This window comes from Nocardioides sp. (assembly GCF_044226305.1).
Taxonomy (GTDB): domain Bacteria; phylum Actinomycetota; class Actinomycetes; order Propionibacteriales; family Nocardioidaceae; genus Nocardioides.
In genome coordinates this window covers 1-54851 of sequence record NZ_JBGAHF010000021.1, presented here as the reverse complement: position 1 = coordinate 54851, position 54851 = coordinate 1, and the positions used below count along the sequence as shown (strand labels likewise).

Below are 54851 nucleotides of genomic sequence, written 5' to 3'. Positions count from 1 at the left end.
CCAGGTACCCGCAGGCAGGCCGGTGGCGACCCAGTGCCCGGCGCGCGTGGTGACCTCCTCGCCGGCGATGACGAGGAAGTCGTCCTCGACGTACCGGCCCCAGGTGAGCTGGGCGGAGTCGGTGTTGTGGTCGGAGCTGCCGATGAAGTCCAGACCGGCTGCGCGAGCATCCACCAGCACCTGGGGCTGGGTCTGCGAGCCGTCGGAGTGCACGGTGTGGACGTGCAGGTCGCCGCGCCACCAGGTCTTCTGCTCGGTCGGGGTCGCCGTCGTCGGCGCGGGGTCCGGCACGAACGGGGCGCCCGGCTTGCCGAAGACGAGGGTGACCTTCACCTCGTACTTGATGCGGGACACGATCTGGTACGGCCCGAGCGCGACCTTCCAGCGCCCCGGCGAGATGGGTCCGGCCAGGTAGCCGGGCGTCGCCGCTGTGCGGCTGATCCGGAACGCCTTCCGGGCGCCGCCCGACCAGCCGCGGAAGCCCGCAGCGTTGCCCAGCCCGTTGCCGGAGGAGTCGAAGATGCCGATGTCGATGACGTTCGAGCTGTAGCCGGGGCCGGGGATGGGATCGGGGTAGGTGTAGCTGACCCGGACCTCCTTCACGCCCTTCGGCACGACGAAGGGGAGGTAGACCCAGTCCTCCTTGTTCGCCGGCGTGAAGGTGCCCGTGAACTTCTTGGTCACCGTGGTGCCGGCCTCGGCGGGTGCGAACGTGAGCACGGCGGCGGTCGAGGCGACGCCGGCGCCGGCCAGCAGCAGCGCCCGGCGGTCGAGGTGCCGGCCGCTCATCGGCGGGCGCCGTTCGTGCGGCGGGCCACTGTGGCCCGGTTGCTCTGGCTGGAGAGCACCGAGCGGTTGCTCTGGTGGCTCATGATCGACCGGTTGCTCTGGGAGGAGAGCAGTGACCCAGTCGACATCCAGGAGCCGATCGAGAAGGCCGACATCGCCGACCCGATGCTGCCGATCGAGGCGAACGAGCCGATGCTGCCGACGGACAGCACGGAGCCGGTCGAGCAGATGGACAGGATCGAGTTCTGCGAGCGCCAGGAGAGCACGTCGGCAGCCTAGGCGGGAATGGCGCCGCAGTCCGGTGTTCACCCGGACCCACGTGCCTGTTCATCGCGGCGATGAGCGCTCGTCGTACGGGACCCCGAGGCTCGCCCGCGTGAACACCTCATTCCTCGCAAAGACCAGCATCCTGGCACTCGTGGTGGGCGGCATCGCGGGCGCCGCAGCCATGAGCGCCGACGCGAAGGCGACCGTCTCCGTGGCGGACGTCCCCTCGGCCAACACCCGCGCCGGTGTCGCCGACAACGTGCTCACCGCGTCGGCGACCGAGACCGCCGTTGCGTGGGGCAACCTGCCCCTGGCCAACCCCGACACCGCCAACGGCGTCACGCACTACGGCTACAACACCGCTGTCGCCGGGCCCCTGACCCAGGCGACGGACGAGGCCCGCAAGACCGAGCCGGACAAGAACGTCTACCTCGTCATGGGCGGCCACCACTACCTCTACCAGGGCCACGAGCTCGGCCCGCGGGGCTACGTGACCCGCATCGACCTCGACCAGACCGACCCGGCCAAGCGCGTCAGCCTGGTGTCCGACGTCGACAGCTCCGGCAACCCCTACCCGACGATCGACGGCATCACCTGGGACCCGTTCACCCACCAGCTGCTCCTGACCGCGGAGTCCAAGTCGCCGAGCGGCGGGGTGTTCGGGGTCTCGCTCGACGCGAACGGCGACCCGGTCGACGGCAAGGCGACCCGCCTGGACGCCCTCGGCTCCGGCGGCTACGAGGGGGTCCAGAACGACAAGGACGGCAACGTCTGGCTCGTCGAGGACATCGGTGGCGCGTCGGCCAGCGGGGGCAAGGTCCCCAACAGCTACGTCTACCGGTTCCGTCCCACCGACAAGACCGACCTGACCAAGGGCGGCACGCTCGAGGCCCTCCAGGTGCTGCGCGCGGACAACACGCCGGCGACGGCGGCGCAGCTCCAGGCCAACCCGTCGGACCCGTTCATCACCGACCTCCACCAGTACGGACGGACGTTCAAGACGACCTGGGTGACGGTCCACAGCAGCGCGCCCGGTGCGTACGACGCCACCGCCGCCGCCAAGGCCGCGGGCGCCACGCCGTTCAAGCGTCCCGAGAACGGCGTCTTCCGGCCGGGCACCGACTTCAAGGACTTCTACTTCACCGAGACCGGTGACACCACGACCGCGAGCACGCTCCCGGGCGCGTACGGCGGCGTCTTCCGTCTCAGCCAGTCCGGGGGTCCCAGCGCCGCGACCGGCACGATCACCATCGCCGTGGCAGGAGACCGGGCGCACACCGGTCTCGACAACATCGCCTTCCTGACGGCCGACGACCTGCTCGTCGTCGAGGACGCCGGCGACACGCTGCACCAGCAGCGCAACGCGCTGGACTCCGGATTCCTCTACCGCGTGGACCGCTCGGCGGAGAAGTCCTCGGCGGTGCGATGGCTCGCCGAGGGTCGCGACGCGTCGGCGACCTTCGACGCCCTGTCCGGCCCGGCCTACAACGACAAGGACAACGAGGTCACCGGCATCCACGTCTCCGACGGCGACCCCGGCGCGGCCGGTCTCCTCGGTGCCAAGGTGCCGAACCCGGCCGGGGCGACCTGGCGGACGTTCTGGACCCAGCAGCACGGTGACAACGTCACCTGGGAGATCCGCTGGCAGTTCGGGCGCTGAGCCGACGCGGGCCGGGGCGGGGGACACCCGCCGCGGCCCGTTCGTTTTCCGGACGACCGGGTGCCGCCGTACCCTTGTCGACTGTCATGTCTGCTTCCTCCGCCGCGCGCACGTACGAGGTCCGCACCTACGGGTGCCAGATGAACGTCCACGACTCCGAGCGGCTCTCCGGCCTGCTCGAGGACGCGGGCTACGCACCCTTCGACCGGGAGGCCGCTCCGGCGGGCGAGCAGGCCGACGTCGTCGTCTTCAACACCTGCGCGGTGCGCGAGAACGCCGACAACAAGCTCTACGGCAACCTCGGCCACCTCGCGCCCGTCAAGGCGGCCCGGCCCGGCATGCAGATCGCGGTCGGCGGCTGCCTCGCGCAGAAGGACCGCGACACGATCACGACCCGCGCGCCCTGGGTCGACGTCGTCTTCGGCACCCACAACATCGGGTCCCTGCCGGCGCTGCTGGAGCGGGCCCGGGTGCAGGAGGAGGCCCAGGTCGAGATCCTCGAGTCCCTCGAGGTCTTCCCGTCCACGCTGCCGACCCGGCGCGAGTCGGCGTACGCCGCGTGGGTGTCGGTGTCGGTGGGCTGCAACAACACCTGCACCTTCTGCATCGTCCCGGCCCTGCGTGGCAAGGAGAAGGACCGCCGGCCCGGCGAGATCCTCGCCGAGGTCGAGGCCCTCGTCGCCGAGGGCGTCTCCGAGATCACCCTGCTCGGGCAGAACGTGAACGCCTACGGCGTGGAGTTCGGCGACCGGCAGGCGTTCTCGAAGCTGCTGCGTGCCTGTGGGGAGGTCGCGGGCCTGGAGCGGGTCCGGTTCACCTCGCCGCACCCGGCGGAGTTCACCGACGACGTCATCGAGGCGATGGCCGAGACCCCGAACGTGATGCCGCAGCTGCACATGCCGCTCCAGTCCGGCTCCGACAAGGTGCTGCGCGACATGCGCCGGTCCTACCGGCAGCGGAAGTTCCTCGGCATCATCGAGCGCGTGCGCGCCGCGATGCCGGACGCGGCGATCACCACCGACATCATCGTCGGCTTCCCGGGCGAGACCGAGGAGGACTTCGCCGAGACGCTGCACGTGGTGCGCGAGGCGCGCTTCTCGGGGGCCTACACCTTCCAGTACTCCAAGCGTCCCGGCACGCCGGCGGCGACGCTGCCCGACCAGGTCCCGCCGCACCTCGTGAAGGACCGCTACGAGCGGCTGGTCGCGCTCGTCGACGAGATCGCCTGGGAGGAGAACAAGCGGCTCGTCGGTCGCCGGGTCGAGCTGATGGTCGCCGAGGGCGAGGGCCGCAAGGACGCGGCCACCCACCGGCTCTCGGGCCGCGGTCGCGACAACCGGCTCGTGCACTTCGCACCCCCCGAGGGCGTCGAGGTGCGGCCCGGTGACCTGGTCACCGTCGAGGTCACGTACGCCGCCCCGCACCACCTGGTCGCGGACGGGTTCGTCGAGGCCCGCCGGACCCGCTCCGGCGACGCCTGGGCGGCCCGGCACGCGAGCCCGCAGCCCACCGGGGTGACCCTGGGCATGCCGACCCTCGGCGTACCCGCACCCCTCCCCGACGCTCCGGTGTGCGGCTGACATGGCTGCCGACGCCCCGACCATCCTGGCGACCTCTGGCGGCTGGGCGCTGGACGACCGGCTGCGCTGGCGCGTCGGCGCACTGACCGACCTCGCGGTCGAGCTGTCCGGTGTCACCGGACGGGCGCCCCGGGTGACCTTCCTGGGGACGGCGTGCGGCGACAACCCCGCCCTCTACCACGAGTTCTACGGCGCCGCGCAGCGCCGGGGCATCGCCGGCTCGCACCTGCAGCTCTTCCCGATGCCGAACGTCGACGACATCACGGCACACCTCCTGGAGCAGGACGTGGTGTGGGTCTGGGGCGGCAGCGTCGCGGGCCTGCTCGCGATGTGGCGGCTGCACGGCGTGGACCGGGCGATGCGCACGGCGTGGGAGGCCGGCGTCGTGCTGACCGGCGTCTCCGCCGGGTCGATCTGCTGGCACGTCGGCGGCACCACCGACTCCTTCGGCCCCGAGCTGCGCCCGATCGACGACGGGCTCGCCCTGCTCCCGTGGTCCAACGGCGTGCACTACGACTCCGAGGAGCAGCGTCGGCCGCTGTTCCACTCGCTGATCGCCGACGGCACGCTGCCTGCGGGGTACGCGACCGACGACGGCGCCGGCATCCTCTACCGCGGCACCGAGATGGTGGGGGCCTACGCCGAGCGCGACGGCGCCGGCGCCTACTTCGTCGAGCGCGGGGCGGACGGGACGGCCGTCGAGACCGAGCTCCCGGTCACGCGCCTGGGCTGAGCCACCACATCCAGACGGGCTCCTGCAGGTCAGACCTCGTCGTCGGCCCGGGGGTCCGTGCTGGAGTAGCCCGCCTTGGGCGGGATGCCGGACGGGTTGTCCTCGGGGTTGCCGGTCGACTGCTCGGGGGCGACGTCCTCCGCGGGCGTCCGCTCGTGCGGGGAGACGTCGCGCAGCCCGTCGGTCGCCTCCTGGCCGGGGCCGGTGGGGCCGACCCGCTCGCTGCTGACCCCCATCTCGCCGGCCGCGCGCTGCGGGCCGGTCGAGCCGGGCGTCGAGGACTGGATCTCCTCGTCGCTGTCGTCGAGGTGCCCGTCCCGGCTCTCGTCGGCCGTCACGCCGGGGACTCCTTCTCCTGCTCGCCGGCGCGGCTGTCCTCGTCGCGGGTCGCCGTCGTGGAGGTGTCCTCGCCCTCCGTGACCGAGTCCATCACCTCGTCGGTGGCCTTCTCGTCGATCGCCGGGTTCTCGTCGGGCGAGAGGTCCGGGATCGAGAGGTCGCCGTTCTCCGGCAGCGCGTCCACGCCACCGGGGTTGGGCTCTCCCGGTTCGATCGTGGGCTCGGGCCGAGGTCCGAGGTCCGCCATGTGTCCCTCCCAGGTCAGAAGCCGAACGTCGAGTACGCCGTCGTCGTACCCGTTCGCACCGCGTCCAACACGGCCCGCTCGTGCGGGACCACCGGGTCGGGCAGGTCGTCGAGGCGGCACCAGCGCAGCTCGGCCGCCTTGGTCTCCTCGAGGATCCGCGGCTCGCCGGACCAGGCCCGGGCGGTGAAGAAGAAGTCGATCCGCTCGTCGATCGGCTCGCCGCCGCGGGTGCGCTGCATCGACGTCACGAACTCCAGCGCGATGTCGGTGACACCGATCTCCTCGAGCGCCTCACGGCGCGCGGCGTCGTACGCCGTCTCGCCCCGCTCGACGTGGCCGGCGGCCGCGGCGGCCCAGTGGTCGTCCATGTAGCCGGTGTTCTGCCGGTACTGCAGCAGCACCTCGGTGTGGGCCTCCGCACCTCGCAGGAGGAAGACGTAGGCCGCGGGGACGACGACGAAACGACCGTGCGCCGCCCCCGTCACTCCTCGCCCTCGGTGTCGACCGGCTCGAGGTCCTGCGGCGTGGCCTCCGGCTCGCCGTGCAGGTCGTAGTGCGTGCCGGTCTCGGGTGAGACCGCCTCGCCGTCCGCCGCCTCGAACTCCTCCTCGTCGGGCCGCTCCTCGGGCTCGACGTCCTCGGTCAGGTCGAACTCGCTCATGATCACTGCCCTCCCGCGTCGTCCGACGGCTCGTCGAGCGACGTCTCTGCATTCTCCTCCTGCGCGGCGCCGTGCGTACCCCCATCCGCGGCATCCGGCAGCTCGCTGCCGTGCTCCCCGGGCGGGGTCTCGTCGGTGGTCGGCGGCTGGTCCTGCTCCTCGGGGACGGGTGCGGTCATGGCTGCCACACTAACCACGTGCCGCCCAGCCCCGACCGCACCCTGCACGCGATCGTGGCCGTGGTCGGCGCGACCGCCTCGGGCAAGACCAGCCTTTCCCTCGACCTCGCCGAGCGGCTCGGTGGCGAGGTCGTCAACACCGACGCGATGCAGGTCTACCGCGGCATGGACATCGGTACGGCGAAGCTGCCGGTCGTCGAGCGCCGGGGCATCGCGCACCACCTGCTGGACACGCTCACGGTCCGCGACCCGGCCACGGTCGCCGAGTTCCAGGGCTGGGCGCGGGCGGCGGTCGCCGACATCCGGTCCCGGGGGCGGACCCCGGTGCTGGTCGGCGGCTCCGCGCTCTACACGCGGGCGATCCTGGACCGGTTCGAGTTCCCCGGGACCGACGACGCCGTACGCCGCCGCCTGGAGCAGGAGCTCGCCGAGCTCGGACCGGCGGCGATGCACGACCGGCTGCGCGCCGTCGACCCCGAGGCCGCCGACCGGATCCTCGTCGAGAACGGCCGGCGGACCGTTCGCGCGCTGGAGGTCGTCGAGATCACCGGCCGACCGTTCTCGGCGTCCCTGCCGACGCTGGAGTACCTCGACCCGCACACCGTGCAGATCGGGGTCGACATCGACCGGCCCACGCTCGACGCGCGGATCGAGCGGCGCGTGCAGGAGATGTTCGAGGCCGGGTTCGTCGCCGAGGTCGAGCGGCTGCTCTCCGAGGGGCTCGCCGAGGGCCGGACGGCGAGCCGCGCGATCGGGTACCGCGAGGTCGCGGCGTACCTCGCCGGCGAGCTGACCCTCGACGAGGCCCGGGAGCGGACGGTCGTCGCCACCCGGCGGTTCTCCCGGCGCCAGGACTCGTGGTTCCGCAAGGATCCCCGCGTCGTCTGGATCCGGTACGACGACCCGGAGCTGGTGGGGACGGCGCTCGCGGCCGTCAGGGCGAGCAAGATCGGTCAAGCGCCGCAGGGCGGGTCACCGCCAGACTGGGCCCATGGCGACGACGGGACGCGACCGGCTCCGTGAGCTGCTCGACGCGGTGCTGGACGACCAGCACCGCACCCTCGACGACATGGCCGGGGGCGCCTACGCCTCGACGTACCACTTCTCCCGGCAGCTGTCTGCGGCCGCCGGTGAGCCGCCGGTCGCGATGCGCCGCCGGGTGATGCTCGAGCGGGCCGCCTGGCGGTTGCGCGGGGGAGCGCCGGTGACCGACGTGGCGTTCGAGGCTGGGTACGAGTCGGTGGAGGGGTTCAGCCGGGCCTTCTCCCGCGCCTACGGGCACCCGCCCTCCCAGCCGGTCGCGGGCTCGCACTGGCTGCCCGCGCCCAACGGCATCCACTTCCACTCACCCACGTCGCTGTGGGTCCACTCCGGGGAGCAAGAGATGTCCCACTCTCTGATGACTCTGCCGCTGAAGCTGATGGTCCACCACGACCTCGACGACACCCGCGCGCTGCTCGACCTCGCCAAGCAGGTCCCGGCGGCGGACTACCGGCGCGAGGTGCGTCCGGTGCGCACCTGGGAGGGCGAGGAGTCGACCCTCGCGCAGGTGCTCGAGCGGCAGGTCTACACCCTGGAGGTCTGGCTGGCGGCGATCCGGGGCGAGGGCTTCCCCGAGGACCGCTCCGACGACCCGGCGGCGCTGGTCCGGCGGCACGACGAGGTCGCGCCGCGGTGGCTGGACCTGGTCCGCGACGTCGACCGGCGCGGCGCCTGGGACGACCGGATCGTCGACGCGCTCTGCGACCCGCCCGAGAGCTTCGTGCTGGGCAGCATCCTGGCCCACGTGCTGACCTACTCCGCCCACCGCCGCCTCGGCGCCCGCGCGATGCTCGCCGAGCTCGGGGTCGAGGTCGACGAGGGCGACCCCATCAACTGGCTCCGACGACGCTCAGGAGACGACGCGTGAAGACGCTCTACTACACCGCCAGCTCCGTCGACGGCTTCATCGCCGACGCGGACCACTCGTTGTCGTGGCTGCTGAGCCGCGACATCGACCAGGAGGGGCCGATGGCCTACCCCGCCTTCCGGGCGACGATCGGCGCCGCCGCCGTCGGGGCCAACACCTACCAGTGGGTCCTGGACCACGACCCGGACGGCTGGGACTTCACCATGCCCACCTGGGTCCTCACCCACCGCGACTTCGCGCCGCAGGACGGCGTCACGTTCACGACCGACGACGTGCGGACCGTGCACGCCGCGATGACCGAGGCGGCCGGGGGCAAGGACATCTGGCTGATGGGCGGCGGTGACCTGGTCGGCCAGTTCGCCGACGCGGGACTACTGGACGAGGTGTGGGTGCAGTACGCACCCGTCACGCTCGGTGGCGGCGCACCGCTGCTGCCGCGCCGGATCGAGCTGCGGCTGGAGGAGCAGGACCGCAACCGGGAGTTCCTGGTCGCGCGCTACACCGTCGTGTGACCCGACCGTTTCGGGGCCGTTCCGAGCGGGCACCGCAAGACATGCGTCGTCTCGGGATCGCCGTACCCCTCGCCCTGCTCTCCGCCGGGCTGCTCACCTCCGCGCTCGTCGCACCCGGTGCGCAGGCCGCGCCCGCCGCGCACGGCCTCGGTGCGCACGGCCCCGGCGGGCCGCCCAAGCACGCGACCGCCGTCGGGACCGGCGGGGCCGTCACCTCGGTCGACGCCGACGCCTCGCGGATCGGCCTGCAGGTCCTGAAGGACGGAGGCAACGCCGTCGACGCGGCGGTCGCGACCGCCGCAGCGCTCGGGGTCACCGAGCCGTTCAGCTCCGGCATCGGGGGCGGCGGCTACTTCGTCTACTACGACGCGGACATGGGCGAGGTGCACACCATCGACGGCCGCGAGACCGCGCCGGCCGCGATGCCGCACGACGCGTTCATCAACCCCGAGACGGGCAAGCCCTACGGCTTCTCCCCGGCGCGGGTCACCAGCGGCGTCTCGGTCGGCGTCCCCGGCACGCTCGCGACCTGGCAGCGCGCCCTGGAGCAGTGGGGGACGCGGTCGCTCGCCCGGTCGCTCGCCCCGGCAGCACGGCTGGCCCGGCACGGCTTCGTCGTCGACCCGACCTTCCACGGCCAGGTCGTCCAGAACAAGCGGCGGTTCAAGGCGTTCGTCCCCACCCGGGCGCTCTACCTGCCCCACGGGCACGCCCCGGCGGTCGGCAGCACCTTCCGCAACCCCGACCTCGCCGACACCTACCGGCTGCTGATGCGCCGCGGCACGGCTCCGCTCTACCACGGGGCGCTCGCCGACGAGGTGGTCCGCTCGGTCCGCAGGCCGCCGACCACGCGCAGCACCACCCTGCCCGTGCCGCGCGGCTTCCTGGTCCGCCGCGACCTGGCCCGCTACCGCGCCCTCGACCAGCAGCCGACGCACAGCGACTACCGCGGGCTCGACGTCTACGGGATGGCGCCGTCCTCCTCCGGCGGCTCGACGGTCGGGGAGGCGCTGGAGATCCTCGAGCGGCACGACCTGTCGGCGCTGCCGCGGGCCGAGGCCTTGCACTACTACCTCGAGGCCAGCGCGCTCGCGTTCGCGGACCGGTCGGCCTACGTCGGCGACCCGGCGTTCGTCGACGTGCCGCTCGACGACCTGCTCTCCGACGACTACGCCGCCGAGCGCGACTGCACCATCGACCCCGCGCACGCGAGCGAGAAGCCGGTCGCGGCCGGCGACGTGACGTCGTACGACGGCGTGTGCCCGGCCACCCGCGGCGCCGGCCACCGCGCGCCGGACACCGAGAACGTCGAGACCACCAACCTCACCGTGGCCGATCGGTGGGGCAACGTCGTCGAGTACACGCTGACGATCGAGCAGACCGGCGGCTCCGGCATCGTCGTTCCGGGGCGTGGCTTCCTGCTCAACAACGAGCTCACCGACTTCAGCCCGGTCTACGACGAGGACGACCCGAACCGGATCGAGCCGCTCAAGCGCCCGCGCTCGTCGATGTCGCCGACGATCGTGCTCCGCGAGGGGACGCCGTTCCTCGCGGTCGGCTCGCCGGGCGGGTCCACGATCATCACGACCGTGCTCCAGGTCCTCGTCGACCGGATCGACTTCGGGATGACGCTGCCGCAGGCGGTCGCGGCGCCGCGGGCCACCCAGCGCAACACTCCCCAGGACCTCGCCGAGCCGGCGTTCGTCAAGCGGTACGGCGACGCGCTCGGTGCCCTCGGCCACGACGTCGTCACCTACGACGACGTCTTCACCGGCACCCACGAGATCGGGGCGGCCACCGGGATCGAGTTCGGTCCGGACGGGCTGCTGACCGTGGCCGCCGAGCCGAGGCGTCGTGGTGGCGGGTCGGCGACGGTGGTGCACCCGCAGGGCTGAGCCGGGCCACAACCCGTTCGGCGGGACGCGCCCGCGCCGGTACCGTGGAGGGGTGACGACCACCCCTGCGCGGCCGGCCGCGGAGACCGGCTGGACCGAGATCACCGGCGCCGACGAGCTCGTCGGCCTGCTCGGCGAGCCGCACCCGCGCGCCCGGGACAAGGCACGGCCGGCGCTGCTCGAGGTGGACCGCGACTGGCTGGCCGCGACACCGTTCTGCGTGATGGCCACGTCCTCGGCGACCGGAGAGTGCGACGCCTCGCCGAAGGGCGACCCCGCCGGGCAGCTCGTCCACGTCCTCGACGACCACACGATCGCTCTGGCGGAACGACCCGGCAACAAGCGCGCCGACGGCTACAAGAACATCCTCGAGAACCCGCACGTCGGGCTCAACTTCTTCATCCCCGGTCGGGGCGACACGTTGCGGATCAACGGGCGAGCCCGGCTGGTCAGCGATGCGCCGTTCTTCGACGACATGGTGGTCAAGGGGCACCGGCCGCTGCTCGCGGTGGTCGTCGACATCGACGAGCTGTTCTTCCACTGCGCGAAGGCGTTCCTGCGCTCGGGGCTGTGGAAGCCGGAGACCTGGGACCCGGAGGGCAAGGTGCCGCGGCGCGCGGTGATCGCGAAGGAGGTCGAGCCGAGCGGGATGACCATCGAGCAGCTCGACGACTACTACCGGCCGGAGAACTACGCCCAGGGCCTCTACGGGACCGGCAGTGCCTGACTACGAGTTCCTCAAGGGGCACGGCACCGAGAACGACTTCGTGCTGCTGCCCGACCTCGACGGCACGATGCACGGCGACCTGTCGGCCGAGCAGATGGCGGCGCGGGTCCGGGCGCTGTGCGACCGGCGCGCCGGGATCGGCGGCGACGGGGTGCTGCGGGTGGTCCGCGAGGGCGACGGGTGGTTCATGGACTACCGCAACGCCGACGGGTCGGTCGCCGAGATGTGCGGCAACGGCATCCGGGTCTTCGCCCGCTACCTCGTCGAGGCCGGGCTCGCGGACCCGGCCGAGCCGCTGCCGGTCGGCACCCGCGACGGCGTGAAGGTGCTGACCCTCGACGGTGACCTGGTCACCGCCGACATGGGGCGACCGCGGGTGCTGGGCGAGACCAAGGTCGCCGTACCCGGCCACGCCTGGGTGGCGCGGCACGTCGACATGGGCAACCCGCACGCGGTCGCGTTCGTGGACGACCTCGCCGACGCCGGCCCGCTGCTGGAGCCGCCGGACCGGGACACCGCGCTCTACCCCGACGGCGCGAACGTCGAGTTCGTCGTGCGCCGCGGCGAGCGCCACGTCGCGATGCGGGTCCACGAGCGCGGCTCGGGGGAGACCCGCTCGTGCGGCACCGGTGCCTGCGCCGTCATGGTGGCCGCCGCGGTCGCCGACGGCGCCCGCCCCGACGGCGCCGACGTCGCCTACCGGGTCGACGTCCCCGGCGGCACCCTCACCGTCACCTGGACCGCCGGCGACCGGGTGCTCCTCACCGGCCCCGCGGTCCTCGTCGCCCGGGGCACGACCTCGCTCTGAGCCTCTGCGCGCTGCGGGTTTCCGTTCAATTGCTGGGAAGTGGACGGGTTACTCGCTGGTACCAGGTGCTTTTCCGAGCAATTGAACGTTCAGGCGCACCCCCGCGCCCCCTGCCCACCCAGCACCCTGACAGTCCGACTGTGAGCATGACTATGCTCGCCAGCCATGGACATCAACGGAGCAAGTGCCATCGTCACCGGCGGCGCGTCCGGCATCGGTGCCGCGGCCGCGCGCCAGCTCGCCGCTCAGGGCGCCGTGGTGGTCGTCGCCGACCTGCAGGCCGACAAGGGGGAGGCGCTCGCCCAGGAGATCGGCGGCGTGTTCGCCCAGGTCGACGTGACGAACACCGACCAGCTCAAGGCCGCGGTCACCGCCGCCGCCGAGATCGCACCGCTGCGCGCCTGCGTGAACTCGGCCGGCATCGGCTGGGCGCAGCGCACCATCGGCCGCGACGGCGAGTTCGACTCCGCGCACGACCTCGCCGCGTTCAGCCGGGTGATCGCGATCAACCTGATCGGCACCTTCGACATGACCCGCCTCGCCGCGACCGCGATGAGCCGCAACGAGCCCGACGCCGACGGCTGCCGAGGCGCAATCGTCAACCTCGCGAGCGTGGCCGCGTTCGACGGCCAGATCGGCCAGGCGTCGTACTCCGCCTCCAAGGGCGGCGTCGTCGGCATGACCCTCCCGGTCGCCCGCGACCTGTCCGCCTCCGGCATCCGGCTCAACACGATCGCCCCGGGGCTGATCGACACCCCGATCTACGGCGAGGGCGAGGCCTCGGAGGCGTTCAAGGCCAAGCTCGGCGAGAGCGTGCTCTTCCCCAAGCGCCTCGGCGTCCCCGACGAGCTGGCCAGCATGGTCGTCGAGTGCATCACCAACAGCTACATGAACGCCGAGGTGATCCGCGTCGACGGCGGCATCCGGATGCCTCCCAAGTAGGACCGCTCGGCGGCGGGCAGCCGGTATCTGGCCGCCGCCTCCTCGCTCCTGACCGCCAACGGCAGGCCGCTCGGGCCGCCGGGTCAGGAGCGATCCATGAGCAGCGCCCTCAGCGTCGTCGACAGCCCGCCGGCGAGGTACGCCGAGCAGCCCCACCCGGCGTCGCCGTACCTCGAGCTCTCGGTGCCGACCGCGGTCCGGCGGCTCCGTGCGCTCGCCGAGGCCCTGCCCGGGACCGCGATCCACTACGCGGTGAAGGCCAACCCGCAGCCGGAGCTGCTGGCAGCCCTGCACGCCGCGGGCGGCCGGTTCGACGTCGCGAGCCCGGCCGAGGTGACCGCCGCGCTGGCGGCCGGGGCCGCACCCGAGGACCTCGTCTACTCCAACCCGGTCAAGCGCCGCGCCGACGTCGCGTTCGCCGCCGCCCACGGCGTCCGGCTGTTCGTCGTCGACAGCCCCGAGGAGACCGTCAAGGTCGCGGCCGCCGCCCCCGACGCCGCGGTGCTCTGCCGCCTGGTGACCTCGGGCGCGGGCTCGGACTGGCCGCTCTCGCGCAAGTACGGCTGCTCCACCGATGAGGCGATCCGGATCCTGGTCGCCGCCGCGGCGCTCGGCCTCGAGCCCGCCGGCGTGTCCTTCCACGTCGGCTCGCAGCAGCGTGACCCGGAGGCCTGGGCCGCGCCGGTCGCGGCCGCCGCGCGCGTCTTCGCCGCCCTCCGCGCCGAGGGCCTGCAGCCCTGGCTGCTCGACCTCGGCGGCGGCTTCCCCGCCCGCCTGGCCGAGGAGGAGGGTGACGACGACTGCCCGCCCCTGGCGGCGTACGGCGCGGCGATCGACCGCCACCTGCAGCACTCGTTCGGGGCCGACCGCCCACAGACGCTGGTCGAGCCGGGGCGCGCGGTGGTCGCCGAGGCCGGGGTTCTGCACAGCCGGGTGCTCGCCACGCTCACCCGGGGTGGCGTGCGGTGGGTGTTCCTCGACGCCGGCGTCTTCACCGGGCTGGTCGAGACCCTCGACGAGGCGATCCGCTACCCGATCCGCACCTCCCGCGACGGCGGACCGATCGGACCGTGCGTGCTCGCCGGCCCGACCTGCGACAGCGCGGACGTGCTCTACGAGCAGGTCATGGTCCGCCTGCCGCTCGACCTCGCCGAGGGCGACTGGGTGCACCTGGACTCGGCCGGCGCCTACACCAGCTGCTACTCGACCGTCGGCTTCAACGGCTTCCCGCCGCTGCCGACCCTGCTGCGCGACTGAGCCGGCCGTGCGACCCCGGACCGCCGTCGCCGGCCCCCTCACCCGGACGCTGGCCGGGTACGCCGTCGCGTCGGTCGCCACGGCGCTGTGCTGGCCGCTGCTCCTCGTGCTCGCCTGGGACGAGTGGGGCGGCGGGCTGGCCGTCGGGCTCGTCGCCGCCGCCCGGATGGCGCCCTACGTCCTGCTGTCCTGGGCGGTCGGCACCCTCGGCGACCGGGTCCGACGCGACCGGCTGGTGCTCGCGACCCTGCTGCTCCGCCTCGTCCTCCTGGCCGGGGTCGGCGTCGCGGTCGCGGCCGGCTCCCTGCTCGCCGCCGTGCTCCTCGCCGGCCTGGCCGTGGCGAGCGGGCTGCCGGCGTACCCCGCCCTCGGGGCGGCGGTCCCCGGCCTCGCCGGCACCCGCCGCGAGCGCGCCACCGACGCGCTCGTGACGATCGAGGTGTCCGCCTGGGTCGTCGGCCCGGCGCTCGGCGGCCTGCTGCTGCTCCCCGCGACCCGGGCCTGGGTCCCGGCCGTCGCGGTCGCGCTGGTGGCGCTCGCCATCGGCCTGGTCGCGCGCTTGCCGCTGCCGAGCCCGGCCGCGTCCCAGCGGTCGGCCTCCACGGTCGGCGGGATGCTCCGCACGGTGGCCGGCAACCGCCCGGTGCTGCTCGCGCTCGGCACCGCCGGGCTGGTCAACGTGGTCGGCTCGGCGACCGCGCTCGCGCTGCTGCCGCTGACCCGCGAGGCCTGGGGCCAGGGCGACACCGGGTACGGCGTCGCCCTGGCCTGGCTGGGCTTCGGGGCCCTGGCCGCACCGCTGCTGTGGTGGCTCCCGGGTCGCCGCGCCGGCGGCCTGGCCGTGCTGGCCGCGGCGACCGCGGTCGTCGGGGTGGCTCCCGGACCCGCGCCGGCGCTGCCGGTGCTCGCGCTGGCCGGCGCGGTCGCGGTGGTCGTGGAGAGCTCGGTCACCCAGACCATCCAGGTCGCGGTGCCCGACGAGCACCGCGCGGGTGCCCTCGGCCTCGGCGACAGCGTGATGGTGCTCGGGGCGCTGCTCGGCTCGCTGCTCGCGCCGCCGCTGGCGGAGGCCGGCGGCCCGCGGCTCGCCCTCGGGCTCTGCGCAGGTGCCTGCCTGGCGGCGGCGCTGGCGTCTCAGGCGCGCCTGCCCATCCGGGCCAGCAGCCGGACCTGGCGGGAGGCGTCCGCGGGGACGTCGACGGGCGCCTTGAACACGCCGTCGTCGTACGCGTGCTCGCCGAAGCCCTCGAACGCGGCGTCCATCGCGTCCATGTCGGCGTCGGTGAACGTCGTCGGCCGGCCGTTGGCCGAGCCGAGGTCCCAGCCGTGGACGACGAGGTCGAAGCCGTAGAAGTGGTCGAGGGTGGCGCCGACGGTGGTGCGCCCGAAGAAGCCGTCGTACTCCCGGTCGCGCAGCTCGTCGGTGACCTGCGCGCGTACGCCGGACAGGTGGGCCGCCCACACGTCGGCCGGCGATCCGCTGGGCCGGTCGCCCAGCTCGACGCCGTGGCCGGCGAGGAACTGCCGCTCGGTGTCGACGACGTGGTCGACGACCTCGGCCGCGGTCCAGCCCTCGCACGGGCTCGGTGCGGACCAGTCGGTCGTGGCGTCGACGGTGGCGGAGAAGCGGTCTGCCGATTCGAGGAAGAAGGTCATGCCCACCAGCATCGGTGTCCCGTGTCGGCGGCTCTTGAAAGAATCCGACACATGACGGACGAGGCCGGCCCGGGACCCCGGCGGATCGACCCGACCGAGCGGGCGCACCTGCTCGACGCGGCGGGCTACACGCCCCCGATCCACCGCTTCGCGCCGTCCCCGGACCTCGCCCCGGTGGTCCGCCGCTATTGGATGCCGGTCTGGTCGCTGCCGGACGGGCACGTCTCGGTCCAGCGGGTCCTGCAGTACCCCGTCTGCCTGCTCGTGGTGTCCCACGAGTACGCGCTGCTGGTCGGGCCGAGCAGCGGGCTGTCGACCCAGGAGCTCAGCGGCCGCGGCTGGGCGCTCGGCACCATGCTCCAGCCCGCCGCCGGGACCGCCCTCGCCGGCGGGCCGGTCGACCGGCTCACCGACCGCACCGTGCCGCTGCCCGACGCCGAGCTGGCGCGGGGCATCCGCGCGGCGGTCGGCGACGACCCCGACGACCCGGTCCGTCGGGAGGCCGCCGTCGCCGTCGTCGAGCAGGCGCTGCGCCGGCTGCTGCCGGTCGACGAGGAGGGGCTGCTCGTCAACGCGATCGTCGAGCACGTCGAGGGCGACCCCGACGTCCAGCGGGTGAGCCAGGTCTGCGAGAAGTTCGCGATCACGGAGCGCACCCTCCAACGGCTGACCGCACGCCGGATCGGGCTGTCGCCCAAGTGGCTGATCCAGCGCCGCCGCCTGCACGAGGCCGCCGAGCGGCTCGCCGGGGAGGAGCGGCCCGACCTCGCACGGGTCGCCGCCGACCTCGGCTACGCCGACCAGGCCCACTTCGGCCGGGACTTCCGGGCCGTCACCGGGCTCACGCCGGGGGAGTTCGCGGCGGAGCCCAGGCGCTGAGGTCGACGACCAGGTCCGCCCGGTCGCGGCCTGCCTCGACCAGTGCGGCGTTCGCGTCGTCCACTCGGGCGACCCACGCCCGGGCCTCGTCCGGCGACTTGCCGAACTCCACGTGCCGGGCGACCAGCCGCTCCCGGCGTACCTCCTCGTCGGCGACGACGTGCCACACGACGTCCAGCTGCGCCCGGACGGCGCGCCAGCGCGGCTCGTCGAGCAGCAGGTAGTTGCCCTCGGTCACGACGGTGCCGGTGGGCGGCACGAAGATCGCGCCGGCCAGCGGCTGCTCCAGGTCCCGCTCGAAGGCGGGCGCCACGACGTCGTCCTCGCCGGCGCGGACCCGGCGCAGCAGCGCGGCGTACCCCGGCGCGTCGAAGGTCTCCGGCGCCCCCTTGCGGTCCCGCAGCCCGCGGCGCACCAGCTCGACGTCGGCGTAGTGGAAGCCGTCCATCGGCACCACCGGCAGTCCCAGGCTCGCCGCCAGGGTCGACTTCCCGGCGCCGGGAGCCCCGGTGATGCCGAGCAGGCGCGTGCCGGCCGGGACGCGGGGGAGCTGCACGCGGCAACGTTAAGGGTTCGCGCCGCTCAGGCGGGCGAACGTACCCTGGAAGCCGGATGACGAACGCACACGAGATCGACCCCGACTTCACCCTCGAGCACGAGCTGGAGGACACCGACGACTGGGGCGACGAGACGGTCGAGTCGGGCTACGCCGACACCGACCCCGAGGACGACCCGACGACCGGCGCGATGGACCTGGCCGAGCGCCACCAGCTCCGCCGGGTCGCGAGCCTGCGTACCGAGCTCGAGGACATCACCGAGGTCGAGTACCGCCAGCTCCGCCTCGAGCGGGTCGTGCTCGTCGGCGTCTGGACCGACGGCTCGGTCGAGGACGCCGAGAACTCGATGGCCGAGCTCGCGCTGCTCGCCGAGACCGCCGGCTCCGAGGTGCTCGACGCGATCTACCAGCGCCGGCAGTCGCCGGACCCGGCGACGTACGTCGGGCGCGGCAAGGTCGACGGGCTCAAGGAGATCGTGGCGGCGACCGGTGCCGACACCGTCATCTGCGACGGCGAGCTCGCGCCCAGCCAGCTGCGCAACCTCGAGGACCGGCTCGGCGTCAAGGTCGTCGACCGGACCGCGCTGATCCTCGACATCTTCGCCCAGCACGCCAAGTCGCGTGAGGGCCAGGCCCAGGTCGAGCTGGCGCAGCTGAGCTACATGAAGCAGCGACTGCGCGGCTGGGGCGGCAACCTGTCCCGCCAGGCCGGCGGCCGGGTCGCCGCCGGTGCCGGCATCGGCGGCCGCGGTCCCGGTGAGACCAAGATCGAGACCGACCGGCGCCGGATCAACACCAAGATCGCCAAGCTGCGCCGCGACCTGCGCGAGATGAAGGGCACCCGCGACACCAAGCGCCAGGAGCGCCGTCGCCACCACATCCCGAGCGTGTCGATCGCGGGCTACACCAACGCCGGCAAGTCCTCGCTGCTCAACCGCCTGACCGACGCCGGCGTCCTGGTCGAGGACGCCCTGTTCGCGACGCTCGACCCGACCACCCGTCGTACCACCACGGCCGACGGGCGCGTCTACACGATGAGCGACACCGTCGGCTTCGTGCGGCACCTGCCGCACCAGCTGGTCGAGGCGTTCCGCAGCACCCTGGAGGAGGTCGCCGACTCCGACCTGGTCCTGCACGTCGTCGACGGCTCGCACCCCGACCCGGAGGGCCAGATCGCGGCGGTCCGCGAGGTGTTCGCCGAGATCGGCGCCTCTGACGTGCCCGAGCTCGTGGTGATCAACAAGGCCGACGCCGCCGACCCGATGGTGATCGCCCGGCTGCGCCAGCGCGAGCCGCACTCGGTCGTGGTGTCCGCGCGGACCGGCGAGGGCATCGCCGCCGCGCTGCGCGTCATCGAGGGCGAGCTCCCTCGCCCGGGCGTCGAGTTCAAGGCGCTGCTGCCCTACGAGCGCGGCGACCTGATCAACCGGCTCCACCAGCACGGCGAGATCGACTCGATGGAGCACACCAACGACGGCACCATCGTCGTCGGCCGGGCCAACGAGGACCTCGCCGGCGAGCTGGCGTCGTACGCCGTCTGACCGACCCGCCCGGCAGGACGCGTTGGACCCTCGGGCCCGATGACCAAGGCCTCTGGCCCGCCCCGATCCCCGCCGGTGGACTGGGCAACGGGATCGGAGGGAGGTGTCGGCGGTGCTGACGTTGGAGTCCGAGATGACCGTGCCGGGGGTGACCGGGCGCGAGGTCGCCGACTTCATGCTCGACTGCGACGACGACCGGTACCGGGCCTGGTGGCCCGGCACCCACGAGGCCTTCCACGTGGTGGAGCCCGGCTCGCGGTCCGACCACGTGGGCGACCGCGTCTGGATGGACGAGCTGGTGGGGGAGCGGCACCTGCGGATGGCGGCGGTGGTCGTCGCGGTGACACCCGGCGAGCTGATCGTCTGGCGGCTGGTGCCGTGGGGTCTCCGGCTCCCGGTCCGGCTGGCCCTCACGCTGCAGGACCAGCCCGACGGCGTCCGGCTCCGCCACACGCTCACCGCCGGCTGGGCCGGATGGGGACGCATGCTCGACCCGTTGTGGCGGCTCTACTTCACGCGCGCGTTCGCCGCCGCGATGGACCGCCACGCATGCACCGAGTTCCCCCGCCTCGGGAAGCTGCTGCACCCACCGCAGGACCCGGCTCGCTGAGCACGACCCCGGGCGGTGCCACCTGCGCCGACCCGGCGGTCCCGGGCTCGCCGGGAGGTCAGTCGCCGACGGCCTTCTTGCCCCGCTGCACGATGAGCGGGTCCGGCACCCCGACCACGTCGGGGTCCTTGCCGTCGTAGTCGAAGCGGGTGAGGAACGCGCGCATCGCGTTGATCCGGGCCCGCTTCTTGTCGTTGCTCTTGATCGTGGTCCACTGCGCCCACTTGGTGTCGGTGCGCCGGATCATCTCCTCCTTCGCGTCCGTGTAGTCCTCCCACTTGCTCAGGGACTCCAGGTCGATGGGGGAGAGCTTCCACTGCCGCACCGGGTCGACCTGGCGGATGATGAACCGGGTCCGCTGCTCGCCCTGGGTGACGGAGAACCAGAACTTGGTCAGCGAGATGCCGCTGTCGACGATCATCCGCTCGAAGAGCGGGGTCTGGGTCATGAACTGCTCGTACTCCGGCTCGGTGGCGAAGCCCATCACCCGCTCGACGCCGGCGCGGTTGTACCAGGACCGGTCGAAGAGGACCATCTCGCCGGCGGCCGGCAGGTGCCGCACGTAGCGCTGGTAGTACCACTGGCTCTGCTCGCGGTCGCTGGGCTTGGTGAGCGCGACGGTGCGCGCGTAGCGCGGGTTGAGGTGCTCCATGAACCGCTTGATGGTGCCGCCCTTCCCGGCCGCGTCGCGGCCCTCGAAGATCAGCACGTGCCGGGAGCCGTTCTCGTTGGCCCAGTTCTGGAACTTGAGCAGCTCGACCTGCAGCCCGTACTTCAGCTCGTCGTACTCGTGGCGGTCCATCCGTTCGTCGTAGGGGTAGTTCTCCCGCCACGTGTCGACCGCCTTGCCCTGCGGGTCGATGAGGATCGGGTCGTCGTCGTGGTCGTCCCCGATCGTGTGACCCTCGATCTGCAGGTGGTCGATGTACTCGCGCAGGTCCCTCAGCATGTCCCTCACCGTAGGGCTCCGCCGACCCGCGGGAGGGGCGAACGCCGGGGTCAGATGCCGCCCAGGCGCTTGAGGTCGGTGAGGATCGTCTCCAGCCGGTTCACCAGCGAGATGTGGCCCTCGTCGTCGAGGAGGTGCGCCTCGGCCCCGGGGACGGCGGCTGCCAGCCACTCGCCGTGCGCGAAGGGGACCATCGCGTCCTGCCGGCCCTGCCAGATCGCCGCGGGCACCCGGACGTCGGCGAGGTCGAAGCCCCACGGACGCGTCGCGGCCAGCCCGTCGTCGCGGACGCCGACGACGCCCTGGGCGCCGGCGCGGTGGAAGGTGCGCGCCATCCAGTCGACGAGATCGGGGGTCATCGCCTCCCGGTCGACGGGGGTCACCAGCCCGCCCATCGCCTCGGCGAGCTCGCCCGCGGAGACGTGCAGGACCGGCATGAAGCTCTCCTCGAGGTACGCCGTGTAGGCGTCGGCGCCCTGCTCGGCGGCGTGGTACTCGGCGATGTTCTCGTCCGCCATGCCGTCGAACCAGTCCAGCCCGGCGGCGTCGTGCGGCGCCACCCCGGCGACCGAGGTGGTCGCGCGGCACCGGTCGGGGAGCAGCGCGGCGCACGCCAGGGCACGCGGGCCGCCGCCGGACCAGCCGAACGTCAGGAACTCGCCGGCGCCGAGGTGGTCGAGGACCAGCGCCGACTCGGTCACGTCGTCGGCGTAGGTCCCGGCGGCCGGACGCGGCGTCGAGCCGCCGTACCCCGGACGGGAGTAGGTGATCAGCCGCAGCCCGAGGGCGCGGGCGGTGTCGTCCATCGGCTGGTAGGCGGCGACGGCCGAGGGCGACCCGCCGTGGTAGAGCACGGGGTAGCCCTCCGGGTCACCGCCGTCGAGCACCTCGATGGTGCGGTCGTCGGGTCCCGGGACGTGCAGCAGGTCGCTCATCCGGTCAGCAGATCACGATTCGGTAGCGGAGCGGCACTTTCTGCGTCATCCGGGAACATCCGGCCCGTCCCGTCGCTGAACATGGGGCTGGAACGTGTGACCACAGGGTGTGGTCGTGGTGCTCGGGGGGTTCGGACGTGGTGGGTCTGGTGCGTCGACCGGTGGTGTCGGTCGGCCTCGTCGTCGTGCTGCTCGCCACGGTCCTCGTCGTCGCCCTGGGATTCCGTGCCCGGGGCGCCGACGTCGACCGCTGCACCCGCTTCGCCACCGACTCCCACGCCCGGGCCGCGCTCGACAGCGGCACCGGTGAGCGCGTCGTCGTCATCGGCGACTCGTGGTCGGCCGGCCTCGGTCTCGAGCAGGTCGCGGGCTCCTGGCCCTCACGGCTCGGCGGGAGCGTCCACGTGGCCGGCTTCTCCGGCTCCGGGTTCAGCGAGCAGGCGGGGTCCTGCCGCCGGGTCTCGTTCGCGGACCGCGCGCCGGCGGCCCTGCGCGACGGCGCCGGCCTGGTCGTCGTCGAGGGCGGCCTCAACGACGTCGACGTCCCCTCGGCCGACATCCGGTCCGGCTTCGCCCGGCTGATGGGCGAGCTGCACGGGTACGACGTCGTGGTGGTCGGCCCCGCGGCCGCCCCCTCCCGCGCGGACCGGGTGCCGCGGGTCGACGCCCTGCTCGCCCACCTGAGCGCGTCCTACGGTGTCCACTACGTCCGGACCTCGGGCCTGGTGCTGCCCTACCTCGACGACCGGCTGCACCTGACCCCGGCCGGCCACGAGCAGTTCGGCGACTTCGTCGCAGGCCGGATCCTCGCCCTGGCCCCCTAGGATCGGCGCCGTGCGCCATTCCCTCGCGGGCCGCGCGGAGAACGCGATGCAGGCCCGCATCCTCGCCCAGCTGCGCGACGAGGGCCCGCTCTCCAAGGCCCAGCTCGCCGACCTGCTGCAGGTCTCCCGGACGACCATCGCGGCGGAGGTGGGGCGACTCGCCGAGCTCGGCCTGGCCGCCGAGGCGGGACCGGCCGCGTCGCGCGGCGGGCGTCGGTCGACGCTGGTCGACCTGGCGGCGGACATCCGGTTCGTCGGGATCTCGATCGGGGCGACCGGGATGTCGGTCGGTGTCACGGACGGCCGGCTGGCGGTGCTGGCGACCCGGCACCGCGACTGCGACATCCGGCAGGGGCCGGAGCCGGTCCTCGCGACGGCGCTCGAGCTGGTGCGCGAGGTGCTCGACGAGGTCGGTGTCGACAAGCCGATGGGCGCCGGCGTGGGCGTCCCGGGTCCGGTCGACTTCCACCGCGGCGTGTCGGTGTCGCCGCCGATCATGCCCGGCTGGGACGGGTACCCCGTCCGGGACGCCGTCTCGCGCGAGCTGGGCTGTCCGGTGGTGCTCGACAACGACGTCAACGTGCTGGCCGTGGGGGAGCAGCACGCCGGGGTGGCCAAGGGCGCGCGCGACTTCCTCTTCGTCAAGATCGGCACCGGCATCGGCTGCGGCATCGTCATCGACGGCGAGCTCTACCGCGGCGTCAACGGCTGCGCGGGCGACATCGGGCACATCCGCGTCGAGGAGTTCGGGCCGACGTGCGCCTGCGGCAACACCGGCTGCCTCGAGGCGTTCTCCGGCGGTGCGGCGCTGGCGCGCGACGCGACCGCGGCGGCCCGCTCGGGGCGCTCGCCGGCGCTCGCGGCCCTCCTCGAGCAGCACGGCGAGCTCACCGCGGCCGACGTCGGGACGGCGGTGAGCCAGGGCGACGCCCAGGCCGTGCAGCTGATCCGGGACAGCGGCCGGCACGTCGGCCAGGTGCTCGCCGGGCTGGTCTCGTTCTTCAACCCGGGGCTGATCGTCATCGGCGGCCGGGTCACCGGGCTGGGGCACTCGCTCCTCGCCGAGATCCGCGGCGTCACCTACCGGCGGTCCCTGCCGCTGGCCACCGGCAACCTCCCGATCGTGCTCAGTGAGCTCGGCGAGGAGGGCGGGGTGGTCGGAGCCGCCCGGATGATCAGCTCGTCCATCTACGCTCCATGAGGCGCTACTTTCGAAGGTGACTTTCGAAAGTTCGGACAAAACTTTCGCTACTTTCGCTCGAAACGCTTGCCAAAGCGCTTCTATCCTGCCTAGTTTGTGCGGCGTCGCAACAAACGAGTGACGACGATCACGGCGGGAGGTCTCGGGTGCGCAACGCGAACCTCTCCCTGGTGCTCCGGCACCTCCGCGACCACGGCCCGCGCTCGCGGGCCCGGCTCGCCGCCGACCTGGGCCTGACCCGGTCCGCGACCTCCGCGCTCGTGGCCGAGCTCGATGGGCTCGGCCTGGTCCGGTCCGCGGGCGTCGAGCGCGGGAGCGTCGGACGCCCCGGCACCGCCGTCGAGCTGGACGGTGCGTCGGTCTGCGGGATCGGCGCCGAGATCAACGTCAACCACGTCGCGACGATGGCGCTCGACCTCACCGGTGCGGTGGTCTCCGAGCACCGGCTGGCCCTCGACGCCCACCGGCACTCGGTCTCCGAGGTGCTCGACCGGCTCGCCGAGCTCGTCCGCCGCACCGACGCCGACGTCCGGGCCAGCGGTCGGGAGACCGTCGGCTGCGTGGTCGGCGTCGCCGGTCTGCTCGACCGCACCCACGAGGTGCTCACGATCGGCCCCAACCTGCGGTGGAAGGACGTCCCGGTCGGCGCCGAGCTGCGCGGCCGGCTGGGCGCGGCGTACCCGGTCGCGATCGACAACGAGAGCAACCTCGCCGCCGTCGCCGAGGCGACGCCGGGCGACGCCGGGCGCCAGGACATCCTCGTGATCTTCGGCGAGGTCGGCATGGGCGGCGGCATCGTGGTCGGCGGCCGGCCGCTGCGCGGCCACCAGGGGTACGCCGGCGAGTTCGGCCACATGATCGTCGAGCCGGGCGGGCGCCGGTGCGGGTGCGGGCGGGTCGGCTGCTGGGAGACCGTCGCCGGTCTCCGGGCGCTGCTCGACGCGGCCGCCGACCCCGACGACCCGGTGCGCGACCCGGACCTGTCGCTCGAGGAGCGGCTCGCCGAGATCAACCGCCGCGCGGACCTGGGCGACGCCCGCACGCTGGCCGCGCTCGACCAGCTCGGCAGCTGGATCGGCGCCGGGGCCGCGATGCTGGCCAACGCGCTCAACCCCGCGGCGATCGTGCTCAGCGGCTACTACGCCGAGCTCGGCGCGCACCTGCGCCCCACGATCCAGGAGCACCTGCTCGCCGGCGTCCTCGCCCCGCAGGCCGGTGGCACCCGGGTGGAGTTCTCGACGCTCGGCTTCACCGCGGCGGTCCGCGGCGGGGCGACGGTCGCGCTCGAGGCCGTGTTCGACGACCCGACCGTGGTGTCCCCACGGTCCGACGCGCTCATGGGAGGGGCCCGATGACGCTGCTGCAGATGACGGGGATCGTCAAGGAGTTCCCGGGCGTCCGCGCCCTCGACGGCGTCGACCTCGACGTCCGGGCCGGCGAGGTGCACTGCCTGCTCGGCCAGAACGGCGCCGGCAAGTCGACGCTGATCAAGGTGCTCTCGGGGTTCCACCAGCCCGACGCCGGCACCATCGCCTGGGAGGGCGAGACCACCTCGCTGTCGACGCCGGCCAAGGCGATCGAGCGCGGGGTCGCGACGATCTACCAGGAGCTCGACCTGGTGCCGCACCTCGACGTCGCCGAGAACATCTTCCTCGGCCACGAGATCGCACGCGGCGGCTTCAGCCAGCGCGGTCGGGCACATCGCGTGGCCCGGGAGCTGCTCGCCCGGCTTGGGCACCCCGAGATCTCGCCGAGCCGGATCGTCGGCGAGCTCTCGCCCGCCAAGCAGCAGATCGTCAGCATGGCCCGGGCGCTCTCCCGCGACACCCGGCTGCTCGTCCTCGACGAGCCGTCCGCGGTCCTCGACCAGGAGGAGGTCAAGAACCTCTTCCGGGTGATCCACGACCTCACGGCCGAGGGCGTCGCGGTCATCTACATCTCCCACCGGCTGGAGGAGATCCGCGAGATCGGCGACCGGATCACCGTCCTCAAGGACGGGCGGACCGTCGCCACCGGCCTCGCGGTCGCGGACACCCCCACTGCGGAGCTGATCACGCTGATGACCGGCCGCTCGATCGAGTACGTCTTCCCACCCCGGCAGGAGTCGCCCGGTGACGGCGACCCGGTCCTGGAGGTGCGGGGGCTGAGCCTCGCCGGCGTGTTCGCGGACGTCGACCTCACCGTGCGCGCCGGCGAGATCGTCGGCGTCGCCGGCCTGGTCGGCGCCGGGCGCTCCGAGATCATCGAGACGGTGTACGGCGCCCGCCGGTCGTCCTCCGGCACCGTGACCGTGGACGGCAGGACACTGCGCCGCGGCTCGGTGCAGCAGTCGGTGCGAGCCGGCGTCGGGCTCGCACCCGAGGAGCGCAAGAGCCAGGGGCTGCTGCTCGACGAGGCGGTGTTCAAGAACATCACCGTCTCCTCGATGAGGCGCTTCGCCCGCCTCGGCTTCCTCGACCGGGGCGAGGAGCGCCGGCAGGCCACGGAGCTGACCACGAGCCTCGACGTCCGCCCCGAGGGCGTGACGCGAGCGGTGCGCACGCTGTCGGGCGGCAACCAGCAGAAGGTCGTGCTCGCCCGGTGGCTGATGCGCGACTGCCGGGTGCTGCTGCTCGACGAGCCGACCCGCGGCGTCGACGTCGGTGCGCGGTCCGAGATCTACCAGCTCATCCGGTCGCTCGCCGACCGCGGCGTCGCCGTCGTGGTGGTGTCCAGCGAGATCGAGGAGGTGCTCGGCCTGGCGGACCGGGTCCTCGTCGTCCGGGAGGGCGCCATCGTCCACGAGTCCGCCGCTACTGCGATCGACGAGGCCCGCGTCCTCGACCTCGTCATGGAAGGAAAGGTTCCGGCATGAGCCAGGACAGTGCCCGCGTCGAGCGGGCGGCGCTCGAGACCGAGCGAGAGCCGAACCCGGTCCTCGGCCTGCTGCGCACCAGCGTCGGCCGCAACGCCGGCCTGGTCGTCGCGCTGCTGCTGATCTGCGTCGTCGGCGCGTTCACCGCGGGCGACCGCTTCACGTCGAGCGACAACGCGCTCACGATCCTGCGGCTCGCCGCCACGATCGGCGTCGTCAGCATCGGGATGACCTTCGTGATCATCGGTGGCGGCATCGACCTCTCCGTCGGCGCGATCGTCGCGCTGTCGTCGGTGTGGTGCACCACGGTCGCCACCCAGACCATGGCCGAGGACACCCACTGGATCGTGATGGTGGGGGTCGCGCTGATGGTCGGTGCCGGCTGCGGTCTCGTGAACGGGTTGCTGATCGCCTACGGCAACATCGTGCCGTTCATCATGACCCTGGCCATGCTGGCCAGCGCGCGCGGCCTCGCCGAGATCATCAGCGACAAGAAGACGCAGATCATCCCGCGCCAGGGGCTCGCCGAGTTCTTCAACGGCGACTTCCTCGGGGTGAGCGTCCAGATCTGGCTGTTCGCCCTGGTCGCGATCGTCGGCTGGGTCCTGCTCAACCGCACGACGTTCGGCCGGCGCACGGTCGCGGTCGGCGGCAACCTCGAGGCCGCCCGGCTGGCCGGCATCAACGTGAAGCGCCACACCGTCTACCTCTACGTGCTCATCGGCGTCTGCTGCGGCATCGCGGCGCTGATGCTGGTCGCGAAGACCACGACCGGCAGCTCGACGCACGGCACCCTCTACGAGCTCGACGCGATCGCGGCGGTCGTCATTGGCGGCACGCTGCTCACCGGCGGCCGCGGCACCATCGTCGGCACCGTGCTCGGCGTCCTCATCTTCTCGACGCTCACGAACATCTTCATCCTCAACAACCGCTCCTTCTCCGAGCAGTCGCTCTTCAAGGGAGCCATCATCGTCGCCGCCGTGCTCCTCCAGCAGCGGCTGGCGTCTCGGAGCAACACCTAGCACCACCGACGCTGTACCGCTGCACACATCCTCCGCACCACCCGTCTGCACGAACCAAGGAGCACCACCATGTCCCTGCGGTCCACCACCATGAAGTCCAGGAAGCGGTTCGCGACCGTCCTGGTCGCCGGCGTCGCCGTCGTCGGGCTCGCGGCCTGCACGAGCAACGACTCGGGCGGCGGCGACGACGCCAGCGGCGGTACGTCGGCTGCGCCGGCCGGCTCGAACGACGAGAGCGGTGACAAGGTCGTCATCGGGTTCTCCGCCCCCGCGGCCGACCACGGCTGGATGGGCTCGATCACCGAGTCCGCGAAGAACGAGGCCGCGAAGTACGACGACGTCGAGCTCAAGGTCGCCGAGGGCACCAACGACGTGGCCGTCCAGATCAGCCAGGTCGAGACCTTCATCAACGACAAGGTCGACGCGATCGTGCTGCTGCCGTTCGACGGCGCCGCGATGACCCCCGTCGCCCTGAAGGCGATGGCGGCCGGCATCCCGGTCATCAACGTCGACCGCGAGTTCGACGACCCGAACGCCGCCCGCGTCACGGTCCTCGGTGACAACTACGGCATGGGTGTCTCCGCGGGCGCCTACGTCTGCGAGCAGGCCGACGGTGACAAGGACGCGATCGTCGCCGAGATCGCGGGCATCGACTCGCTGCCGCTGACCCAGGACCGCAGCCAGGGCTTCAAGGACGCGCTCGCCGAGTGCGGTCTCGACGTCGACAACCGCGTGGCCGCCGACTTCACGGTCGAGGGCGGCTCGGACGCCGCCGAGCAGCTGCTCCAGGCCGCTCCGAAGATCGACTACCTCTGGAACCACGACGACGACCAGGGCGTCGGCGTGCTCGCCGCGATCGACAACGCCGGTCGCGACGAGTTCACGATGATCGGTGGCGCCGGCTCGAAGAACGCGATGGAGCTCATCCAGTCCGGTGACAGCGTCCTCAAGGCGACGGTCATCTACCCGTCGACCCAGGCCGCCGACGGTGTCAAGCTGGCCCGCCTGCTGGTCCAGGACAAGTCGATGTCGGACCTCGTCGAGGTCGAGGTCCCGCGTACCGTCCAGCTCTACGCCCCGGTGGTCACCGCCGACAACGTCGACCAGTACATCGGATCCGCGTTCAAGTCCTGACCGACCCGTGCCCGCCCCCACGCCATCGTCGTGGGGGCGGGCACACACCCTCCGGGAGACCGCATGACCAGCTCGTCCCTCCGCGTGGCCATGGTCGGCCACGCGTTCATGGGGAACGCGCACTCGCAGGCGTGGCGCACCGCCCCCCACTTCTTCGACCTGCCGCTCCGGCCCGAGATGGCGGTGGTCGTCGGCCGCGACGCCGGCCGGGCCGCCGAGGCCGCCGCCCGGCTCGGCTGGGCGGACAGCTCCACCGACTGGCGCGAGGCGATCGCCCGCGACGACGTCGACCTGGTCGACATCTGCACGCCCGGTGACACGCACGCGGAGATCGCGATCGCGGCGCTGGGCGCCGGCAAGCACGTGCTCTGCGAGAAGCCGCTGGCCAACACCGTCGCCGAGGCCGAGCAGATGACGGCAGCGGCCGAGGAGGCGCGCGCCCACGGCGTCCGCACCATGGTCGGCTTCACCTACCGTCGGGTCCCGGCGATCGCGCTGGCACGGCGGCTGGTCCAGGAGGGCCGGATCGGCGACGTCCGCCACGTCCGCGCCCAGTACCTGCAGGACTGGATCGCCGACCCCGAGGCCCCGCTCTCCTGGCGGCTCGACAAGACCCGGGCGGGCTCCGGCGCCCTCGGCGACATCGGTGCCCACGTCATCGACCTCGCGCAGCACGTCACCGGCGACCGGATCGCCGAGGTCGCCGGCCGGCTCGAGACCTTCGTCAAGGAGCGGCCCTACCCGGCCGGCGACACCGCCGGGACCCTCGGTGGTGGCGGCGCCTCGAGCGAGCGCGGTCCGGTCACCGTCGACGACGCGGTCTCGTTCCTCGCGACGTTCTCCTCCGGCGCGATGGGCGTCTTCGAGGCGACCCGGTTCGCCACCGGCCGCAAGAACGCGATCCGCCTGGAGATCAACGGCTCGCTGGGCAGCGTGGCCTTCGACTTCGAGGACATGAACGTGCTCGAGTACTTCGACGCCCGTGAGGACCCGGAGGTCGGCGGCTTCCGGCGAATCCTCGTCACCGAGCCCGGGCACCCCTACGTCGCCGCCTGGTGGCCGCCCGGCCACGGACTCGGCTACGAGCACGGCTTCACCCACCAGGTCGTCGACCTGGTGGAGGCGCTGGCCGCCGACCGCGACCCGTCGCCGTCGTTCGCCGACGGCCTCCAGGTCCAGCGTGTCCTGGCCGCCGTCGAGACCAGCTCCGACACCCGAACCTGGCAGGAGATCACCCGATGACGACCCTCACCCCCCGCCCGGAGGACAAGTTCAGCTTCGGCCTCTGGACCGTCGGCTGGCAGGGCGTCGACGTCTTCGGGCCGGCCTCGCGGCCCCTGCTCGACCCCGTCGAGGCGACCTACCGGCTCGCGGAGCTCGGCGCCGCCGCCGTGACCTTCCACGACGACGACCTGCTGCCCGACGACACCACCCGCGACGCCACGCTGGAGCGCTTCCAGAAGGCGCTCGCCGACACCGGCCTGCGCGTCGAGATGGTCACGACGAACACGTTCTCCGACCCGGTGTTCAAGGAGGGCGCGATCACGGCCAACAACCGCGAGGTGCGTCGCTACGCGCTGGCCAAGGTGCTGCGCAACATCGACCTGGCCGCCGAGCTCGGCGCCGAGACCTTCGTGATGTGGGGCGGCCGCGAGGGCGCCGAGCACGGGGGCAGCAAGAACGTCCCGGCGGCGATGGACCGGTTCCGCGACGCGCTCAACACCGTGTGCGGCTACGTCAAGGACCGCGGGTACGACCTCCGGTTCGCCCTGGAGCCGAAGCCCAACGAGCCCCGCGGCGACATCCTGCTGCCGAGCATCGGGCACGCCATCGCGCTCATCTCCGAGCTGGACCACCCCGAGATGGTCGGGCTCAACCCCGAGGTCGGGCACGAGGAGATGGCCGGGCTGAACTTCGCGCACGGCATCAGCCAGGCGCTGTGGCACGGCAAGCTCTTCCACCTCGACCTCAACGGCCAGCACGGCCCGCGGTTCGACCAGGACCTGCGCTTCGGCGCCGGCAACCTGCGCGGCGCGTTCTGGACCGTCGACGCGATGCTCGGCGCCGGCACGGACCTGCGGTACGAGGGCTACGTGCACTTCGACTTCAAGCCGCCGCGGGCGGAGGCCGTCGACGGGGTCTGGGAGTCCGCGCGCGCCTGCATGCGCAACTACCTGATCCTGCGCGAGAAGGTCCAGGCGTTCCGGGCCGACCCGGAGGTCGCGGCGGCACTGGAGGCGGCCGGGGTGGCCGAGCTGGCGGTGCCGACGCTCGCGGCCGGCGAGTCCCTCGACGACGTCCGCAACGCGACGTACGACCTCCCGGCGCTGCGCGAGCGCAGCGTCGCCATGGAGGCCCTCGACCAGCTCGCGATCGAGCACCTGCTCGGCGTGCGCTGAGCCCCCGACGTACCGAGAGGAGACACCTGATGACCCGACCGATCACGCTGTTCACCGGCCAGTGGGCCGACCTGCCGTTCGAGGAGGTGGCCCGGCTCGCAGCCGAGTGGGGGTACGACGGGCTCGAGATCGCCTGCTGGGGCGACCACCTCGACCCCTGGCAGGCCGACGACGACGGCTATGTGCAGGGCAAGCTCGACCTGCTCGAGAAGTACGGGTTGACGGTCTACGCGATCTCCAACCACCTCAAGGGTCAGGCGATCTGCGACGACCCGATCGACGCCCGGCACGAGGCGATCCTGTCCTCGCGGGTGTGGGGCGACGGTGACCCCGAGGGCGTGCGGCAGCGCGCGGCCGAGGAGATGAAGATGACGGCGCGGATGGCGCAGAAGCTCGGCATCAAGACCGTCATCGGGTTCACCGGCTCCTCGATCTGGAAGTACGTGGCGATGTTCCCGCCGGCCACCGAGGAGATGGTCGCCGCGGGCTACCGGGACTTCGCGGACCGGTGGAACCCCATCCTCGACGTCTTCGAGGAGTGCGGCGTGCGGTTCGCCCACGAGGTGCACCCCTCCGAGATCGCCTACGACTACTGGACGACGGTCGCCACGATGGAGGCGATCGGGCACCGCGAGAGCTTCGGGCTGAACTGGGACCCGTCGCACTTCGTGTGGCAGGACCTCGACCCGGTCGGGTTCCTCTGGGACTTCAAGGACCGGATCTACCACGTGGACTGCAAGGACGCGAAGCGGCTGACCGGCAACGGCCGCAACGGCCGGCTGGGGTCGCACTTGCCGTGGGCCGACCCGCGGCGGGGCTGGGACTTCGTGTCCACCGGCCACGGTGACGTGCCGTGGGAGCAGTGCTTCCGGATGCTCAACACGATCGGGTACGACGGGCCGATCTCGGTGGAGTGGGAGGACGCCGGGATGGACCGCCTCGTCGGTGCCCCCGAGGCGCTCGAGTTCGTCCGCCGGCTCGCCTTCGACGCCCCCGAGGCGGCCTTCGACGCGGCGTTCGCGACGGACGACTGACCCGGCCTCGACCCTGACCGGCCCCGGCAGCGAGCGGGGCCGGTCAGGTCTCCAGCCGCAGCGCGAGACGGGGACACATCCGCACCGCGACCCTCGCCTCGGCGAGGAGCTCCTCGGTGACCTCGCCGCGGACGATCGGGTAGCCCCACTCGTCGAGGTCGACGATCTCGGGCAGCAGCTCGTGGCACAGCCCGCGAGCGTGGCAGCCGGGCCAGTCGACCCGCAGCCGCGCGCTCATGACGCGCACCTGCCGGACCCGTGGGCGGCGGTCTCGGCGGGGAAGGCGGTGAGCATCGACCGGACCAGCCGGACCGTGCCGTCCGGGTGGGCGCACGCGCCGCGGCCGGTGACGAGCGCCGCCAGCTCCTCGACCCGGTCGGTGGGACCGGTGCCGCCGGCGACGGCACGGACCGCGGTGGCCAGGGCGGGCAGGCCGTTGAAGCAGGGGCCGCACCGTCCGGCGCTCTGGCTCGCGAGGTAGTCGACGACGCGGGCGGTGAACGCCACCGGGCACTCGGCGGGGCAGACCAGCACCCCGGCCCCGAGCGGGGTCCCGGCCGCCCGCATCGCGTCGACCGAGACGGTCCCGGTCGCCAGGTCCTCCCAGCGCAGCCAGGTGCCGTGGAAGCCGCCGACCAGGACCGGGCGGCCCGCCCAGGTGTCGGGCAGGACGTCGCGCCACGGCGTGCCGAAGGCGACCTCGACCACCGCGGGCGTCGGCGCGGACAGGGTGAGCAGGGTGGTTCCCGGCTCCTCGGGGGTCCCGTGGGCGGCGTACCGCTCCTCGCCGACCAGGACCAGCCGGCCCACCTGGGCCCAGGTCTCGGCGTTCGACAGGAGTGTCGGCCGGCCACGGTGGCCGGAGACCGCCTCGGGTGTCCAGGCGGTGACGGGCAGGTTCGGGCGCCCGCCCATCAGCTCGAGCACCGCGCGTGCCTGACCGGCGACGAAGCGGGCCTCGGCCGTGTGCACGACGATCGTCAGCCGGTCGTCGCGCTCGTCGAGGGCGGCGAGGACCGACGCCGCGACGCGCGGCCGCTCCGCCGGTACGACGACGTGCAGCTCCCGCGCGCCCAGGGCTCGGGCGGTGACGACGGCGCCGTCGAGCACCAGGTGCGGACGGGTGGTCGCGAGCGCGCAGTCCTTGGCGCTCGCCGGCTCACCCTCGCTGAGGTTGACCACGACCACGGGCCGCCGTCCCGCCGCGGCCGTGCGCAGCTTGGTCTCGAACGGGAAGGCGGCACCGCCCCGGCCGCGGACGCGGAGCCGGGCCAGCGACCCCAGGAGGTCGTCGAGCCGCAGGCGGGGCAGGCTGCCGTACTGCGCGCGGTGGGCGGCCAGGTCGGCGCGGCCCCCCACGCCCGACAGCAGGGCCGGGCCGGGGAGGACGCGCGGCGCCCCGGAGACCGGGACCGGCGACGCGGTCACGACCGGCTCCCCAGGGCGACGGGCCGTCGGTCGGAGCGGTCGACGACCAGGCGGCCGAGCCGCAGCGCGACCGCACCGGCGACGGCGCCGACGCTGGCCATGAAGAGCACGGTGGACCAGGTGGTCCCGGCCGCGGCGTCGGTGCCGATGCCCATCCCGTGCACGAGGGCGGCGACCCACCCGGCGTACGCGAGCAGGTGGACCGCTCGCCAGGAGCGGTGCCGCATCCGGGTCCGCAGGAGGCTGGTGAGCGCCACGACGACGAACAGGTCCAGCGAGAGCGTGCCGAGCCCCAGCCACAGGGGCTGGTAGGTCGAGCCGACGAACGGCACCAGCGCCTGCCACCAGCGGATGTCGACGTAGCTGTCGACGACCGCGGTGGCGACGTGCACCCCCAGCATCGTCACCGACAGCAGGGCCAGGTCGCGGTGGACGGACTGGGTGAGGAAGCGCGGCACGCGCCCGCGCCCGGCGCGGCCACCGGTGGCGAGGATCCCGAGGACCGTCGTCAGCGTGAAGAGCGCGAGGATGACGAAACCGGTGCCCCGGTTCATGTACCACAGGAACGGACCGTCGATCATGCGCCTCTCCTCTGCTCCTCGGGTTCGGTCGGCCAGGTCCCGGTGGTGCGGACCTGTCCGTCGGCGGCGACCAGGCGGGCGGTCACGCCACGCTCGGTGAGCCATCGGGGTGCCTCCGCGCCGAGCACGACCGCGGTCGTGGTGGCGGCGTTGGCGGCCGCGCAGGTCGGGCCGGTCGCCGTGACCGTGCGCCACACCTCGGGGCAGGGGCGGCCCGTGCGGGGGTCGATCAGGTGATGCAGGCGTACGCCGCGTCGGGCCCAGCGCCGCACCCGGGTGCTGGAGGTGGCGAGCCCGCCCCGGTCCAGGCCGACGGTGGCCTCGACCGGCCCGGCCGGGTGGGTCGAGATCGCCACCGGCCAGGGGTCGCCGTCGGGGGCCGCGATGGCGAGGTCGCCGCCGAGGCTGACGAGGGCGGAGCCGGACAGCTCCTGGGCGAACGCGGTTGCCACGACGTCGGCCGCCCAGGCCTTGCCGGTCGAGCCGAGGTCGAGGGCGGTGCCGAAGGGGACCTGGATCGCGCCGTCGGGGTCCAGCCCGATCTCGCGCCACTGGCCCAGGTGGGGGGCGTCGGACGGCCACACGACCGTGGGTGTCTCCGCCTCGGCCGGGACCTCGGCGAAGTCGCGGTCGTAGCCGAGCTGCACCAGCGGCCGGCCGAGGAGCGGGTGGACCAGCCCGTCGGTCTGCTCGGCGGCGGCGCAGGCAGCGGTGACCGCGGCCACCAGGAGCGGGTCGACCTCGACCCACTGCCCGGCGCCGGCGTTGGCGCGGGAGAGGTCGGAGTCGGGCTTGAACCTGCTGCAGGTCCGGTCGACGTCGGCGAGCACGGTCTCGGCGAGCCGACGCGCGCCGGCCAGGTCGCCCTCGCGGCGGGTGGCCACGAAGACGTAGGTGCCGAGGGCCGAGAACATCGCGGTCGACATCGGGGTGGACATCGGCTCAGGAGCCCGAGCTCGGTGCGGGCGCGCTGTGCTGGGGTGCCGGCGCGGAGGGGGTGTGCGAGACCGGCTGCGAGACCGGCTGGGAGACCGTGCCGCCGGAGCCGACCGGCGCGGACGGGGCACCCTGCACGTAGCGGGTCGTCACGTGGGTGCGGTGCGGCCGCTGCCGGAGCACGACGTCCTCCTCCTCGCGGTCCGAGCGGGAGGAGTCCTTCCGCTGCGGGTGCGCGCGGTGCGAGGTGCGCCATGCGGCGCGGGCCTGGGCACCCTGCCGGCCCTGGTTCGCCTGGCCGCTCTGGGGTGCCTGGTCGGCCTGGGTGGTGGAGGCGGCGGTGCCGGCCAGCCAGCCGGTGGCGGACATGGCGGCGATCGCGGTGAGCCCGGAGACGGCGGCGACGGCGAGTCGTGAGCGGTCCCGGGCAGTCGGTGTGGAAGCCATGGAGACACCGTGTCGGAGCCGGGCGCAAGGGTGCCTCATCGCTCCGTCAAGTCGAGGTCATGCCTTCCTTGACCCAGCCTTGACGTTCTCGCGAGGTGCCGACAACCCGGCCGGGCGCACGCTCGGCGCATGAAGATCATGTCTGTCCTCGTGCTGATCGCTGTCGTCACTGTCGGCCTCGCCGCCGGCACCTTCGCCTACCAGACCGCCGCCGACGCCGGCGGGTCGAGCCAGGCCGCCGGGGCGAGCGCCGCCGCCGTCCCCGCTGCGCCGGCGGCACACCCGGCGCGCGCCGAGCACCGCGGCCACCAGCGGCCGAAGGTCCGCTGGGCCCCCTGCAAGCCGCCGGCCGTGCTGCAGGGCAAGGTCTGCGTCACCGAGGAGGTGCACACGGTCGTCGTCCCGGCACCTCCGGTCGCGGCGGCCCCGGCCGCCCCCGCTGCCCCTGCCCCCGCGCCGCCCGCCACCTCCGGCGGCGGCGGAGACCACGGCGGTGAGGGCGTCGAGCCCGCCGAGTACGAGCACGGCGACCAGGAGCACGGCGAGGGTGGCGGCGGTGGCGAGCACGAGGGCGGCGGCTCCGGGGACGACTGAGCCCGTGACCAGGCCCGTGCCGTCAGCCCCGCGCCAGCGGCAGCCGCAGCTCCACCCGGGTCCCCCGGGTCGGGCCCGGCCCGACCTCCAGCGCGCCGCCGCAGCCGACCGCGGTCCGGCGGACGATGTCGAGACCGAGCCCGGTGCTGCCGACCCGGTCGCCGGGGGAGCGGTCCGCGATCCCCGGGCCGGCGTCGGAGACCGTGAGCACGGCGGCCCCGTCCACCTCGGCGAGCCGGATCTCGAACGCGGTCCCGTCGGGGGTGTGGGCGAAGACGTTGTCGACGAGCACGTCGACGGCGTCGGCGAGGTCGTCGGGCGCGACCGGGACGACCAGCGGGTGGTCGGGGAGCGAGACCACGAGCGGGCGGTCCTGGTCCTCGGCGAGGGGTGTCCAGAACCGGGCCCGGGCACCCACCACCACGGTCGCGTCGCCGGCCGCGGCGAGGTCGGTCCGCACCGGCCGGCGTGCGTCCTTCACGATGGCGTCGATCGAGCGCTGCAGTGCGGTGATGTGGTCGGCGAGACGGGCCGCCAGCGCCGGGTCCTCGACGGCCTCGGCGTCCAGGCGCAGGGCGGTGACCGGCGTCCGCAGCCGGTGCGAGAGGTCGCCGACCGTGGCCCGCTCCGCGGCGAGCAGGTCGACGGTCCGGTCGGCGAGGCCGTTGAGCGCGCGGGCCAGCTCCTGGGTCTCCTCGGGCCCGGTGACCTCGGCCCGGGCCTGGAGGTCGCCCTCGCGGAGCTGGTGGGCGACGCCGGCCACCTGGCGCACGGGCTCACTGACCCGCTTGCCGAGCCGGGCGGCCACGAGCAGGGCGAGCGCGAGCAGCACCACGCCGAGGCCGATGATGCTGGCCCAGGCGGCGGCGACCCCGCTGCGCAGCTCCTCCGACGTCACGCTGCTGCGCACGACCGCGGTCCCCGACTCGGTGACCACGGGCAGCAGCACCCGCCCGCCCGCGCCGTCGACGACGCGGAACCCCTCACCGGCTGCGGCGCGACGTACCTCGGGGTCCGCCTCCATCGCGACGTCCGCACCGAGCACGGTGCCGTCGGGGGTGAGCACGCTGGTGGTGGGCGTCCCCCGCCGGTCGACGTCGTCGACGAGGTCGGCCAGCTGCGGGTCGTCCTGGAGGGTCGACACGAGGATGGCCACGTTGCGCGCCTCCTGGTCGGTCGCGGACATCGCGCGGTCCTCGGCCAGCGTCCGCACCAGCAGGCACAGGGGGATCACGAATGAGACCACCACCACCGACGTGGTCGCGACGACCAGCCAGGAGATCCGGCGGCGCATCAGTCCTCGTCCGGGTCGACGAGGCGTACGCCGACGCCGCGGACGCTGATCAGGTAGCGCGGCTCGGCGGCGGACTCGCCCAGCTTGCGGCGCAGCCACGACAGGTGCACGTCGACGGTGCGGTCACCGCCGCCGTACGTCTGGTGCCACACCTCGGCGAGGATCTCCCGCTTGCTCATCACCTGGCCACCGCGCTGGGCGAGGGCGAGGAGGAGGTCGAACTCGCGGCGGGCCAGCTCGAGGCGGCGGCCGGCCAGCGTCGCGGTGCGGGTGCCCTCGTCGACGACGAGCTCGCCGATCCGGATCGGCTCGGGCGCCTGGGTCCGGTCGCCGCCGCGCCGCAGCACCGCGCGGATCCGGGCCTCGACCTGGGCGGTGCCGAACGGCTTCACGACGTAGTCGTCCGCGCCGCTGTCGAGGGCCTTGACCATCGTCGGGTCGTCGTCCTGGGCGGTGATGACGATGATCGGGACCTCGCTGGCCGCGCGGATCATGCTGATCAGGGTCAGCCCGCTGACGTCCGGGAGCCCCAGGTCGAGCAGCACCGCCTGCGGTCGCTCGGCGAGGACGTGCTCGAGGCCGGCCAGTCCAGTCGCCGCCGTGGCGACCGCGTGGCCCCGCTCGGCCAGTCCCCGACGTACCGCCTCGCGGATCGCGTCGTCGTCCTCGACGACGAGGATGCTGGCCATGCCTCCGAACCTACGCCGCCGACGGCACCCCGCACTGGGAGACTGGCATGGTGACCTCGCCCCGGACCGTCCTGACGGCGGTGGCCGCCTGGGTGGCCGTCGTGGCCGTCGGCTCGACGGTCGTGTGGCTGGTGATCTCGCGGGCCGGTGACGTGATCACCCCGACGGCCACCCCGGACCTCTCCTCCACGAGCACGCCGCGCACGGCGCCGACCTCGCGCACCCCGCACCCGTCGTCCGGCCCGTCGGGATCGTCGTCGGCGCCGTCCTCGGGTTCGTCGGGTTCGTCGTCGCCGGCGGCCGGGCCCGAGCGCCGCACCTGGCAGGGCCCGGGCGGCCTGGTCACGGTGGAGTGCCAGGGGGCGACCATCACGCTGGTGGCGAGCTCGGCGGACGCGGGCTTCGTCGTCTCCCCCGAGTCCCGAGGCCCCGACGAGGTCGACGTGGCCTTCGAGGGGCAGGGCGAGGAGGGCCGCGAGACCCGGGTCCGGGCCCACTGCGCGCAGGGCGTGCCGACCTTCGAGGTCGACGCCCGCGACGAGTGATGCGGCGACCCCGGGCGTGCGGGATCAGCGGGTCAGGCGACGTCCGGCGATCCCCCAGGCGAACGCGATCGGCAGGACGATGTTGCCCATCGAGGTGACGGTGCCGATGAGGAGCGCGGCGGGGAAGGCGACGGTGAGCAGGGCGGCCGTGGCCCGCGGTCGGTAGCCCGTCACGAGCAGGGTCGTGCCGAGCACGCTGGATCCCACGATGGTCAGCAGCACGAGCGGCAGCGAGACGAGGAAGACCGCGTCGAGCAGGCCGTTCGGATCGGCGGTCCACTGGGTCCAGTACTCGCCGGCGACGCTGAGGCAGGCGCCGACGTACACCCACGGCATCACCCGCCAGGCGAACCGCTCGAACCCGCGCGCCGGCCGGTGCCTGCGGGCGACGAAGGCCATCGCGGTGAACGCCACGAAGACGGGCAGCCAGAGCTTGCCGTACGTCGCGTAGACGACGTCCGGGTCCGCCCAGGTGAGCAGCGGGGAGAGCAGGTCGCCCGCGGGATCGGCCCAGGCGCTGACGATGCCCGAGTCCAGGTCGCCGCGACCGTCCGCGGTGCGGTAGCGGGACAGTGCGTGCAGGAAGCCGAGGACGACACCGAACCAGGGTGCGAGCCAGGCGAGGCGGGCGACCAGCCGCTCGCGGTCGGTGACGGGTGCGGCGGCGGTGGCTGTCGACGTCCGGGTGGTGGTGTCCATGGGGTTCCTCCTCGAGATGGTCCGTCCGACAGCGACGCTAGGAGCCGGGCACCGTCCCGGTCGTCGCCCCGCGGATGGGACCGGTCTCCACCCCTGGTTGGACGAGGACCGGCGCCGAGCGCGCGTACTGTCCAGCCATGGGAACGCAGGTCCGCGCTCGGGACGCCCTGCTGCCGGCGGCGATCGCCGGTGTCGCCGTGCTGGAGCTGGCCTCGATCGACGTCGACGGGCGCGCCGCGGCCGGCGTGCTTGAGGTGCTGGCCTGCGCACTGCTCGTCGTGCGCCGCCGGTGGCCGCTGGTCTCGGGGACCGGCGCCCTGCTCCTCGCGGCGTCGCCGCCGTGGGTCGGGCCGGCGGCCGACGAGGTCTCGTCGGTCCTGCTCATCGTCTTCCTCGCCTGCTTCACGCTGGGCCGGTGGGTCCCCGGGCTCGCCGGCCTCGCCGCCTTCCCGCTCGTCCTGGTGGACGTGCTCGGGGTCTACCTCGTCACCGATGCCCGCGACCACGGCCTCGGGGACGTCGTCTTCGTGGCCGCGCTCCTCGTGCCGCCCTACCTCGTCGGGCGGATCGCCCGCCGGCTCGCCGACCACAACGACCTGCTGCAGCGCCAGCAGGAGCTGGTACGCCGCGAGGCGGTCCGTGCCGAGCGCGACCGCATCGCCCGTGAGCTGCACGACGTCATCGCCCACAGTGTGAGCGCGATGGTCGTCCAGGTCGCCGCGGTCCAGGACCTCGTGCGCAGCGACCCGGCCCGCGCCGAGGAGATGCTGGCCCGGGTGGCGGACACCGGCCGGCGGGCCATCGCGGAGACCGGCCGCCTGTTGCACGTCATCCGGGACGCCGACGACGAGCTGGGGCTCGCGCCGGCGCCCGGCCTGCACGACCTGGACGACCTCGTGCGCGAGTTCGAGCGCGACGGGCTCGAGGTCGAGCTCGTCGTCGACGGGCTGCCGGAGCAGGTCTCGGCGGCGGTCGACGTGTCGGCCTACCGGGTGGTGCGCGAGGCGCTCACCAACGCGCTGCGGTACGCACCCGACCGGCGCGTCCGGGTCGAGGTCGCCGGCACCGATGCCGGGCTGACCATCCGGACCGTCAACCGGGTGGGGGCCTCGTCCGGCGTCGGCTCGGGGCTGGGCCTGGCCGGGCTGACGGAGCGGGTGGAGATGCTCGGCGGGACCGTCCGGCACGGCTCGACGCCCGCCGGCGAGTTCGAGCTGGTCGCGAGCGTGCCGGCGTGACGAGCGTCGTCGTCGCCGACGACCAGGAGCTGGTGCGCAGCGGGCTGGAGCTGGTCCTCGAGGCGCGCGGCTGCCAGGTCGTCGGAACCGCCGCCAACGGGCGCGAGGCCGTCGACGCCGCCCGCCGGCTCACCCCGGAGGTCGTCGTCATGGACGTGCGGATGCCCGTGCTCGACGGGATCGCGGCCACCCGGGAGATCACCGCGGCCGGACTGCCGTCGCGGGTGCTGGTGCTGACGACGTACGACCTCGACGGCTACGTGTACGACGCGCTCCGCGCCGGCGCTGCCGGGTTCCTCCTCAAGGCGACGCCTCCCGACCGGCTCGCCGAGGGCGTCCGGACGGTCGCCGCCGGGGACGCGCTGCTCGCCCCCTCGCTGACGCGGCGGCTGATCGAGGAGCACGTGCGCCGTCCACCACCCACCGGGGGCGTGCCCCGAGCGCTGGGGGCACTCACCGAGCGCGAGCTGGAGGTGTTCGACCTGATCGCCCACGGGCAGAGCAACGCCGAGATCGCGGCGGCACTGGTCGTGGGCGAGGCGACGGTGAAGACGCACGTGAACCGGGTCATCGCCAAGCTCGGCGGCCGCTCGCGGCCCCAGCTGGTCGTCCTCGCCTACGAGTGCGGGTGGGTCCGGCCGGGTGGGACCGCCGGGCACTGAGTCCCCCGATCCGCCCTGGGGACGGCGCCGCGCCGGTGTCGGACGGCGCGGCTAGGGTTTCGGGGTGCCCGAGCCCCCCTCCGCGCCTCCCACGGTGACCGACCTGCTGAGCACCGCGGTCGCGGCGCTCGGCGGTCAGGAGCGGCCGGGCCAGGTCGCGATGGCCGAGGCGGTCACGCGCGCGATGGAGACCGAGGAGCACCTGCTCGTCCAGGCCGGCACCGGCACCGGCAAGTCGCTGGCCTACCTCGTGCCCAGCCTGCTCCACGGCGAGCGGGTCGTGGTCGCCACCGCGACCCTCGCGCTCCAGCACCAGCTGGTCGAGCGCGACATCCCGCGCCTCGTCGAGGCCGTCAAGGACTCTGGCGTCGACACCAGCCACGCCGTCCTCAAGGGCCGTTCCAACTACGCCTGCCTGCACCGGATCCGGGAGGGCGTGCCCGACGACCAGGGCGCGCTGGTCGAGCTGCCCGAGGGCTCGCTGGGCAAGAAGGTGCTCGAGCTGCGCGCCTGGGCCGAGGAGGAGGTCGAGGAGGGCGGCACCGGCGAGCGCGACAACGCGCCTCGCCACACCGACAAGGAGTGGCGCCAGGTCAGCGTCAACCACCGCGAGTGCCTCGGCGCCGCGAAGTGCCCGTTCGGCCAGGAGTGCTTCGCCGAGCTCGCCCGCGAGAAGGCGCACCGCTCCCACCTGGTCGTCACCAACCACAGCCTGCTCGCCATCGACGCGATCGAGGGCGTCCCGATGATCCCCGAGTACGACGTCGTGGTGATCGACGAGGCCCACGAGCTCACCACCCGGGTGACCCAGGCGGCCACCGACGAGCTCTGGGCCGCCGAGGTCGAGCGGGCGGCCCGGCGCAGCCAACGGCACGTCGACGGGAGCGAGGCCGACGACCTCGCCGACGCTGCGGACACGCTGCGCGAGGCGATCAACGACGCGCGACCCGGGCGGTTCGACCGGATCCCGCAGGACGTCGGCGACGCGCTGGTGCTGGTGCGGGACGCGGCCCGAGCCTGCCTGTCGGCGTACCCGAAGGGTGACGACGAGGGCGCCGACGCCGGCCGCCAGCAGGCCAAGGGCGCGGTGCAGGAGGTGTTCGCGACCGCGGAGCGGATGGCGGCCGACCTCGACTCCGACGTGCTCTGGCTCAGCGAGGGCACCGAGCGGATGCCGCCGCGGCTGTGCGTGGCGCCGCTGCAGGTGTGGGGCCCGATGCGCGACAAGCTGCTCGCCGAGAAGACGGTCGTGTTCACCTCGGCCACCCTGATGCTCGGCGGTGACTTCTCGACGGTCGCGACCAGCGTCGGCCTCAAGCCGTCCGAGCGGGTCGTCGGCGACGCGCCGGCCACGCCCGCGAGCGACGCGATGCCGTGGCGCGGCCTCGACGTCGGCAGCCCGTTCGACTACGGCCGGCAGGCCATCCTGTACGTCGCCCGCCACCTGCCGCCGCCGGGCCGCGACGGTCTCGGCGCGTCCCTGCTCGACGAGATCGTCGAGCTCGTCGACGCCGCGGAGGGCCGCACCCTCGGGCTGTTCTCGAGCCGCCGCGCCGCCGAGGCCGCGGCCGAGGTGGTGCGCGAACGGCTGCCGCACCTGACGACGCTCGCCCAGGGCGACGCGCAGCTGCCCGAGCTCGCCGCCCAGTTCGTCGGCGACCCGCACACCTGCCTGTTCGGCACCCTCAGCCTGTGGCAGGGCCTCGACGTGCCAGGCGAGACCTGCCAGCTGGTGCTCATCGACCGGATCCCGTTCCCGCGACCCGACGACCCGCTGCTCTCCGCGCGGCAGAAGGCCGCCGACGAGGCCGGCGGCAACGGCTTCATGCAGGTCGCCGCGACCCACGCCGCGCTGCTGCTGGCCCAGGGCGCCGGCCGGCTGATCCGCACCACCACCGACCGCGGTGTCGTCGCCGTGCTCGACCCGCGGCTGGCGACGGCGCGCTACGGCAGCTTCCTCAAGGCCAGCCTGCCGCCGATGTGGACGACGACCGACCCGGCGGTCGCCCGGCAGGCGCTGACCCGGCTGGCGGCGGCCGCCGCCGGCTGACGCCGACGGCGACCCTCGACCGACGGGCCTAGGTGGTCACCTGGGCCCGCACCTGCAGCTTGCGTCCGTCGTCGAGCGAGCTGCCGTGGCAGGAGTAGTCGCCGCCGTTCCAGCAGTTGTAACGGGCGCCGGCGTTGACCAGCGTCACCTCGACGTAGCGGACGCCGGAGGACCCGAAGGCGACCTTCCTGCTCCCGTTGCCGCTCCCGCTCAGGGGGATGACCACCTGCTGGGGGTCGCCCGACTTCTTCACGACCGTGACGACGGCGGTCGTGTTGGTGTTCTTCGGCGGCAGGTCGACCGACACCTTGAGCTTCCACTTCGCTGCCGACAGGCCGGATCCGGGCACGAACCGAGCGGTCGCGGCGGCGAGGTGGAGGAGCTTGGCGTACTTCCAGCCGCTGTCCTTCTTGCTCGTCGAGAGCTTGAAGATGCCGTCCGGCGGAGCGGTCGGGTAGTCGTTGGCGGCGCCCTCCGAGTAGGAGAGGGCGGGCACGCGGTTGGCGGCCGCGAACGAGGTGAAGGCACCGGTCATGGAGACCCCGCGGTCGGCGAGCGCGTTCTGGACCGCCTGCATGGAGTAGTCGTCGGGACCGCCGGCGGCGCCGTCCGCGCGCTCCCACATGCCGCGGATGATCGTGGGCAGGCCGCCGTCGGACGCCGGCATGTTCTCGGTGAGGAAGCGGAAGTAGATCCACTCGCCGTACTGCGGGCCGGCGCCGCTGCTGAAGGTGTCGAGCGGCTGCCCGGGCTTGGCCAGCGGGCTGTCCACGAGGTACTGCAGGTTGTCGTTGACGTCGTCGAAGAGCTCGTCCTCGGCCCAGGTCGCGGTGGCCTCCATGAACCAGCTGTCCTCGAAGGCGTCGTAGGCGAACTGCACGGCGTGGAAGTACTCGTGCGCGGCCGTCACCTGCAGGTTCTCCAGCGGCGTGTTCGTGGGGAACTGGCTGGCGGAGTAGTCGTTGTCGAGGACGCAGAACGCCCAGGCGTCGTACGCCGGCGGGGGGTTCGGGATCGACTCGTCACTCGTGCAGTAGCCGTAGAGTCCGTCGCTGCCGACGTCGGCGAGGTAGATGTCGGTCTGGCTGTTGCCGCCGACGCTGCCGTCGGGCTTCGGGGCGCGGTAGCCCGCACCGAGGTAGGTGTTGCGGACGCCGTCGACCGTCGCCGCGACCTGCTCGACGTAGTCGGGGATGCCGTCCGCGTCGTTGTCGGTGCTCGGCACGGCGTCGCCACCGGAGCTCGACCAGTGGTAGCAGTTGCTGGCGCTGCACGCGGCGTGGGTCGTGCCCGGGCGCGCCAGGATCCGCGCGGCAGCGGCCCGGTCGGCGCCGGTGAGCGAGCTGCGCAGCTGGGCGAGCCGGAGCAGCGTCATCGTGGCGTCGCGTGACGACGGTCCGTCGGTGACCGGCGCGTGCCCGTCGAGGAGCGCCTGTGCGTCGGCGAGCGCGGCGCGGGCCTCCGCCGCCCGTGGCGGCGCGGACTTGCCGCCGGGGTCCGCGGCCGAGGCCGGACCGGTGGCGGTCAGGCCTGCGGCGATGATCAGGGGGACGGTGATGGCCGCGACCAGGGCGCGGCCTCGACGGGTTCGTGGCGCCATGGGACCAGTCAACCTCAGTCAGCCGCCGTCGTGCATGGCACCTTCGGGCGGTTCCGTGCCGCCCGAGCCGTCACCTGAGCGCGGTCGCCCGGACCCTCAGCGGCAGGTCGTCGTCCTGGGGCTGGCCCTGGCACGACCAGGCGGAGCCGCGGTAGCAGTGCTTGTAGTGGACGCCGGCGTTGGCCAGCGTCACCTCGACCGCCGTCACGTTGCTGCCGAACTCGACGCGCGTCGTGGCATTGCCGTCGGACGAGAGCCGCACCGCCGTGGTCGTGGGGGCGCCCGAGCCGTGCAGGACCGTGACGACCGCGCCCGAGCCCCGACCGGTCGGCGGCAGGTCGAGCCGCAGGGTGAGCTTGCGTGCCTTCATGCCCGCTGCGCGGTCGAAGCGCACCGTGTTCGCGGCCAGGTGGTCGACGCGCTGGGTGAGCCAGCTCGAGTCGCGGTGGCTGCCGGTGAGCGAGACCCGACGGGCGAGGGGAGCGGTCGGGTAGTGGTTGGCCTTGCCCTCGTCGTACGTCGCGCCGGGGCGCCGGTTCGCGGCGGCGAACTGCGCCCACGACGAGGTCAGGCTGCCGCCGCGGGTGCCGAGCACGCGGGCGACCGCCTGGATCGAGTAGTCGTCCGGGCCTCCGGCGGCGCCGTCGGCGCGCTCCCAGATGGACCGCACCAGCGTCGGCAGCCCACCGGCGGCGGTCGGGTCGTGCTCGGTGAGGTAGCGGAAGAACACCCAGTCGCCGTACTGCCGCACGCCGTTCTGCTCGAAGTGGTCCATGGACCGGCCCGGCTGCTTCAGCGGGCTCTCCGAGAGGTACTGCAGGTTGTCGTCGACGTCGTCGTAGAGCTCGTCCTCGGCCCAGGTCGCGGTCGCCTCCATGAACCAGGCGTCCTCGTAGTAGTCGTAGGCGAACTGCACGGCGTGGAAGAGCTCGTGGGCCGCGGTGACCTGGAGGTTCTCCAGCGGGGTGTGGCTGGGGAACTCGGTGTAGTTGTTGTCGAAGGCGCAGTACGCCGGCGCGTCGAACGGGCCCGTGCCGGTCGGCCGGTCGTCGCTGTCGCAGTAGCCGTAGAGGCCCTGCGAGCCGAGGTCCTTGAGGTAGATGTCGAGCAGGTTGTTGCCGCCCGAGGTGCCGTCCGGCTCCGGCGCGCGGTAGCCGGCACCCGCGTAGGTGGTCAGCACCGACTGAGCGACCTGCGCGACCTTGGCGACGTAGGCCTGGGTCGACTTGTCGGGGCCGGTCGAGTTCCAGTGCACGCAGACGGTGTCGTAGCACTGCGACCGGTTCGTGCTCGGCCGCTGCAGCAGCTCGGCCGCGGCCGCGCGGTCGGCGGTGCCGAGCTCGTCGCGGTGCATCCGCAGGTCGCGCAGCGCCAAGGTGGCGTCGCGGGAGCCGGGCCCACCGAGGTCCTGGGCAACGGCCAGCGCCCGGGCCGCGGCCGGGGTGCTCTCGGTCCGGCGGACCGGTGAGGTCGGGTCCGGGTTGGCCGCCTGGGCCGGCACGGCCAGCAGCGGCGCAGCCAGCGCCGCCAGGGCGAACGCGGTGAGCACGGACAGGACCGGAGTACGACGCAGCACGCGCCCACTCAACCCCACCAACCTGAGAAGGTCATAACCGGCCGTGGCCGACCAGCGAGCCGCCGGTGGTCGAGCAGCGAGCGCCAGATCAGCCCAGCGAGTGGTTGCTGCGCTGCTGGGTCGGCTCGGACTCGCGGGCGGCCTGCGCCGACTGCGGTGGGGGACCCGCATGCTCGAACGGGTTCGCGCGCATCGGGAGGATCCTGTCGACCACGCGTCTCATCGGGATCCGGCCGATCGCCTCGGCGAGCGCCCAGCCGACCAGGACGACCATCCAGCCGACGACGGCGTCGATGACCCAGTGGTTGCCGGTGCCGACGATGACGATCGCGGTGCCGAGCGCGTAGAGCCAGCCGAGCACGCGCACCCAGTGGCGGGTGGCGTAGAGCTGCAGGGCCAGCGCGACCCAGAGCGACCAGCCGGCGTGCAGCGAGGGGAAGGCCGCGAGCTCGTTGGTCAACCCGCCGAGGCCGCGCGGTGCGGACGCGTCGCCGCCCCACCAGCCGTCGGCCGAGTGGAGGCTGAGCACGTCGACGTACCCGGACAGGAAGCGCGGGGGAGCGGTGGGCAGCGAGATGTAGGCCAGCAGGCCGAGCATCGTGCCGATCACGAGTGCGCGGCGGGCCGGTCCGTAGCGGTCGGCGCCGAGACGCCAGAGCCACACCAGGACGCCGGCGGTGACGACGTAGTGGAGGGAGGCGTACCAGTAGCTGCCGGCCAGGCCGAGGATCCGGTGGTCGGTGAACAGCTGGTTGAGCGGCACCTCCCAGCGGATGCCGAGCAGCCCCTCCAGGTGGAGCAGCTCCTGGGCGCGGTGCAGCGCCGGCTCCATGTGGGTGTCGGCGAGCAGCCGGGCGAGGCTGTAGAGGACCCAGAGCCCGAAGATCAGGACCACTTCGAGCAGGGCCCGCCGCCACCGGGCGGGACGTTGGCGCGCGTACGCAGGTGCCGAGGTCACAGCACCAGCGTTGTTCATGCACCCTCCCTGAGGCATCCGGGCTCTCCCCCGAAGTAACACCAGGGTCTGCTCAGGTATTTCCCCGACAGCGCCAGCCGTCAGACCCTGCGCAGCACCGTTGTCACTTTACCGAGGATAGTGGCGTTCGTGCCGTCGATGGGATCGTAAGCGGGGTTGTGAGGAAGCAGCCACACATTTCCGCCCTTGCGCGAGAAGGTCTTGACCGTGGCCTCGCCGTCGATCATCGCGGCGACGATCTCGCCGTTCTCGGCGGTGGGCTGCTGACGGATCACGACGTAGTCGCCGTCGCAGATCGCGGCGTCGACCATCGAGTCGCCGCGCACCTCCAGCAGGAACAGCTGCCCGTCGCCGACCAGCTGGCGGGGGAGGGGGAAGACGTCCTCCACCCGCTCCTCGGCCAGGATCGGGCCGCCCGCGGCGATCCGGCCCACGACCGGGACGTACGCCGCCGCCGGCAGCGTGTCGCCGACGCCGGTCTCGTCGAAGCCGCTCTCGTCGGCCGAGGAGACCGCGCGCCGCGCCGCCGCCGACTCGGGCAGGAAGACCTGGAGCGCCCGGGGCCGGTTCGGGTCGCGCTTGAGGTAGCCCTTCTCCTCCAGGACCTTGAGCTGGTGGGCCACGCTCGAGGAGCTGGTCAGCCCGACGGCCTCGCCGATCTCGCGCATCGAGGGCGGGTAGCCGCGCTGCTCGAGGGAGTCCTTGATGTGGGCGAGCACCCGCTGCTGGCGCGGGGTCAGCCCGGTGGCGTCCGCCGGACCGTCGGGGAGCTCGGTGATCTTGGTCGCGGAGGATTTCCGGTCTGCGCCCGCGGGGGCGCCGGGTCGGGTGGCCATGGACAGACGGTAGTCCTCCGGGCGGGTCGGGTTCAAACATCTGTTCGAACGGCGTGTCGGCGGACTCGGGCCGGAGGTGTGACGCAGCAGACGAAAATCCTTCGAACAAATGTTCGTGTCGGTCCTTGTGGCGTTCGAACAGGTGATCTAACGTCGTACACACGTTCGATCGAACACCTGATCGAGAGCAGGTCCAGACCGGCCCCTCGGGGACTGTCGGTGGCCGCCTCTAGAACTGGTGCAGACCGGACACCGGCCACCTACTTCCCCAGGAGCCCGCGATGAGCACGATCACCGCCACCCACCTTCCCTCGCACCGCCCCGTCCGCCGTCCGGCCCAGCCGGGCAGCGTGCGCCTGACCCACCGTGGGCGGGTGGTGGTCGTGGTCCTCGCGGTCCTCCTGGTGCTGGCGGTCGGCTTCTTCTTCGCCTCCGGCTCGGTCGCCACCGACGAGCCCGGCACCCCCGAGCCCACCCGCGTGGTGCAGGTCGGGGCGGGCGACACCCTCTGGGACATCGCCGCCGACCTCGCCGACGACGGCGACGTGCGGGCGATGATCGACCGCATCGAGGAGCTCAACGCGCTCGACTCCGGCATGGTCACCGCCGGCCAGAAGCTGGTCGTGCCCGCGAGCTGACGCCGGGCCGCACCACCACAGACGTCGCCGGCCGCTTCGACCCCGGCCGGCGCGACCGGGGAAGACGAGGGGCGAGACCATCGGTCTCGCCCCTCGCGCCATGTCCGGGGCCTGCCTCGGTGCTGCCCTACGGTCGGACCATGGCCGGCTACTCGGGCACCCCGCTGGAGCGCAAGCTCGGGCTCGCCCCCGGGCAGGTGCTGTTCCTCGACCAAGCCCCCGACGACCTGGTGCTCGACACCACCGGCCTGCACGTCGTACGACGGCTGCCGGCCTCGGCCGACGTCACGCTGACTTTCCACACCACGCTGGCCGGGCTCAGCGCCCGGCTGCCCCGGCTCCTCGAGCGCACGAGCACCGCCGGGATGGTGTGGGTCTGCTGGCCCAAGCAGGCCGCCCGCAAGGCCCTCGGCATCCCGGGGGACCTCGGGGAGGCCGGGGTCCGGGCGCTCGGGCTCGAGCTCGGGTTCGTCGACGTCAAGATCGCCGCCGTCGACGACACCTGGTCGGGCCTGAAGCTGGTCCGACGGCTGGCCGACCGCTGACCGGGCGGCGCCGGCCTCAGCGAGCCGCGCGACGGCCGCCGATCGGGCGCGGCTTCTCGGGGTCCTCGGGGGACACGTCCTTCTTCGCCGTCGACGGTGTGCTCGTGATCCCGAGCCGACGCAGCAGCAGCGCGACCAGCATCAGCCCGAAGAAGAGGCACGCCACCGCGCCGACGGAGGCCACCGCGAGGAACCACCACGCCTCGGAGTCGCCGCCCCGCGCGGTCGACCCGAAGTCGACCGCCGCGTACACCAGGTAGCCCCACGCCACCACGCACAGCGTGATGCCGAGCGCGAGCACCAGCAGCACCGGCTGGAAGGTCGCCTTGCGCCGCGGCCCGCGCCGCGACCCGGCATGCGTCCCGCTCGTCCCCGTCCCCGTCCCCACGCGGCCATTCTCGCGGATCGTCGGCTCACTGACCTAACCTGTGGGTGTGGCGGATCCTGCCGACCCGGTCGACGACGTCGAGACCGTCGTCAGCGCCGCGCTCGGGGAGCTCATCGACATCCCGGGCGTGCGGCGCGCCGCCGTCGCGCTCAGCGAGGGTGGCGGTCGCCGGCTGCGGTTCCGCGCCACCGACTCCGACGCCTGGTGCCACATCGACGCCTACGACGACGTGCCGCTCACGGCGGTGGTCCGCACCGGCGAGCCGGTGCTCGGCGACCTCGACGCGATGCCCGACCGGTACGCCGGGGTCGTGGCCCGCCAGCGCTCGGAGGGCACGGCCGCGCTCGCGGTGCTGGCCCTGCCCGGGCGGGACCAGCCGATCGGCGGGCTGATGCTCTGCTACGACGCCGTGCAGCCCTTCGACCACGCCCAGCGCGGCCGGCTCGAGGCGGTCGCGGCCCGGGTCGGCGCCGCCGTACGACGCGCGCGTGCCGGCGCCGCCCGCGCCGATGCGCACGCCGACGAGGCCGCGCAGGCCCACCGCGCGACGCTGCGCCTCGAGGACGACCCGCGCGCCGTGGGCCGGGCCCGGCACTTCCTGCGTGAGCTGCTGTCCGCATGGCGGGTCGGCGGCGACGTCCTCGACGCGGCCGAGCTGTGCCTCTCGGAGATCGTCACCAACGCGGTCGTGCACGCCGGCACGGACTCGCTGCTCACCGTCAGCCTCGAGGAGGCGGTGCTCCGGGTGGAGGTCCGCGACCGCGGCGCCGAGGCCGACGTCGGCGTGGTCGACGACACCGACCCGCTGCGCGTCTTCGGACGCGGGCTCCAGCTCGTCGACGCGATCGCCGACCGATGGGGGGCCGAGCACGACCACCGCGGCACCCGGTCCTGGTTCGACCTCGAGGTCGGCTCGGCCGCCTGAGCGGCGACGGACCCCGCTCCGCTCAGAGGCTGACGACCACGCCGGCGATGGCGGCGTTCGCGAGGTTGGCGAGCGCGCCGGCGAGCAGCGCGCGCAGGCCGAGGTCGGCGATCACCGCGCGGCGCTGGGGGACCAGCGAGCCGAGGGTGCCGATCTGGACCGCGATCGAGGTGAGGTTGGCGAAGCCGGCGAGCGCGAAGGTCACCACGACGACGGTGATGGGGGAGAGCTGGTCGACCTGCGGTCCGAACGAGGCGTAGGCGAAGAACTCGTTGAGGATCGTCTTCTCGCCGATCCAGGCGCCGGCGTCGACCGCCTCCGACCACGGCACGCCGAGCAGCCAGGCGAGCGGGGCCAGCGCCCAGCCGAGCAGCTGCTGGAAGGTGAGGTCGTCGACGCCGAACCAGCCGCCGACCGCGCCGAGGATGCCGTTGGCCATCGCGATCAGCGCGACGAAGGCGATGAGCAGCACACCGACGGTCACGGCGATCCGGCCCCCGGCGAGCGCGCCGCGGCCGATCGCGTCGATGGGGTTCGACGACTCCTCGTCGCGCACGGCCCGGACGTCGATGTCGCCCTCGGGACGGTCGTCGTCGACCCAGTCGTCGGCGGGGTCGTCGGGGGTGCTGTCGGGCCAGATCAGCTTCGCCATCAGCAGCGACGCCGGGGCGTTCATGACCGTGGCGGCGAGCAGGTACTCCAGCGGCGCACCCAGCAGGGAGTAGCCGACCAGCGTGGACCCGGCCGCGGCCGCGAACCCGCACGCCATCACGGTGAAGAGCTGGCCACGCCGCAGCGACCGCAGGTAGGGCCCGATCACGAGGGGCGCCTCGCTCTGGCCCAGGAAGATCACCGTGGCGCCGTACATGGACTCGACCTTGCTCACCCGCAGCAGCCAGGAGAGGGCGCCGCCGATCAGCCAGGTGGCCCACTGCACCACGCGCAGGTAGTAGAGGAGGCCGACGAGGGCGCCGAGGAAGATGATGACCGGCAGCACCTGCAGGGCGAAGATCGTGTCGTTCTCGTCGCCGACCGCGATGACCGGGCCGAAGACGAACGTGGTGCCCTCGTTGGTGTAGCCGACCAGCGACGCCACCCGGTCCGAGACCCACTCCAGCGTGGCCTTGCCGGGTCCCCAGCGCAGGACGAGCACGGCGAACCCGGCCTGGAGCGCGAGCGCGACCCCGACGGTGCGCCAGGAGACGCCGCGCCGGTTCTTGGAGAAGGCGAGGGCGAGAGCAGCAGGAACGCCAGGCCGAGCAGCCCGCGGAGGTCGGACATGGGACTGCTGTGCCCGGCCGACGGGCGCCGTATACGTGGTGCTGCGTGGGGGCTACGCGGCCGTGACGAGCTCCTCGCGCATCCGGTTCACCAGCCGGGAGATCAGCCGGGAGACGTGCATCTGGCTGACGCCGATCTCCTTGCCGATCTCGGCCTGGGTGCAGCCGCGGAAGAAGCGCATCTCGACGATCAGTCGCTCGCGGCGGGAGAGCTTGGCCAGCAGCGGCTGCAGGGTCGCGCGAGCCTCGGCCAGGTCGAAGCCGGCGTCGAGGTCGCCGAGGCGCTGGCCGACGGTCTCGTCGTCCTCGCCGAGGCCGGGGGCGTCGAGCGAGGCCGGCGCGAAGCAGCCGTTGGCGCCGAGGGCGTCGATGACCTGCTCGACGTCGAGGCCGAGGTGGGCGGCGATCTCGCTGGGCCGGGGGGCGCGGCCGAGCTGCTGGTAGAGCTCGCTCTCGCAGCCGCTGATCTTGCCCTGGGTCTCCTGGATCGACCGGGGCGGACGCACGGTCCAGCCGAGGTCGCGGAAGTGGCGGCGGATCTCGCCGCGGATCGTGGGGACCGCGAAGCTCACGAACTCGTGGCCGCGGTCGGCGTGGAAGCCCTTCACGGCCTTGACCAGGCCGACGTAGGCGACCTGCTCGAGGTCGTCGTCGGCGATGCCGCGGCCGCGGAAGCGGCGCGAGAGGTCGCGGGCGAGGGGCATGTTCAGACGGACCAGCTCGTCGTCGATCATCGCCTGCCGGGCAGGCTCGGCGACGTCGCGCTCGTGGAACAGGCGCATAGTCGTCTCGGAGCGGCTCTTGGATGCTTCAGCGAACGTGGGTACAGCCGACGGTGCAGCGGTCAACGGAGGAGCCTCTCTCGATCTTCGGTTGTGCGCCGCCCTCTGCTCGACCGGCTCCCAGTACTTGCCGCTGATGGTCCAGCGTTAAACCACCCGATCGGGTGGGTTATCGGCCGAGGTCGGGGGTCCGGCGGGTCGGGACCGGTCGTGGAGGGGTGTCGCCGAGCAGCCGGCGACACACCGCCCGATCGGGCTATTTCCGGCCGCCGGCGAGCCCCTGACCTGCGGCTTTACCGAACGATGGGATCCAGGTCACAGAAGTTGCCCGGCACCGCTTGCGCGCCCCCGGGTCCGGGCGTAAGGTCACCCCTACATCTAGTAGTTACAACGATGTAGTTATCCACATCTAGTGCACAGGCGAGATGCGGAAGGCTCACAGGTAGCTGCTTGTTGTACACAGTGAGACCCCCGATATCCACAGGCCAGGCACCCTCTCCGAGGGCTTCCCTGGCGTGCCCGGAGGGCGGGGTGAAGGACCGAGACGCACCGTGGAGGGGAGGCCCGGAATGCACTGCCCGTACTGCCGCAACACCGACACCCGGGTCCTCGACTCGCGGGTCGCCGAGGACGGCGGGTCGATCCGCCGTCGGCGTACGTGCTCGGCCTGCGAACGCCGGTTCACGACCGTCGAGATGATGCAGCTGACCGTGCTCAAGCGCTCCGGTGCGACCGAGCCGTTCGTCCGGGAGAAGGCGATCTCGGGCGTCCGGAAGGCGTGCAAGGGCCGACCGGTCACCGAGGACCAGCTGGCCTGCCTGGGCCAGGAGGTCGAGGACGCGCTGCGGCTCGCCGGTCTGGCCGAGATCCCGGCCCACGAGGTGGGCCTGGCGATCCTCGGTCCGCTGCGCCGGCTCGACGAGGTCGCCTACCTCCGCTTCGCCTCCGTGTACCGCTCCTTCGAGTCGGCCGACGACTTCGAGGACGAGATCGCGGTGCTGCGGGCCGAGCGCGACCTCACCGTCTCACCCGCCACCGGGTGACCTAGACCGCCCGGCGTGTGTAGTGGGGAAGCTGCACGCGCCGGGCGCACCAACCCCTTCCTCTCCTTCCTCGCCGGCAGCCGGCGCCCCGGGACGGGGCGACTGTCGGTGGCAGCAGCTTCGATAGATGCAGGACCTGACAACCAACCTCCAGAGACGGGACCAAGCGGGATGACCGAGACGGTGAGCAGTGGGGCCACCGGTGCCGACGCGAAGGCGAGCGCCGGGCTGAGGATCGAGCGCGTCTTCAGCACCGAGGGGGTGCACCCCTACGACGAGATCACGTGGGAGCGCCGGGACGTCGTGCAGCAGAACTGGAAGACCGGCGAGACGGTCTTCGAGCAGCGCGGTGTGGAGTTCCCCGACTTCTGGTCGGTCAACGCCTCGACCATCGTCACCACCAAGTACTTCCGCGGCGCGGTCGGCACCGACCAGCGCGAGTGGAGCCTCAAGCACATCGTCGACCGGGTCGTGAAGACCTACACCAAGGCCGGCCGCGAGCACGGCTACTTCACCTCCGAGGTCGACGCCGAGGTCTTCGAGCACGAGCTCACCTGGCTGCTGGTCCACCAGTACTTCTCGTTCAACTCCCCGGTCTGGTTCAACGTCGGCACCCCGTCGCCGCAGCAGGTCTCGGCCTGCTTCATCCTCTCCGTCGACGACTCGATGGACTCGATCCTGAACTGGTACAAGGAGGAGGGCTTCATCTTCAAGGGCGGCTCCGGCGCCGGCCTGAACCTCTCCCGCATCCGCTCCTCCAAGGAGCTGCTCTCCTCCGGCGGCACCGCGTCGGGCCCGGTCTCCTTCATGCGCGGCGCCGACGCGTCCGCGGGCACCATCAAGTCCGGCGGCGCCACCCGCCGCGCGGCGAAGATGGTCGTCCTCGACGTCGACCACCCCGACATCGTCGAGTTCGTCGAGACCAAGGCGCGCGAGGAGGACAAGATCCGCGCGCTGCGCGACGCCGGGTTCGACATGGACCTCGGCGGCAAGGACATCA

The 54851-nt window shown here is 73.1% G+C and carries 58 protein-coding genes and 3 pseudogenes (1 of these 61 running past the window's edge); 35 read left to right on the top strand and 26 right to left on the bottom strand.

All coding sequences use genetic code 11. The annotated features are described in order from the left end of the window. Positions 1-789, bottom strand: partial view of a CehA/McbA family metallohydrolase gene (locus ACILQ5_RS18390; RefSeq protein ID WP_395659483.1) — the 5' portion only. 684 nt of this gene lie to the left of the window's left edge; only the first 789 of its 1473 coding nucleotides appear in the window; its start codon is at positions 787-789; the stop codon falls past the left edge of the window. A gap of 39 nt (positions 790-828) precedes the next feature. Between ACILQ5_RS18390 and ACILQ5_RS18385 the strand changes: the two genes are divergently transcribed. From ACILQ5_RS18385 to ACILQ5_RS18370, 4 genes are all read left to right on the top strand, one after another. Continuing rightward, the gene (locus ACILQ5_RS18385; protein ID WP_395659482.1) at positions 829-1068 is read left to right on the top strand and encodes a hypothetical protein; all 240 of its coding nucleotides are present in this window, start codon (positions 829-831) and stop codon (positions 1066-1068) included. 97 nt (positions 1069-1165) lie between these two features. Then, positions 1166-2716 (top strand): alkaline phosphatase PhoX, encoded by a 1551-nt coding sequence (locus ACILQ5_RS18380; RefSeq protein ID WP_395659481.1) that lies wholly within the window; start codon positions 1166-1168, stop codon positions 2714-2716. Between the two features lie 86 nt (positions 2717-2802). After that, positions 2803-4296, top strand: a complete 1494-nt coding sequence (gene miaB, locus ACILQ5_RS18375) for a tRNA (N6-isopentenyl adenosine(37)-C2)-methylthiotransferase MiaB (RefSeq protein WP_395659480.1) — start codon at positions 2803-2805, stop codon at positions 4294-4296. Position 4297: 1 nt separating this feature from the next. Next, entirely contained in the window at positions 4298-5029 is a 732-nt protein-coding gene (locus ACILQ5_RS18370) for a Type 1 glutamine amidotransferase-like domain-containing protein (RefSeq protein ID WP_395659479.1), read from the top strand. Between the two features lie 29 nt (positions 5030-5058). Here ACILQ5_RS18370 and ACILQ5_RS18365 read toward each other — a convergent pair whose 3' ends face one another. The 5 genes from ACILQ5_RS18365 to ACILQ5_RS18345 are packed head-to-tail and all read right to left on the bottom strand — an operon-like array spanning position 5059 to position 6455. Further along, complete coding sequence (locus tag ACILQ5_RS18365) at positions 5059-5367, bottom strand: hypothetical protein (RefSeq protein ID WP_395659478.1); 309 nt, start codon at positions 5365-5367, stop codon at positions 5059-5061. Next, a complete protein-coding gene (locus ACILQ5_RS18360) occupies positions 5364-5615 on the bottom strand; it encodes a hypothetical protein (RefSeq protein ID WP_395659477.1) in 252 nt (83 codons plus the stop codon). Before ACILQ5_RS18360 ends, ACILQ5_RS18365 begins: the two co-directional genes overlap by 4 nt. A 14-nt stretch (positions 5616-5629) precedes the next feature. Beyond that, entirely contained in the window at positions 5630-6100 is a 471-nt protein-coding gene (locus ACILQ5_RS18355) for an NUDIX domain-containing protein (RefSeq protein ID WP_395659476.1), read from the bottom strand. Then, positions 6097-6276, bottom strand: coding sequence for a hypothetical protein (locus tag ACILQ5_RS18350; protein ID WP_395659475.1), 180 nt, complete (start codon positions 6274-6276; stop codon positions 6097-6099). The genes ACILQ5_RS18355 and ACILQ5_RS18350 overlap by 4 nt, the downstream gene beginning before the upstream one ends. A 2-nt stretch (positions 6277-6278) precedes the next feature. Beyond that, a complete protein-coding gene (locus ACILQ5_RS18345; RefSeq protein ID WP_395659474.1) occupies positions 6279-6455 on the bottom strand; it encodes a hypothetical protein in 177 nt (58 codons plus the stop codon). An 18-nt stretch (positions 6456-6473) separates the two neighbouring features. Between ACILQ5_RS18345 and miaA the strand changes: the two genes are divergently transcribed. From miaA to ACILQ5_RS18300, 9 genes and pseudogenes are all read left to right on the top strand, one after another. After that, entirely contained in the window at positions 6474-7478 is a 1005-nt protein-coding gene (miaA, locus tag ACILQ5_RS18340) for a tRNA (adenosine(37)-N6)-dimethylallyltransferase MiaA (RefSeq protein WP_395659473.1), read from the top strand. Continuing rightward, positions 7447-8364, top strand: coding sequence for a helix-turn-helix transcriptional regulator (locus ACILQ5_RS18335; RefSeq protein WP_395659472.1), 918 nt, complete (start codon positions 7447-7449; stop codon positions 8362-8364). Before miaA ends, ACILQ5_RS18335 begins: the two co-directional genes overlap by 32 nt. Next, a complete protein-coding gene (locus ACILQ5_RS18330; RefSeq protein ID WP_395659471.1) occupies positions 8361-8876 on the top strand; it encodes a dihydrofolate reductase family protein in 516 nt (171 codons plus the stop codon). The genes ACILQ5_RS18335 and ACILQ5_RS18330 overlap by 4 nt, the downstream gene beginning before the upstream one ends. 41 nt (positions 8877-8917) lie before the next feature. Continuing rightward, positions 8918-10771 (top strand): gamma-glutamyltransferase, encoded by a 1854-nt coding sequence (gene ggt / locus ACILQ5_RS18325; protein WP_395659470.1) that lies wholly within the window; start codon positions 8918-8920, stop codon positions 10769-10771. A gap of 52 nt (positions 10772-10823) precedes the next feature. After that, entirely contained in the window at positions 10824-11498 is a 675-nt protein-coding gene (locus tag ACILQ5_RS18320) for a pyridoxamine 5'-phosphate oxidase family protein (protein WP_395659469.1), read from the top strand. After that, positions 11491-12306, top strand: a complete 816-nt coding sequence (dapF, locus tag ACILQ5_RS18315) for a diaminopimelate epimerase (protein WP_395659468.1) — start codon at positions 11491-11493, stop codon at positions 12304-12306. The genes ACILQ5_RS18320 and dapF overlap by 8 nt, the downstream gene beginning before the upstream one ends. Positions 12307-12471: 165 nt before the next feature. After that, positions 12472-13248 carry an SDR family NAD(P)-dependent oxidoreductase gene (locus tag ACILQ5_RS18310; protein WP_395659467.1) on the top strand — a complete coding sequence of 259 codons (777 nt, stop codon included), beginning with the start codon at positions 12472-12474 and terminating at the stop codon, positions 13246-13248. Between the two features lie 96 nt (positions 13249-13344). After that, positions 13345-14505 carry a type III PLP-dependent enzyme gene (locus tag ACILQ5_RS18305; RefSeq protein ID WP_395659466.1) on the top strand — a complete coding sequence of 387 codons (1161 nt, stop codon included), beginning with the start codon at positions 13345-13347 and terminating at the stop codon, positions 14503-14505. A 7-nt stretch (positions 14506-14512) separates the two neighbouring features. Beyond that, positions 14513-15604 (top strand): annotated as a pseudogene (locus ACILQ5_RS18300) (MFS transporter); the annotation flags it as partial. 35 nt (positions 15605-15639) lie between these two features. On the opposite strand, the gene ACILQ5_RS18295 reads toward ACILQ5_RS18300, so the two are convergent. Then, the gene (locus ACILQ5_RS18295) at positions 15640-16161 is read right to left on the bottom strand and encodes a maleylpyruvate isomerase family mycothiol-dependent enzyme (RefSeq protein ID WP_395659465.1); all 522 of its coding nucleotides are present in this window, start codon (positions 16159-16161) and stop codon (positions 15640-15642) included. Between the two features lie 51 nt (positions 16162-16212). Here ACILQ5_RS18295 and ACILQ5_RS18290 point away from each other — a divergent pair, with 51 nt between their 5' ends. After that, positions 16213-17040 (top strand): helix-turn-helix domain-containing protein, encoded by an 828-nt coding sequence (locus ACILQ5_RS18290; RefSeq protein WP_395659464.1) that lies wholly within the window; start codon positions 16213-16215, stop codon positions 17038-17040. On the opposite strand, the gene ACILQ5_RS18285 is transcribed toward ACILQ5_RS18290, so the two are convergent. Beyond that, a complete protein-coding gene (locus tag ACILQ5_RS18285; RefSeq protein WP_395659463.1) occupies positions 17003-17596 on the bottom strand; it encodes a nucleoside/nucleotide kinase family protein in 594 nt (197 codons plus the stop codon). The two genes, ACILQ5_RS18290 and ACILQ5_RS18285, sit on opposite strands and share 38 nt — an antisense overlap. A 56-nt stretch (positions 17597-17652) precedes the next feature. Here ACILQ5_RS18285 and hflX point away from each other — a divergent pair, with 56 nt between their 5' ends. Together hflX and ACILQ5_RS18275 are read left to right on the top strand one after the other, a co-directional pair. Beyond that, the gene (hflX, locus tag ACILQ5_RS18280) at positions 17653-19137 is read left to right on the top strand and encodes a GTPase HflX (protein ID WP_395659462.1); all 1485 of its coding nucleotides are present in this window, start codon (positions 17653-17655) and stop codon (positions 19135-19137) included. Positions 19138-19249: 112 nt separating this feature from the next. Continuing rightward, a complete protein-coding gene (locus ACILQ5_RS18275) occupies positions 19250-19747 on the top strand; it encodes a hypothetical protein (RefSeq protein ID WP_395659461.1) in 498 nt (165 codons plus the stop codon). Between the two features lie 58 nt (positions 19748-19805). Here ACILQ5_RS18275 and ppk2 read toward each other — a convergent pair whose 3' ends face one another. Both ppk2 and ACILQ5_RS18265 read right to left on the bottom strand, forming a co-directional pair. Then, on the bottom strand, positions 19806-20696 hold the full coding sequence (ppk2, locus tag ACILQ5_RS18270; RefSeq protein WP_395659460.1) for a polyphosphate kinase 2: 891 nt from the start codon (positions 20694-20696) through the stop codon (positions 19806-19808). 50 nt (positions 20697-20746) lie between these two features. Then, positions 20747-21631 carry an alpha/beta fold hydrolase gene (locus ACILQ5_RS18265; protein WP_395659459.1) on the bottom strand — a complete coding sequence of 295 codons (885 nt, stop codon included), beginning with the start codon at positions 21629-21631 and terminating at the stop codon, positions 20747-20749. A 149-nt stretch (positions 21632-21780) separates the two neighbouring features. On the opposite strand from ACILQ5_RS18265, the gene ACILQ5_RS18260 reads away from it, so the two are divergent. The 9 genes from ACILQ5_RS18260 to ACILQ5_RS18220 all read left to right on the top strand — a co-directional run bounded on the left by ACILQ5_RS18260 (position 21781) and on the right by ACILQ5_RS18220 (position 32099). Beyond that, entirely contained in the window at positions 21781-22455 is a 675-nt protein-coding gene (locus tag ACILQ5_RS18260) for an SGNH/GDSL hydrolase family protein (RefSeq protein ID WP_395659458.1), read from the top strand. Between the two features lie 10 nt (positions 22456-22465). Continuing rightward, complete coding sequence (locus ACILQ5_RS18255; RefSeq protein ID WP_395659457.1) at positions 22466-23656, top strand: ROK family transcriptional regulator; 1191 nt, start codon at positions 22466-22468, stop codon at positions 23654-23656. A 146-nt stretch (positions 23657-23802) separates the two neighbouring features. Next, a complete protein-coding gene (locus tag ACILQ5_RS18250) occupies positions 23803-25011 on the top strand; it encodes an ROK family protein (protein ID WP_395659456.1) in 1209 nt (402 codons plus the stop codon). Beyond that, the gene (locus tag ACILQ5_RS18245; RefSeq protein WP_395659455.1) at positions 25008-26510 is read left to right on the top strand and encodes a sugar ABC transporter ATP-binding protein; all 1503 of its coding nucleotides are present in this window, start codon (positions 25008-25010) and stop codon (positions 26508-26510) included. The genes ACILQ5_RS18250 and ACILQ5_RS18245 overlap by 4 nt, the downstream gene beginning before the upstream one ends. Next, the gene (locus tag ACILQ5_RS18240) at positions 26507-27532 is read left to right on the top strand and encodes an ABC transporter permease (protein ID WP_395659454.1); all 1026 of its coding nucleotides are present in this window, start codon (positions 26507-26509) and stop codon (positions 27530-27532) included. Before ACILQ5_RS18245 ends, ACILQ5_RS18240 begins: the two co-directional genes overlap by 4 nt. Before the next feature lie 69 nt (positions 27533-27601). Next, a complete protein-coding gene (locus ACILQ5_RS18235) occupies positions 27602-28666 on the top strand; it encodes a substrate-binding domain-containing protein (protein ID WP_395659453.1) in 1065 nt (354 codons plus the stop codon). A 63-nt stretch (positions 28667-28729) separates the two neighbouring features. After that, entirely contained in the window at positions 28730-29908 is a 1179-nt protein-coding gene (locus tag ACILQ5_RS18230; RefSeq protein WP_395659452.1) for a Gfo/Idh/MocA family protein, read from the top strand. After that, positions 29905-31065 carry a xylose isomerase gene (xylA, locus tag ACILQ5_RS18225; protein WP_395659451.1) on the top strand — a complete coding sequence of 387 codons (1161 nt, stop codon included), beginning with the start codon at positions 29905-29907 and terminating at the stop codon, positions 31063-31065. Before ACILQ5_RS18230 ends, xylA begins: the two co-directional genes overlap by 4 nt. A gap of 29 nt (positions 31066-31094) precedes the next feature. After that, complete coding sequence (locus ACILQ5_RS18220) at positions 31095-32099, top strand: sugar phosphate isomerase/epimerase family protein (protein WP_395659450.1); 1005 nt, start codon at positions 31095-31097, stop codon at positions 32097-32099. Between the two features lie 43 nt (positions 32100-32142). Here the strand turns inward: ACILQ5_RS18220 and ACILQ5_RS18215 are convergent, their stop codons facing one another. Genes ACILQ5_RS18215 through ACILQ5_RS18195 form a run of 5 tightly spaced genes read right to left on the bottom strand, consistent with a single transcriptional unit; the run spans position 32143 to position 35491 of the window. Continuing rightward, the gene (locus tag ACILQ5_RS18215) at positions 32143-32337 is read right to left on the bottom strand and encodes a ferredoxin (RefSeq protein ID WP_395659449.1); all 195 of its coding nucleotides are present in this window, start codon (positions 32335-32337) and stop codon (positions 32143-32145) included. Further along, entirely contained in the window at positions 32334-33527 is a 1194-nt protein-coding gene (locus ACILQ5_RS18210) for an NADH-ubiquinone oxidoreductase-F iron-sulfur binding region domain-containing protein (RefSeq protein ID WP_395659448.1), read from the bottom strand. The genes ACILQ5_RS18215 and ACILQ5_RS18210 overlap by 4 nt, the downstream gene beginning before the upstream one ends. Beyond that, on the bottom strand, positions 33524-34108 hold the full coding sequence (locus ACILQ5_RS18205) for a ferric reductase (protein ID WP_395659447.1): 585 nt from the start codon (positions 34106-34108) through the stop codon (positions 33524-33526). The genes ACILQ5_RS18210 and ACILQ5_RS18205 overlap by 4 nt, the downstream gene beginning before the upstream one ends. After that, on the bottom strand, positions 34105-35046 hold the full coding sequence (locus tag ACILQ5_RS18200; protein ID WP_395659446.1) for an FAD:protein FMN transferase: 942 nt from the start codon (positions 35044-35046) through the stop codon (positions 34105-34107). The genes ACILQ5_RS18205 and ACILQ5_RS18200 overlap by 4 nt, the downstream gene beginning before the upstream one ends. 4 nt (positions 35047-35050) lie before the next feature. Beyond that, positions 35051-35491 (bottom strand): hypothetical protein, encoded by a 441-nt coding sequence (locus ACILQ5_RS18195; RefSeq protein WP_395659445.1) that lies wholly within the window; start codon positions 35489-35491, stop codon positions 35051-35053. A gap of 129 nt (positions 35492-35620) precedes the next feature. On the opposite strand from ACILQ5_RS18195, the gene ACILQ5_RS18190 reads away from it, so the two are divergent. Beyond that, a complete protein-coding gene (locus tag ACILQ5_RS18190) occupies positions 35621-36085 on the top strand; it encodes a hypothetical protein (protein WP_395659444.1) in 465 nt (154 codons plus the stop codon). Between the two features lie 22 nt (positions 36086-36107). On the opposite strand, the gene ACILQ5_RS18185 is transcribed toward ACILQ5_RS18190, so the two are convergent. Both ACILQ5_RS18185 and ACILQ5_RS18180 read right to left on the bottom strand, forming a co-directional pair. Then, positions 36108-37379 (bottom strand): ATP-binding protein, encoded by a 1272-nt coding sequence (locus tag ACILQ5_RS18185; RefSeq protein ID WP_395659443.1) that lies wholly within the window; start codon positions 37377-37379, stop codon positions 36108-36110. Then, entirely contained in the window at positions 37379-38068 is a 690-nt protein-coding gene (locus tag ACILQ5_RS18180) for a response regulator transcription factor (RefSeq protein WP_395659442.1), read from the bottom strand. The genes ACILQ5_RS18185 and ACILQ5_RS18180 overlap by 1 nt, the downstream gene beginning before the upstream one ends. 47 nt (positions 38069-38115) lie before the next feature. Here ACILQ5_RS18180 and ACILQ5_RS18175 point away from each other — a divergent pair, with 47 nt between their 5' ends. Further along, entirely contained in the window at positions 38116-38613 is a 498-nt protein-coding gene (locus ACILQ5_RS18175) for a hypothetical protein (RefSeq protein ID WP_395659441.1), read from the top strand. Positions 38614-38637: 24 nt separating this feature from the next. On the opposite strand, the gene ACILQ5_RS18170 is transcribed toward ACILQ5_RS18175, so the two are convergent. Next, on the bottom strand, positions 38638-39312 hold the full coding sequence (locus ACILQ5_RS18170) for a hypothetical protein (RefSeq protein WP_395659440.1): 675 nt from the start codon (positions 39310-39312) through the stop codon (positions 38638-38640). Between the two features lie 137 nt (positions 39313-39449). On the opposite strand from ACILQ5_RS18170, the gene ACILQ5_RS18165 reads away from it, so the two are divergent. The 3 genes from ACILQ5_RS18165 to ACILQ5_RS18155 all read left to right on the top strand — a co-directional run bounded on the left by ACILQ5_RS18165 (position 39450) and on the right by ACILQ5_RS18155 (position 43262). Continuing rightward, a complete protein-coding gene (locus ACILQ5_RS18165; RefSeq protein ID WP_395659439.1) occupies positions 39450-40550 on the top strand; it encodes a sensor histidine kinase in 1101 nt (366 codons plus the stop codon). Then, positions 40547-41212 carry a response regulator gene (locus ACILQ5_RS18160; protein WP_395659438.1) on the top strand — a complete coding sequence of 222 codons (666 nt, stop codon included), beginning with the start codon at positions 40547-40549 and terminating at the stop codon, positions 41210-41212. Before ACILQ5_RS18165 ends, ACILQ5_RS18160 begins: the two co-directional genes overlap by 4 nt. A 64-nt stretch (positions 41213-41276) precedes the next feature. Then, a complete protein-coding gene (locus ACILQ5_RS18155; protein WP_395659437.1) occupies positions 41277-43262 on the top strand; it encodes an ATP-dependent DNA helicase in 1986 nt (661 codons plus the stop codon). A 28-nt stretch (positions 43263-43290) separates the two neighbouring features. Here the strand turns inward: ACILQ5_RS18155 and ACILQ5_RS18150 are convergent, their stop codons facing one another. The 4 genes from ACILQ5_RS18150 to lexA all read right to left on the bottom strand — a co-directional run bounded on the left by ACILQ5_RS18150 (position 43291) and on the right by lexA (position 48250). Further along, a complete protein-coding gene (locus ACILQ5_RS18150) occupies positions 43291-44862 on the bottom strand; it encodes an MXAN_6640 family putative metalloprotease (RefSeq protein WP_395659436.1) in 1572 nt (523 codons plus the stop codon). 70 nt (positions 44863-44932) lie between these two features. Further along, a complete protein-coding gene (locus ACILQ5_RS18145) occupies positions 44933-46438 on the bottom strand; it encodes an MXAN_6640 family putative metalloprotease (RefSeq protein ID WP_395659435.1) in 1506 nt (501 codons plus the stop codon). Between the two features lie 88 nt (positions 46439-46526). Then, positions 46527-47396 (bottom strand): phosphatase PAP2 family protein, encoded by an 870-nt coding sequence (locus ACILQ5_RS18140; protein WP_395659434.1) that lies wholly within the window; start codon positions 47394-47396, stop codon positions 46527-46529. A 98-nt stretch (positions 47397-47494) separates the two neighbouring features. Further along, entirely contained in the window at positions 47495-48250 is a 756-nt protein-coding gene (gene lexA / locus ACILQ5_RS18135; RefSeq protein ID WP_395659433.1) for a transcriptional repressor LexA, read from the bottom strand. Positions 48251-48531: 281 nt separating this feature from the next. Here lexA and ACILQ5_RS18130 point away from each other — a divergent pair, with 281 nt between their 5' ends. Together ACILQ5_RS18130 and ACILQ5_RS18125 are read left to right on the top strand one after the other, a co-directional pair. Beyond that, positions 48532-48888: a LysM peptidoglycan-binding domain-containing protein gene (locus ACILQ5_RS18130; RefSeq protein WP_395659432.1), complete on the top strand. Its 357-nt coding sequence runs from the start codon at positions 48532-48534 to the stop codon at positions 48886-48888. A 140-nt stretch (positions 48889-49028) separates the two neighbouring features. Next, positions 49029-49433, top strand: coding sequence for a DUF3052 domain-containing protein (locus ACILQ5_RS18125; protein ID WP_395659431.1), 405 nt, complete (start codon positions 49029-49031; stop codon positions 49431-49433). 16 nt (positions 49434-49449) lie between these two features. On the opposite strand, the gene ACILQ5_RS18120 is transcribed toward ACILQ5_RS18125, so the two are convergent. Continuing rightward, positions 49450-49821, bottom strand: coding sequence for a hypothetical protein (locus ACILQ5_RS18120; protein ID WP_395659430.1), 372 nt, complete (start codon positions 49819-49821; stop codon positions 49450-49452). 46 nt (positions 49822-49867) lie between these two features. Between ACILQ5_RS18120 and ACILQ5_RS18115 the strand changes: the two genes are divergently transcribed. Next, a complete protein-coding gene (locus ACILQ5_RS18115) occupies positions 49868-50746 on the top strand; it encodes an ATP-binding protein (RefSeq protein ID WP_395659429.1) in 879 nt (292 codons plus the stop codon). A gap of 22 nt (positions 50747-50768) precedes the next feature. On the opposite strand, the gene ACILQ5_RS18110 is transcribed toward ACILQ5_RS18115, so the two are convergent. The 3 genes and pseudogenes from ACILQ5_RS18110 to ACILQ5_RS18100 all read right to left on the bottom strand — a co-directional run bounded on the left by ACILQ5_RS18110 (position 50769) and on the right by ACILQ5_RS18100 (position 52808). Further along, the gene (locus tag ACILQ5_RS18110) at positions 50769-51743 is read right to left on the bottom strand and encodes a NupC/NupG family nucleoside CNT transporter (protein ID WP_395659500.1); all 975 of its coding nucleotides are present in this window, start codon (positions 51741-51743) and stop codon (positions 50769-50771) included. A 57-nt stretch (positions 51744-51800) separates the two neighbouring features. Continuing rightward, positions 51801-51974 (bottom strand): annotated as a pseudogene (locus ACILQ5_RS18105) (Na+ dependent nucleoside transporter N-terminal domain-containing protein); the annotation flags it as partial. 105 nt (positions 51975-52079) lie between these two features. Next, on the bottom strand, positions 52080-52808 hold the full coding sequence (locus ACILQ5_RS18100) for a SigB/SigF/SigG family RNA polymerase sigma factor (protein ID WP_395659428.1): 729 nt from the start codon (positions 52806-52808) through the stop codon (positions 52080-52082). A gap of 569 nt (positions 52809-53377) precedes the next feature. Here ACILQ5_RS18100 and nrdR point away from each other — a divergent pair. Then, positions 53378-53851 (top strand): transcriptional regulator NrdR, encoded by a 474-nt coding sequence (gene nrdR / locus ACILQ5_RS18095; RefSeq protein ID WP_395659427.1) that lies wholly within the window; start codon positions 53378-53380, stop codon positions 53849-53851. Positions 53852-54022: 171 nt separating this feature from the next. Beyond that, a pseudogene (locus ACILQ5_RS18090) lies at positions 54023-54851 on the top strand (vitamin B12-dependent ribonucleotide reductase); the annotation flags it as partial.

Coding starts and splice junctions, on each gene's coding strand:
- ACILQ5_RS18360 (WP_395659477.1), bottom strand. CDS start 5,615: ATGGCGGACCTCGGACCTCGGCCCGAGCCCACGATCGAACCGGGAGAG.
- ACILQ5_RS18180 (WP_395659442.1), bottom strand. CDS start 38,068: ATGGCCAGCATCCTCGTCGTCGAGGACGACGACGCGATCCGCGAGGCG.
- ACILQ5_RS18175 (WP_395659441.1), top strand. CDS start 38,116: ATGGTGACCTCGCCCCGGACCGTCCTGACGGCGGTGGCCGCCTGGGTG.
- ACILQ5_RS18335 (WP_395659472.1), top strand. CDS start 7,447: ATGGCGACGACGGGACGCGACCGGCTCCGTGAGCTGCTCGACGCGGTG.
- ACILQ5_RS18125 (WP_395659431.1), top strand. CDS start 49,029: ATGGCCGGCTACTCGGGCACCCCGCTGGAGCGCAAGCTCGGGCTCGCC.
- ACILQ5_RS18100 (WP_395659428.1), bottom strand. CDS start 52,808: ATGCGCCTGTTCCACGAGCGCGACGTCGCCGAGCCTGCCCGGCAGGCG.
- ACILQ5_RS18190 (WP_395659444.1), top strand. CDS start 35,621: ATGAAGATCATGTCTGTCCTCGTGCTGATCGCTGTCGTCACTGTCGGC.
- ACILQ5_RS18240 (WP_395659454.1), top strand. CDS start 26,507: ATGAGCCAGGACAGTGCCCGCGTCGAGCGGGCGGCGCTCGAGACCGAG.
- miaB (WP_395659480.1), top strand. CDS start 2,803: ATGTCTGCTTCCTCCGCCGCGCGCACGTACGAGGTCCGCACCTACGGG.
- ACILQ5_RS18235 (WP_395659453.1), top strand. CDS start 27,602: ATGTCCCTGCGGTCCACCACCATGAAGTCCAGGAAGCGGTTCGCGACC.
- ACILQ5_RS18195 (WP_395659445.1), bottom strand. CDS start 35,491: ATGGCTTCCACACCGACTGCCCGGGACCGCTCACGACTCGCCGTCGCC.
- lexA (WP_395659433.1), bottom strand. CDS start 48,250: ATGGCCACCCGACCCGGCGCCCCCGCGGGCGCAGACCGGAAATCCTCC.
- ACILQ5_RS18130 (WP_395659432.1), top strand. CDS start 48,532: ATGAGCACGATCACCGCCACCCACCTTCCCTCGCACCGCCCCGTCCGC.
- ACILQ5_RS18265 (WP_395659459.1), bottom strand. CDS start 21,631: ATGAGCGACCTGCTGCACGTCCCGGGACCCGACGACCGCACCATCGAG.
- ACILQ5_RS18185 (WP_395659443.1), bottom strand. CDS start 37,379: ATGCGCCGCCGGATCTCCTGGCTGGTCGTCGCGACCACGTCGGTGGTG.
- ACILQ5_RS18350 (WP_395659475.1), bottom strand. CDS start 6,276: ATGAGCGAGTTCGACCTGACCGAGGACGTCGAGCCCGAGGAGCGGCCC.
- ACILQ5_RS18205 (WP_395659447.1), bottom strand. CDS start 34,108: ATGATCGACGGTCCGTTCCTGTGGTACATGAACCGGGGCACCGGTTTC.
- hflX (WP_395659462.1), top strand. CDS start 17,653: ATGACGAACGCACACGAGATCGACCCCGACTTCACCCTCGAGCACGAG.
- ACILQ5_RS18290 (WP_395659464.1), top strand. CDS start 16,213: ATGACGGACGAGGCCGGCCCGGGACCCCGGCGGATCGACCCGACCGAG.
- ACILQ5_RS18295 (WP_395659465.1), bottom strand. CDS start 16,161: ATGACCTTCTTCCTCGAATCGGCAGACCGCTTCTCCGCCACCGTCGAC.
- ACILQ5_RS18245 (WP_395659455.1), top strand. CDS start 25,008: ATGACGCTGCTGCAGATGACGGGGATCGTCAAGGAGTTCCCGGGCGTC.
- ACILQ5_RS18220 (WP_395659450.1), top strand. CDS start 31,095: ATGACCCGACCGATCACGCTGTTCACCGGCCAGTGGGCCGACCTGCCG.
- ACILQ5_RS18345 (WP_395659474.1), bottom strand. CDS start 6,455: ATGACCGCACCCGTCCCCGAGGAGCAGGACCAGCCGCCGACCACCGAC.
- nrdR (WP_395659427.1), top strand. CDS start 53,378: ATGCACTGCCCGTACTGCCGCAACACCGACACCCGGGTCCTCGACTCG.
- xylA (WP_395659451.1), top strand. CDS start 29,905: ATGACGACCCTCACCCCCCGCCCGGAGGACAAGTTCAGCTTCGGCCTC.
- ACILQ5_RS18310 (WP_395659467.1), top strand. CDS start 12,472: ATGGACATCAACGGAGCAAGTGCCATCGTCACCGGCGGCGCGTCCGGC.
- ACILQ5_RS18200 (WP_395659446.1), bottom strand. CDS start 35,046: ATGTCCACCCCGATGTCGACCGCGATGTTCTCGGCCCTCGGCACCTAC.
- ACILQ5_RS18215 (WP_395659449.1), bottom strand. CDS start 32,337: ATGAGCGCGCGGCTGCGGGTCGACTGGCCCGGCTGCCACGCTCGCGGG.
- ACILQ5_RS18305 (WP_395659466.1), top strand. CDS start 13,345: ATGAGCAGCGCCCTCAGCGTCGTCGACAGCCCGCCGGCGAGGTACGCC.
- ACILQ5_RS18370 (WP_395659479.1), top strand. CDS start 4,298: ATGGCTGCCGACGCCCCGACCATCCTGGCGACCTCTGGCGGCTGGGCG.
- ACILQ5_RS18230 (WP_395659452.1), top strand. CDS start 28,730: ATGACCAGCTCGTCCCTCCGCGTGGCCATGGTCGGCCACGCGTTCATG.
- ACILQ5_RS18165 (WP_395659439.1), top strand. CDS start 39,450: ATGGGAACGCAGGTCCGCGCTCGGGACGCCCTGCTGCCGGCGGCGATC.
- ACILQ5_RS18170 (WP_395659440.1), bottom strand. CDS start 39,312: ATGGACACCACCACCCGGACGTCGACAGCCACCGCCGCCGCACCCGTC.
- ppk2 (WP_395659460.1), bottom strand. CDS start 20,696: ATGCTGAGGGACCTGCGCGAGTACATCGACCACCTGCAGATCGAGGGT.
- ACILQ5_RS18150 (WP_395659436.1), bottom strand. CDS start 44,862: ATGGCGCCACGAACCCGTCGAGGCCGCGCCCTGGTCGCGGCCATCACC.
- ggt (WP_395659470.1), top strand. CDS start 8,918: ATGCGTCGTCTCGGGATCGCCGTACCCCTCGCCCTGCTCTCCGCCGGG.